This window comes from Streptomyces sp. NPDC087901 (genome assembly GCF_044742205.1).
Classification (GTDB): domain Bacteria; phylum Actinomycetota; class Actinomycetes; order Streptomycetales; family Streptomycetaceae; genus Streptomyces.
In genome coordinates, this window is sequence record NZ_JBIUUC010000002.1 from 1 (window position 1) to 56,278 (window position 56,278).

The 56,278-nt window shown below is 71.0% G+C and carries 50 protein-coding genes and 1 pseudogene (1 of these 51 cut by a window edge); 23 read left to right on the forward strand and 28 right to left on the reverse strand.

What is annotated here, in order from left to right; translation table 11 throughout:
• From ACIOEW_RS05585 to ACIOEW_RS05625, 9 genes and pseudogenes are all read right to left on the reverse strand, one after another.
• A pseudogene (locus ACIOEW_RS05585) lies at positions 1-149 on the reverse strand (sulfate adenylyltransferase small subunit); the annotation flags it as partial.
• A complete protein-coding gene (cysC, locus tag ACIOEW_RS05590) occupies positions 146-691 on the reverse strand; it encodes an adenylyl-sulfate kinase (protein ID WP_401961581.1) in 546 nt (181 codons plus the stop codon). The gene cysC and the pseudogene ACIOEW_RS05585, both read right to left, overlap by 4 nt.
• Before the next feature lie 23 nt (positions 692-714).
• Positions 715-1,431 carry a phosphoadenylyl-sulfate reductase gene (locus tag ACIOEW_RS05595; RefSeq protein ID WP_401961582.1) on the reverse strand — a complete coding sequence of 239 codons (717 nt, stop codon included), beginning with the start codon at positions 1,429-1,431 and terminating at the stop codon, positions 715-717.
• A complete protein-coding gene (locus ACIOEW_RS05600) occupies positions 1,428-1,607 on the reverse strand; it encodes an IS1 family transposase (protein WP_136324340.1) in 180 nt (59 codons plus the stop codon). Before ACIOEW_RS05600 ends, ACIOEW_RS05595 begins: the two co-directional genes overlap by 4 nt.
• Positions 1,604-3,301: a nitrite/sulfite reductase gene (locus tag ACIOEW_RS05605; RefSeq protein WP_401961584.1), complete on the reverse strand. Its 1,698-nt coding sequence runs from the start codon at positions 3,299-3,301 to the stop codon at positions 1,604-1,606. The genes ACIOEW_RS05600 and ACIOEW_RS05605 overlap by 4 nt, the downstream gene beginning before the upstream one ends.
• A 114-nt stretch (positions 3,302-3,415) precedes the next feature.
• Positions 3,416-3,499 (reverse strand): putative leader peptide, encoded by an 84-nt coding sequence (locus tag ACIOEW_RS05610; protein WP_310739661.1) that lies wholly within the window; start codon positions 3,497-3,499, stop codon positions 3,416-3,418.
• A gap of 170 nt (positions 3,500-3,669) precedes the next feature.
• Positions 3,670-4,278, reverse strand: a complete 609-nt coding sequence (locus ACIOEW_RS05615) for a GNAT family N-acetyltransferase (protein ID WP_401961587.1) — start codon at positions 4,276-4,278, stop codon at positions 3,670-3,672.
• An 81-nt stretch (positions 4,279-4,359) separates the two neighbouring features.
• Complete coding sequence (locus tag ACIOEW_RS05620) at positions 4,360-5,640, reverse strand: GAF domain-containing protein (protein WP_401961590.1); 1,281 nt, start codon at positions 5,638-5,640, stop codon at positions 4,360-4,362.
• A 260-nt stretch (positions 5,641-5,900) separates the two neighbouring features.
• On the reverse strand, positions 5,901-7,538 hold the full coding sequence (locus ACIOEW_RS05625; RefSeq protein WP_401961593.1) for an acyl-CoA dehydrogenase family protein: 1,638 nt from the start codon (positions 7,536-7,538) through the stop codon (positions 5,901-5,903).
• Between the two features lie 74 nt (positions 7,539-7,612).
• Here ACIOEW_RS05625 and ACIOEW_RS05630 point away from each other — a divergent pair, with 74 nt between their 5' ends.
• Complete coding sequence (locus ACIOEW_RS05630) at positions 7,613-8,716, forward strand: YihY/virulence factor BrkB family protein (protein ID WP_362554092.1); 1,104 nt, start codon at positions 7,613-7,615, stop codon at positions 8,714-8,716.
• A gap of 12 nt (positions 8,717-8,728) precedes the next feature.
• Here ACIOEW_RS05630 and ACIOEW_RS05635 read toward each other — a convergent pair whose 3' ends face one another.
• Entirely contained in the window at positions 8,729-9,103 is a 375-nt protein-coding gene (locus tag ACIOEW_RS05635) for a CU044_2847 family protein (protein WP_362554057.1), read from the reverse strand.
• Between the two features lie 59 nt (positions 9,104-9,162).
• Here ACIOEW_RS05635 and ACIOEW_RS05640 point away from each other — a divergent pair, with 59 nt between their 5' ends.
• Positions 9,163-9,858: a helix-turn-helix domain-containing protein gene (locus ACIOEW_RS05640; RefSeq protein WP_401961596.1), complete on the forward strand. Its 696-nt coding sequence runs from the start codon at positions 9,163-9,165 to the stop codon at positions 9,856-9,858.
• 32 nt (positions 9,859-9,890) lie between these two features.
• On the opposite strand, the gene ACIOEW_RS05645 is transcribed toward ACIOEW_RS05640, so the two are convergent.
• From ACIOEW_RS05645 to ACIOEW_RS05660, 4 genes are all read right to left on the reverse strand, one after another.
• A complete protein-coding gene (locus ACIOEW_RS05645; RefSeq protein WP_401961598.1) occupies positions 9,891-10,343 on the reverse strand; it encodes a VOC family protein in 453 nt (150 codons plus the stop codon).
• Between the two features lie 142 nt (positions 10,344-10,485).
• The gene (locus ACIOEW_RS05650) at positions 10,486-12,057 is read right to left on the reverse strand and encodes a 3-hydroxyacyl-CoA dehydrogenase (protein ID WP_401961600.1); all 1,572 of its coding nucleotides are present in this window, start codon (positions 12,055-12,057) and stop codon (positions 10,486-10,488) included.
• A gap of 52 nt (positions 12,058-12,109) precedes the next feature.
• Entirely contained in the window at positions 12,110-12,886 is a 777-nt protein-coding gene (locus ACIOEW_RS05655; RefSeq protein ID WP_362554089.1) for a CoA-transferase, read from the reverse strand.
• A gap of 107 nt (positions 12,887-12,993) precedes the next feature.
• Complete coding sequence (locus ACIOEW_RS05660; protein ID WP_362554086.1) at positions 12,994-13,911, reverse strand: CoA-transferase; 918 nt, start codon at positions 13,909-13,911, stop codon at positions 12,994-12,996.
• A 192-nt stretch (positions 13,912-14,103) separates the two neighbouring features.
• Between ACIOEW_RS05660 and ACIOEW_RS05665 the strand changes: the two genes are divergently transcribed.
• The 4 genes from ACIOEW_RS05665 to ACIOEW_RS05680 all read left to right on the forward strand — a co-directional run bounded on the left by ACIOEW_RS05665 (position 14,104) and on the right by ACIOEW_RS05680 (position 18,525).
• On the forward strand, positions 14,104-15,003 hold the full coding sequence (locus tag ACIOEW_RS05665; protein WP_362554045.1) for a LysR family transcriptional regulator: 900 nt from the start codon (positions 14,104-14,106) through the stop codon (positions 15,001-15,003).
• Between the two features lie 146 nt (positions 15,004-15,149).
• Positions 15,150-16,376 (forward strand): acetyl-CoA C-acetyltransferase, encoded by a 1,227-nt coding sequence (locus ACIOEW_RS05670; RefSeq protein ID WP_401961602.1) that lies wholly within the window; start codon positions 15,150-15,152, stop codon positions 16,374-16,376.
• A 271-nt stretch (positions 16,377-16,647) separates the two neighbouring features.
• Complete coding sequence (locus ACIOEW_RS05675; RefSeq protein WP_401961604.1) at positions 16,648-17,991, forward strand: MFS transporter; 1,344 nt, start codon at positions 16,648-16,650, stop codon at positions 17,989-17,991.
• A 75-nt stretch (positions 17,992-18,066) separates the two neighbouring features.
• The gene (locus ACIOEW_RS05680) at positions 18,067-18,525 is read left to right on the forward strand and encodes a MaoC family dehydratase (protein WP_362554037.1); all 459 of its coding nucleotides are present in this window, start codon (positions 18,067-18,069) and stop codon (positions 18,523-18,525) included.
• Between the two features lie 136 nt (positions 18,526-18,661).
• Here ACIOEW_RS05680 and ACIOEW_RS05685 read toward each other — a convergent pair whose 3' ends face one another.
• The 4 genes from ACIOEW_RS05685 to ACIOEW_RS05700 all read right to left on the reverse strand — a co-directional run bounded on the left by ACIOEW_RS05685 (position 18,662) and on the right by ACIOEW_RS05700 (position 22,782).
• A complete protein-coding gene (locus tag ACIOEW_RS05685; protein ID WP_401961606.1) occupies positions 18,662-20,119 on the reverse strand; it encodes a sialate:H+ symport family MFS transporter in 1,458 nt (485 codons plus the stop codon).
• Positions 20,120-20,183: 64 nt separating this feature from the next.
• Entirely contained in the window at positions 20,184-20,864 is a 681-nt protein-coding gene (locus tag ACIOEW_RS05690) for an N-acetylmannosamine-6-phosphate 2-epimerase (protein WP_401961608.1), read from the reverse strand.
• The gene (locus tag ACIOEW_RS05695; RefSeq protein ID WP_401961610.1) at positions 20,861-21,826 is read right to left on the reverse strand and encodes an ROK family protein; all 966 of its coding nucleotides are present in this window, start codon (positions 21,824-21,826) and stop codon (positions 20,861-20,863) included. The genes ACIOEW_RS05690 and ACIOEW_RS05695 overlap by 4 nt, the downstream gene beginning before the upstream one ends.
• Positions 21,823-22,782 carry a dihydrodipicolinate synthase family protein gene (locus ACIOEW_RS05700; RefSeq protein ID WP_362554025.1) on the reverse strand — a complete coding sequence of 320 codons (960 nt, stop codon included), beginning with the start codon at positions 22,780-22,782 and terminating at the stop codon, positions 21,823-21,825. The genes ACIOEW_RS05695 and ACIOEW_RS05700 overlap by 4 nt, the downstream gene beginning before the upstream one ends.
• A 150-nt stretch (positions 22,783-22,932) precedes the next feature.
• Between ACIOEW_RS05700 and ACIOEW_RS05705 the strand changes: the two genes are divergently transcribed.
• Positions 22,933-23,643: a FadR/GntR family transcriptional regulator gene (locus tag ACIOEW_RS05705; RefSeq protein ID WP_401961613.1), complete on the forward strand. Its 711-nt coding sequence runs from the start codon at positions 22,933-22,935 to the stop codon at positions 23,641-23,643.
• Between the two features lie 54 nt (positions 23,644-23,697).
• Here ACIOEW_RS05705 and ACIOEW_RS05710 read toward each other — a convergent pair whose 3' ends face one another.
• The 5 genes from ACIOEW_RS05710 to ACIOEW_RS05730 all read right to left on the reverse strand — a co-directional run bounded on the left by ACIOEW_RS05710 (position 23,698) and on the right by ACIOEW_RS05730 (position 29,710).
• A complete protein-coding gene (locus tag ACIOEW_RS05710) occupies positions 23,698-24,888 on the reverse strand; it encodes an FAD-dependent monooxygenase (RefSeq protein WP_401961614.1) in 1,191 nt (396 codons plus the stop codon).
• Between the two features lie 108 nt (positions 24,889-24,996).
• Positions 24,997-26,433, reverse strand: coding sequence for an exo-alpha-sialidase (locus tag ACIOEW_RS05715; protein WP_401961615.1), 1,437 nt, complete (start codon positions 26,431-26,433; stop codon positions 24,997-24,999).
• 67 nt (positions 26,434-26,500) lie between these two features.
• Positions 26,501-27,799 (reverse strand): GDSL-type esterase/lipase family protein, encoded by a 1,299-nt coding sequence (locus ACIOEW_RS05720; protein ID WP_401961617.1) that lies wholly within the window; start codon positions 27,797-27,799, stop codon positions 26,501-26,503.
• 15 nt (positions 27,800-27,814) lie between these two features.
• Positions 27,815-28,816 carry an acetylxylan esterase gene (locus ACIOEW_RS05725; protein ID WP_401961619.1) on the reverse strand — a complete coding sequence of 334 codons (1,002 nt, stop codon included), beginning with the start codon at positions 28,814-28,816 and terminating at the stop codon, positions 27,815-27,817.
• A gap of 174 nt (positions 28,817-28,990) precedes the next feature.
• Positions 28,991-29,710: a FadR/GntR family transcriptional regulator gene (locus ACIOEW_RS05730; protein WP_401961621.1), complete on the reverse strand. Its 720-nt coding sequence runs from the start codon at positions 29,708-29,710 to the stop codon at positions 28,991-28,993.
• A gap of 171 nt (positions 29,711-29,881) precedes the next feature.
• Here ACIOEW_RS05730 and ACIOEW_RS05735 point away from each other — a divergent pair, with 171 nt between their 5' ends.
• The 5 genes from ACIOEW_RS05735 to ACIOEW_RS05755 all read left to right on the forward strand — a co-directional run bounded on the left by ACIOEW_RS05735 (position 29,882) and on the right by ACIOEW_RS05755 (position 36,559).
• Positions 29,882-31,477 carry an ABC transporter substrate-binding protein gene (locus tag ACIOEW_RS05735; RefSeq protein WP_401961623.1) on the forward strand — a complete coding sequence of 532 codons (1,596 nt, stop codon included), beginning with the start codon at positions 29,882-29,884 and terminating at the stop codon, positions 31,475-31,477.
• Positions 31,478-31,697: 220 nt separating this feature from the next.
• Positions 31,698-32,648 carry an ABC transporter permease gene (locus ACIOEW_RS05740; protein ID WP_362554003.1) on the forward strand — a complete coding sequence of 317 codons (951 nt, stop codon included), beginning with the start codon at positions 31,698-31,700 and terminating at the stop codon, positions 32,646-32,648.
• Between the two features lies 1 nt (position 32,649).
• Positions 32,650-34,623 (forward strand): dipeptide/oligopeptide/nickel ABC transporter permease/ATP-binding protein, encoded by a 1,974-nt coding sequence (locus ACIOEW_RS05745; RefSeq protein WP_401961626.1) that lies wholly within the window; start codon positions 32,650-32,652, stop codon positions 34,621-34,623.
• Positions 34,620-35,627 (forward strand): oligopeptide/dipeptide ABC transporter ATP-binding protein, encoded by a 1,008-nt coding sequence (locus ACIOEW_RS05750; RefSeq protein ID WP_401961628.1) that lies wholly within the window; start codon positions 34,620-34,622, stop codon positions 35,625-35,627. Before ACIOEW_RS05745 ends, ACIOEW_RS05750 begins: the two co-directional genes overlap by 4 nt.
• On the forward strand, positions 35,624-36,559 hold the full coding sequence (locus ACIOEW_RS05755; RefSeq protein WP_362553994.1) for a dihydrodipicolinate synthase family protein: 936 nt from the start codon (positions 35,624-35,626) through the stop codon (positions 36,557-36,559). The genes ACIOEW_RS05750 and ACIOEW_RS05755 overlap by 4 nt, the downstream gene beginning before the upstream one ends.
• 89 nt (positions 36,560-36,648) lie before the next feature.
• Here the strand turns inward: ACIOEW_RS05755 and ACIOEW_RS05760 are convergent, their stop codons facing one another.
• Positions 36,649-37,509 carry a chaplin family protein gene (locus tag ACIOEW_RS05760; RefSeq protein ID WP_401961631.1) on the reverse strand — a complete coding sequence of 287 codons (861 nt, stop codon included), beginning with the start codon at positions 37,507-37,509 and terminating at the stop codon, positions 36,649-36,651.
• Between the two features lie 360 nt (positions 37,510-37,869).
• Between ACIOEW_RS05760 and ACIOEW_RS05765 the strand changes: the two genes are divergently transcribed.
• The 6 genes from ACIOEW_RS05765 to ACIOEW_RS05790 all read left to right on the forward strand — a co-directional run bounded on the left by ACIOEW_RS05765 (position 37,870) and on the right by ACIOEW_RS05790 (position 41,076).
• Entirely contained in the window at positions 37,870-38,271 is a 402-nt protein-coding gene (locus ACIOEW_RS05765) for a rodlin (RefSeq protein ID WP_362553991.1), read from the forward strand.
• A gap of 285 nt (positions 38,272-38,556) precedes the next feature.
• Positions 38,557-38,790 carry a chaplin gene (locus tag ACIOEW_RS05770; RefSeq protein WP_401961634.1) on the forward strand — a complete coding sequence of 78 codons (234 nt, stop codon included), beginning with the start codon at positions 38,557-38,559 and terminating at the stop codon, positions 38,788-38,790.
• 444 nt (positions 38,791-39,234) lie between these two features.
• Positions 39,235-39,525, forward strand: a complete 291-nt coding sequence (locus tag ACIOEW_RS05775) for a hypothetical protein (RefSeq protein WP_401961637.1) — start codon at positions 39,235-39,237, stop codon at positions 39,523-39,525.
• 187 nt (positions 39,526-39,712) lie between these two features.
• On the forward strand, positions 39,713-40,123 hold the full coding sequence (locus tag ACIOEW_RS05780) for a rodlin (protein WP_401961639.1): 411 nt from the start codon (positions 39,713-39,715) through the stop codon (positions 40,121-40,123).
• Between the two features lie 219 nt (positions 40,124-40,342).
• Complete coding sequence (locus ACIOEW_RS05785; RefSeq protein WP_401961641.1) at positions 40,343-40,546, forward strand: hypothetical protein; 204 nt, start codon at positions 40,343-40,345, stop codon at positions 40,544-40,546.
• Between the two features lie 119 nt (positions 40,547-40,665).
• Positions 40,666-41,076, forward strand: a complete 411-nt coding sequence (locus ACIOEW_RS05790) for a rodlin (RefSeq protein ID WP_401961643.1) — start codon at positions 40,666-40,668, stop codon at positions 41,074-41,076.
• A 128-nt stretch (positions 41,077-41,204) separates the two neighbouring features.
• Here the strand turns inward: ACIOEW_RS05790 and ACIOEW_RS05795 are convergent, their stop codons facing one another.
• Positions 41,205-41,705, reverse strand: coding sequence for a DUF5949 family protein (locus ACIOEW_RS05795; protein ID WP_401961646.1), 501 nt, complete (start codon positions 41,703-41,705; stop codon positions 41,205-41,207).
• 371 nt (positions 41,706-42,076) lie between these two features.
• Between ACIOEW_RS05795 and rsgA the strand changes: the two genes are divergently transcribed.
• Positions 42,077-43,261, forward strand: a complete 1,185-nt coding sequence (gene rsgA, locus ACIOEW_RS05800) for a ribosome small subunit-dependent GTPase A (RefSeq protein ID WP_401961648.1) — start codon at positions 42,077-42,079, stop codon at positions 43,259-43,261.
• Positions 43,262-43,332: 71 nt separating this feature from the next.
• Positions 43,333-44,700, forward strand: coding sequence for a DNA-3-methyladenine glycosylase 2 family protein (locus ACIOEW_RS05805; RefSeq protein ID WP_401962938.1), 1,368 nt, complete (start codon positions 43,333-43,335; stop codon positions 44,698-44,700).
• Between the two features lie 5 nt (positions 44,701-44,705).
• On the opposite strand, the gene ACIOEW_RS05810 is transcribed toward ACIOEW_RS05805, so the two are convergent.
• The 3 genes from ACIOEW_RS05810 to ACIOEW_RS05820 all read right to left on the reverse strand — a co-directional run bounded on the left by ACIOEW_RS05810 (position 44,706) and on the right by ACIOEW_RS05820 (position 48,840).
• Positions 44,706-47,099: a glycosyl hydrolase family 95 catalytic domain-containing protein gene (locus ACIOEW_RS05810; RefSeq protein ID WP_401961651.1), complete on the reverse strand. Its 2,394-nt coding sequence runs from the start codon at positions 47,097-47,099 to the stop codon at positions 44,706-44,708.
• Between the two features lie 164 nt (positions 47,100-47,263).
• Complete coding sequence (locus ACIOEW_RS05815) at positions 47,264-47,746, reverse strand: DUF456 domain-containing protein (protein WP_362553970.1); 483 nt, start codon at positions 47,744-47,746, stop codon at positions 47,264-47,266.
• Between the two features lie 104 nt (positions 47,747-47,850).
• Positions 47,851-48,840 (reverse strand): helix-turn-helix domain-containing protein, encoded by a 990-nt coding sequence (locus ACIOEW_RS05820; protein WP_362553967.1) that lies wholly within the window; start codon positions 48,838-48,840, stop codon positions 47,851-47,853.
• Between the two features lie 211 nt (positions 48,841-49,051).
• On the opposite strand from ACIOEW_RS05820, the gene ACIOEW_RS05825 reads away from it, so the two are divergent.
• From ACIOEW_RS05825 to ACIOEW_RS05835, 3 genes are all read left to right on the forward strand, one after another.
• Positions 49,052-52,822, forward strand: coding sequence for a S8 family serine peptidase (locus ACIOEW_RS05825; RefSeq protein WP_401961655.1), 3,771 nt, complete (start codon positions 49,052-49,054; stop codon positions 52,820-52,822).
• 142 nt (positions 52,823-52,964) lie between these two features.
• Complete coding sequence (locus tag ACIOEW_RS05830; RefSeq protein ID WP_401961658.1) at positions 52,965-54,653, forward strand: protein phosphatase 2C domain-containing protein; 1,689 nt, start codon at positions 52,965-52,967, stop codon at positions 54,651-54,653.
• Between the two features lie 113 nt (positions 54,654-54,766).
• On the forward strand, positions 54,767-56,278 hold the 5' portion of the coding sequence (locus ACIOEW_RS05835; RefSeq protein ID WP_362553959.1) for a pyruvate dehydrogenase. 231 nt of this gene lie beyond the right edge of the window; the window shows 1,512 of its 1,743 coding nt (coding positions 1-1,512); its start codon is at positions 54,767-54,769; its stop codon lies off the right edge, out of view.

Below are 56,278 nucleotides of genomic sequence, written 5' to 3' on the forward strand. Positions count from 1 at the left end.
TCCTTGCCGCCGGAGAACAGGATCACCGGCCGCTCGAACTCCCCCGCCACCTCACGGAAGATGTGCACCGCCTCGGACTCCAGCGAATCCAGGTGGCTGAGTGCGTACGGATTGTCGGTGCCTTCCGACACAGTCGCGACGGTCGTCACGCTGCACCCCTCTCGCTCAGCAGCGCGTACAGCTCCGCCGCGGACTCCTGCACGGTCTGCTGGTGCGACTCGATCCGCAGATCGGGCGACTCGGGCGCCTCGTAGGGGTCGTCCACCCCGGTCAGCCCGCTGATCTCGCCCGCCGCCTGCTTGGCGTAGAGCCCCTTCACATCGCGTACCGAGCACACCTCGACCGGAGTGGCGACATGCACCTCCAGATAGGCGGTGCCCTCGGCCTGGTGCCGCTTGCGGACCGCGTCACGGCTGTCCGCGTAGGGGGCGATGACGGGGACCAGCACCTTCACGCCGTTGGCCGCCAGCAGTTCGGCGACGAAGCCGATCCGCTGGACGTTGGTGTGACGGTCCTCGCGGGTGAAGCCGAGGCCCGCGGAGAGGAACTCGCGGATCTCGTCGCCGTCGAGCACCTCCACCCGGTGGCCCTCGCCGCGCAGCCGCCCGGCGAGTTCGTACGCGATGGTGGTCTTGCCCGCGCTCGGCAGACCGGTCAGCCAGACGGTGGCTCCCGTCTCCGTCACGCTCATCGAAGTCTCCTGATCAGTCGTCATCAGTCGTGCAGCCCGCATTCGGTCTTGCCGCGCCCGGCCCAGCGGCCGGCCCGTGCGTCCTCGCCCTCCAGCACCCGGCGGGTGCAGGGCGCGCAGCCCACGGATGCGTAACCGTCCATCAGCAGCGGGTTGGTGAGCACCCCGTGCTCGGCGACGTACGCGTCGACGTCGTCCTGGGTCCAGCGGGCGATCGGCGAGACCTTGACCTTCTGCCGCTTCGCGTCCCAGCCGACCACCGGCGTCCCCGCCCGGGTGGGGGACTCGTCGCGGCGCAGCCCGGTCGCCCAGGCCGTGTACGGGGTCAGGCCCTCCTGGAGGGGGGTGACCTTGCGCAACTTGCAGCAGAGGTCCGGGTCGCGGTCGTGCAGCTTCGCCCCGTACTCGGCGTCCTGCTCGGCCACGGTCTGCCGCGGCGTCAGCGTGATGACGTTGACGTCCATCACCGCCTCCACCGCGTCACGCGTGCCGACCGTCTCGGGGAAGTGGTAACCCGTGTCGAGGAACACCACGTCCACCCCGGGCAGGGCCCGGGAGGCGAGGTGAGCGACGACCGCGTCCTCCATCGACGACGTCACACAGAACTGCGGGCCGAAGGTCCGGGTGGCCCACTGGAGGATCTCCAGTGCGGAGGCGTCCTCCAACTCCCGGCCCGCGCGCTCGGCCAGGTCCCTGAGTTCAGTCGCGGAGAGCTTACCGGTCTGCAGAGTGCCCGTCATATCCCGTCCCCTTCACCGTCGTTGCGCTGCAGCCCCCGGGTCAGCAGACCCAGGAACTTCAGCTGGAACGCCCGGTTGCAGGAGGCGCATTCCCAGGCCCCGTGCCCTGCCTCGTGCGGGCGCAGGTCCTCGTCGCCGCAGTAGGGGCAGTGGAACGGCGCGGCGCGCTCGCTCATGACAGCGACTCCGCACTGGCCCTGGCGGCCCAGGTGGCGAAGCGTTCGTCGTCCTCGCGCTCTGCCTGGAAATTCTCCAGGACCCGCTCGACGTAGTCGGGCAGCTCGGCCGAAGTGACCTTCAGGCCGCGGACCTTGCGGCCGAATCCGGCCTCCAGGCCGAGTGCGCCGCCGAGGTGCACCTGGTAGCCCTCCACCTGGTTGCCCTCGGCGTCCAGCATGAGCTGGCCCTTGAGGCCGATGTCCGCGGTCTGGATGCGGGCGCAGGCGTTGGGGCAGCCGTTGATGTTGATGGTGAGCGGCTCGTCGAACTCCGGGAGGCGGCGCTCCAGTTCGTCGATGAGTGCGGCGCCACGCGCCTTGGTCTCGACGATCGCCAGCTTGCAGTACTCGATGCCGGTGCAGGCCATCGTGCCGCGGCGGAACGAGGACGGCCGCACCTGGAAGCCGAGCGCCTCCAAGCCGGCGGACAGGGACTCGACCCGGTCCTGCTCCACATCGAGAATGATCATCTTCTGCTCGACGGTGGTGCGCACCCGGCCGGAGCCGTGCGCCTCGGCGAGCTCGGCGATCTTGGCGAGGGTGGAGCCGTCGACCCGTCCGACGCGGGGCGCGAAGCCGACGTAGAAACGTCCGTCCTGCTGCGGGTGGACACCGATGTGGTCGCGCCAGCGGCTGCTGGGCTCCGCGGGCGCGGGCCCGTCCAGCATCGGGCGCTTGAGGTACTCGTCCTCGAGCACCTGGCGGAACTTCGCGACGCCCCAGTCGGCCACCAGGAACTTCAGGCGCGCGCGGTTGCGGAGCCGACGGTAACCGTAGTCGCGGAAGATCCCGACGACGCCGGCCCACACGTCGGCGACCTCGTCCAACGGGACCCAGGCGCCCAGCCGTTCGGCCAGTCGCGGGTTGGTGGAGAGACCGCCGCCGACCCAGAGGTCGAAGCCGGGGCCGTGCTCGGGGTGCTCGACGCCGACGAACGCGATGTCGTTGATCTCGTGCACCACGTCCTGCACCGGGGAGCCGGAGATCGCGGTCTTGAACTTGCGCGGCAGGTTGGAGAACTCCGGGCTGCCGATGTAGCGCTCGTGGATCTCGTCCAGCGCCGAGGTGCCGTCGATGATCTCGTCGGCGGCGATGCCCGCCACCGGGGAGCCGATCATCGTACGGGGGCAGTCGCCGCACGCCTCGGTGGTGGAGAGGCCGACGGCCTCCAGCTTCTCCCAGATCGCCGGGACGTCCTCGATGCGGATCCAGTGCATCTGGACGTTCTGACGGTCGGTGATGTCCGCGCTGCCGCGGGCGTACTCCTCGGAGATCTCGCCGATGACGCGCAGCTGCGTGGTGGTCAGCCTTCCGCCGTCGATGCGGACCCGCATCATGAAGTACTTGTCCTCGAGCTCCTCGGGCTCGAGGATCGCGGTCTTCCCGCCGTCGATACCGGCCCGCCGCTGGGTGTACAGGCCCCACCAACGCATGCGTCCACGAAGGTCGTTGGGGTCGATCGAGTCGAACCCGCGCTTGGAGTAGATCGTCTCGATGCGTGTCCGCACGTTGAGGCTGTCGTCGTCCTTCTTGAACTGCTCATTGCCGTTGAGCGGGGTGTAGTGCCCCAGGGCCCACTGGCCTTCGCCGCGGTGGCGTCCTGCCTTGCGGCGGGGCGTGGCGGGCGCGGGCTGTTCCGGGGTAGCGGCCATGACAGTACGTCCTTCGGGACTGCAGGAGGGCGGCTCTGAACTGCACACTCGCGTGGAGGCGCGGCGGTGCGCAGGATGTGCAGAGAAAGGTTGATCGCGGCGGTGCTGGGACTCTCAGCTCGCCGGACAGATGGCGCTGGACATGCGGCCGAGGTCGACGTGGCGTCGACTCACCAAGGCAATTCCAGTTCCAGGCATGACGGAAGCGTGTCACGCGGGTCTCGGAGCAGTCCACCACTATCCATGATGTGGACGAGACTGTCCCGACAGGTGAGACGATGTGGCGCCCGTCACCTGAGTGACGGGCGCCAGGTAGCCGGAAAACCGGACAACCGTGTGCATTTCTTACGGAGGATTCCCGCAGGGGTCTACGGAAGCGGCGCCCGGCCGGATTCCGGCCACGGACCGGGAGTGGCGACCTCGGGCTCCAGCTCCGTCCTGGTGTCGAAAAGCCGGAAGCCGCGGCGCTGATAGTTGCCCATGGCATGCGGCCCGTCCTTGGAGCAGGTGTGCACCCACACCCGCTTCGTCGCGGGCCGCTCCGGCCACCGCTCCGCCAGGTCCCAGGCGCGCGCGACCCCGTACGAGAGCAGATGCCCGCCGATCCGGCGTCCCCGGAAAGCCGGGAGGAGGCCGAAGTACATGATCTCGACCACGCCGTCGTCCTGCGGGTCCAGCTCCACGTACCCGGCCGGCGTCCCGTCCGCGTACGCCACCCAGGTTTCCGCGCCCGGCCGGTCCAGCACTTCCTGCCACTGCGCGTAGGTCATCGACAGCCGGTCCGTCCACTGGATGTCGCCGCCGACCGCCGTATAGAGGAAGCGGCTGAACTCGGGCAGCGGCACCTCGGAACGGACGATCCGTACGTCCGCCTCCGGCACGGCCGAAGGCCGCAGATCGTCGGGGGCGGTCTGCTCCAGGGACCAGACGGTCACCTCGGCGAGGGCGGGGTCGGATGGACGCTCGGGGTTGCTCATGACTGCCAGAAAACCATGCCCCGTCGCCCCGGCCCAAGCCGGTACCCGGGAGCAGGCGCTCCGGACCTGCGGGAACAGCGTTCAGGAGGCGCTGCGCGCCGCCACCACCACCGGCGCCTTCGACTGCGGCAGCAGATCGCCCGGGTGCTCCGGACGGACCACCTCCACCTCGACCCCTTCGCCGAAGCGGTACGGGCGGTGCGCCAGCACTTCCGCGAGATGGCGCCGCAGGCGCGAGATCTCGGCCCGGACCGTCACCGTCCTGGTCGGATCGCCGAAGAGGTCCTCCGCCAGCTCGGACGCCGTACGTCCCTCCGGGTGCAGGGCCAGCGCGTACAGCATCTCGGCGTGGCGCGGGGAGAGCCGCTGCGTCCACGTGCCCACCGGGCTCACCACATTCACCGCGAGGCTGCGCGGCAGGCTCAGATCCAGCACGACCCTGCGTGGTGGGCTGTCCATCGCGCCGTCCGCCACCTGCACCAGCCAGCCGCCCGGCAGCGGCTCCACCCGGCACATCCCGAGCGAGGGCAGCCACACCCGGCCCGGCTGCAGCGACTTCGGCAGCGGCAGCCGGTCCACCGGAGGCATCCCGGTGACCGCGGCCAGCCAGCCGTTGCCGTCCACCGCCAAGGCCCGGCCCCCCAGCCGGCAGAGCATCGGCGCCGCCACCGAGCGCAGCCGGTCGATCGACTGCAGGTGCTGGGTCCTGATCTCGCTCTCGGCCAGCCGGGCCACCGAACCGACCAGGGCGAGCGTCGTCGGATGGAAGGTGCTCGCCGGGCCGCTGATGTCGACGATCCCCATCAGCCGGCCGTCCCGCGGATCGCGCACCGGGGCCGCCGCGCACGTCCAGCCGTGCAGACTGCGGACGAAGTGCTCCGCGGAGTGGACCTGCACAGGGGCGCGCGAGGCGAGCGCGGTGCCGATGGCGTTGGTGCCCGTGATCGCCTCGGACCAGGCGGCGCCCTCGGCCAGGCAGATGGTGTCCGCCAGGCGCAGCACCCCCGTGTTGCCCTGGCGCCACAGCACCCGGCCCTCCACGTCGGTGACCACCATGATCTGCTGCGAGGCGTCCGCGATGCCCGCCAGGCCGTCGCTGAGCAGCGGCATCACCTCGCCCAGCGCGGAACTCCGGCGCCGGTGCTCGACCTCGTCCAGCTCCAGCAGGATGCTGTGGGTGGTCTGTTCCGGATCGATCCCGCTGCGCAGCACCCGGTCCCACGAGGCCCCGATCTCGGCCCGCGGCGCTGCGGGCATGCGGTCGCCCGCCATCCTCGCCTCGCGGGCCCGGTGGACCAGGCGGTTGGCCCGGCCGGACTCCTGGGCAGCGAGCCGCATCACGTCGACCGGACTCGTCTCCATGCCGGAATTCCCCTCATCGACTCTGCTGGACCTGGTCAAGGAGCCATGGGACCCATCCTGCCGCTGCGGGAGCTCCGGCACCGCAACTCCACACAATGGTTGCAACCCTCTGCAACTCTGGCGACGGCCGCGCGACCGTACAAGAGTGACGGGACACCGAACGGCAGGGTTTCGGCCCCGAAGTCCGGTGTGTACAGCATGGGGGGTGGTGCCGTGTCGGCGCAGCACCACCCCCTGTTGCTGCCCGGGCGCCGTCCCCGTCAACGCTCCACGGGCCGGGCCCGTTCCACGACCGACGCCAGATCCAGTGTGTGCGGCAGTGTTCCGAAGGCCGAACCCCAGTCCCGGCCCAGGCGTGACGCGCAGAACGCGTCGGCGACCTCCGGCGGAGCCCAGCGCACCAGCAGCGAACCCTGCAGCACCAGCGCCATCCGCTCCACGAGCCGGCGGGCCCGCGCCTCGATGCCCTCCAGATCGGCGAGTTCCGTCAGCAGGTCCTTGATCGCCCGGTCGAGGCGGTGGTCGGCCCCCCGCGCCCGTCCGACCTCCTGAAGGAACGCGTTCAGTGCCAGCGGTTCACGCTGCAGCGCCCGCAGTACATCCAGCGCCTGGACGTTCCCCGAACCCTCCCAGATCGAGTTGAGCGGCGCCTCGCGCAGCAGCCGCGGCATGCCCGACTCCTCCACATAGCCGTTGCCGCCCAGGCATTCGAGCGCCTCGGCCACCAGCGGGGTGCACCGCTTCGTCACCCAGTACTTCGCCGTGGGCACCGCGATCCGCAGGAACGCCGACTCGCCCTCGGTCCCGGCGTCGTACGCGGCCGCGAGCCGCATCGCCAGCACCGTCGCGGCCTCCGACTCCAGCGCCAGATCGGCCAGCACGTTGCGCATCAGCGGCTTGTCGACCAGCACCCCGCCGAACGCGCTGCGGTACGTGGCATGGTGGACCGCCTGCGCCACCGCCTGCCGCATAAGCGCCGCCGAGCCGGTCACACAGTCCAGCCGGGTCGCCGCCACCATGTCGATGATGGTGCGCACCCCGCGCCCCTCCTCACCGATCCTGCGCACCCACGTCCCGTCGAATTCGACCTCGGCCGAGGCGTTGGACCGGTTGCCCAGCTTGTCCTTGAGCCGCTGGATCGCGAACACGTTGCGCGTGCCGTCCGGCAGCACCCGGGGGAGCAGGAAACACGTCAGCCCGCCCGGGGCCTGCGCCAGCACCAGGAACCCGTCGGACATCGGCGCCGAGCAGAACCACTTGTGCCCGGTGAGCAGATACTCGCCCTCGGCCGCCAGCGGCTCCGCGCGCGTCGTGTTGGACCGCACGTCCGTGCCGCCCTGCTTCTCCGTCATGGCCATCCCGAGGAGCGCTCCGGCCTTCTGCCCGGCCGGCCGCAGCTCCTCCTCGTACACGTGCGAGGTCAGCAGCGGCTCCCACTCCGCCGCCACCGCCGGATCGGTCCGCAGCGCGGGTACCGCCGCGTGCGTCATCGAGAGCGGGCAGCCGTGGCCCGCCTCGGCCTGCGTCCACACCAGGAAGCCGGCGGCCCGGCGCACATGCCCGCCCGGCCGGTCCCAGGCATCGGTCAGGCCTGCGGTGACGGCGTGGCCGAGCAGCCGGTGCCAGGCCGGGTGGAACTCCACCTCGTCGACGCGGTGCCCGTAGCGGTCGTGGGTCCGCAGTCCCGGCGGATTGTCGTTGGCCTGCGCTCCCCACTCCGCGGCCTGGGCGGACCCGGCGGACCGGCCGAGCTCGGCGAGCCCGTCCCGCGCGTCGTCGAGCAGCTCGGCCGGGAGGTGGCGATCCACGGCTTCGGTGAGCACCCGGTCCGCGCCGAAGACGTCGTAGCCGAGGAGAGGAGGGGCCTGGTTGGACACTGTGTGGGTGGTGGCTGCCATGCCGCTACGGTATGGACGTGCAGGCAGCAAATGAAACACCCGAGCGGCCACCGGGCCGGCTCCACCGGGCCAGAGTGCTCTACCGCAACGTGTCCAAGCGGCAACTGGCCTGGCAGTTGCTGAAGGACACCGTCAATTCGTGCATGGAATACCGCATTCTGGGACTCGCCGCCGAGGCGGCGTTCTTCACCCTGCTGTCCCTGCCTCCGCTGCTCCTCGGACTGATCGGCCTGCTCGGCTACGTCGACGAGTGGACCAGCACCGCCACGGTCGCCTCCATCGAGCGCAACATCCTCAGCGCCGCGCACACGGTGCTCTCCGAGCGCGGCGTCAACGACTTCGCCAAACCGCTCCTGGCGGACGTCACCACCGGGGCCCGGCCCGACGTCATCTCGATCGGCTTCGCGATCGCGCTCTGGTCCGGTTCTCGCGCGGTCAACGTCTTCATCGACACCATCACCGTGATGTACGGGCTCGACGGCCAGCGCGGCATCGTCAAGACCAGGATGCTCGCCTTCCTGCTGTACGTGGTGGCGCTGCTGCTGGGCGCGGTCGTGCTGCCGCTCCTGGTGGTCGGCCCCGACCGGGTCGTGGAGTTCATCCCCTGGGGCACCGAGGTCATAAGCGTCCTGTACTGGCCGCTGGTGATACTGCTGTCCATCGCCTTCCTGACCACGCTCTACCACGTGTCCGTCCCCGTCCGGTCGCCGTGGATAGAGGACATGCCGGGCGCCCTGATGGCACTGGCGATGTGGGTGGTCGGCAGCTTCCTGCTGCGGATCTACCTCACCAGTACGGTCGAGGGGCCCACGATCTACGGCTCCCTGGCCGCCCCGATCGCGGTACTGCTGTGGATCGGCATCTCCGCGTTCGCGGTGCTGGTGGGCGCCGCCGTCAACGCGGCCATCGACCGGGTGTGGCCCTCGGTGGCGACGGCGGCGGCCCGTGCGGCCAACGACCGGGTGCGTGTGGTCCAGGCGGCCGAGTTCGTGGCCCGCACCCAGGCGGAGAGCTGGGACGGCGGCCCGGACGACGACGGGGACGACGGCGACAGCCCGTACATGCCGTCCGAGTTCCCGGAACGGTGGTCACGGTTCCTGCCGCCGGACGACGTGAAGTCCCGCCTGCAGCCGAGCCGTGAGAAGGAGCCGGACAAACCGCAGCCGCACGGCGAGTGAGCGGGCCGGCCGTCAGCCGGCGGCCGGGGCGGGCGACGCGGGCGGAGCCGCCGGCGGGGGCCCGGCGGACGAGCCCGGCGACCACGACAGCTTGACCGTCAGATGGCCCTCCAGCGCGCTCTTGGCGATCACCGCCCCGGCCTCGGCCGTGATCTTCACACCGAATTCCAGCTCCACCCCGTCCGGCTTCAGCGTGCCGTCCCGGAACACCGCGAGTGCCGACTCGGCCGCCGACCGGATGCCCTGGAGCGCCTCGTCGAAGGTGCGCTCTGCCCGGGCCAGCGCATGGCCGTCGCGCGCGACCAGTTGCGCACCCGGGGCGTGTCGGTCGACCTCGACCGTCACCGTCTCGCCGCTGTCGGTGGTGAACTCCATCAGTGCCGCCATGACCGCCCCCGGGGTGCCGCGGTTCCGCCCGTTCTCCGTCAGTCGACGAGACTAGTGCCATGGGCGACAGGTACGAAGAGCGCGCGTCGCGGATCGACGGTGCGAAGGTCTGGACCCTGACCGTGCCGCAGGGAACGGGTCATCCGGTGCTGCCCGACGGCTGCATGGACCTGATGTGGATCGACGGCCGGCTGCTCGTCGCAGGCCCGGACACCCGTGCGGAACCGCCGTCCGGCTCGGACGGCGGCAGCTACGCGGGCATCCGCTTCGCCCCCGGCACCGCGCCCGCCCTGCTGGGCGTACCGGCGTACGAACTGCGTGACCGCCGGGTCGCGCTGGCCGACCTGTGGCCGGCGGAGCCGGTCCGTGAGCTCACCGAGCGGGTCGCCGGGGCCGCCGACCAGGCTGCCGCGCTGGAGGACATCGCGGTGCGCCGGTCGGCGGACACCGCGCCGCCGGACCCGGCGATGCGGTTCGTCGCCGCGCAGCTGGACAGCGGCCGCACCGTCGCGCAGACGGCTCAGGCAGCCGGCCTCGGCGCCCGTCAGCTGCACCGCCGCTCACTGGCCGCCTTCGGATACGGCCCCAAGACGCTCGCCCGGGTGCTGCGGCTGCAACGGGCGCTGGCACTCGTACGGGCAGGGACGCCGTACGCCGAGGCGGCGCTGATGGCGGGCTGCGCCGACCAGGCCCACCTCGCGCGGGAGATGCGCGAGCTGGCCGGCACCACCCTGACCGAGTACTTCGCGGCCTGAGGGCTGTCCCGCCAGGAGTTGCGGGACAGCCCTCAAGAGGTCCCGTCGGCTGCGGCGAACAGCGACACCGCACAGCCGTCCGGGTCGAGGACCACCGCGTAGCGCTGCCCCCACACCGCGTCCCACGGCTTGAGATGGCTCCGGTATCCGGCGCCGGTCAGCTCGTCGTGGACGGCGTCGACCTCCGCCGGGCTGTCGCAGAGGAAGGCGAGCCCGAGCCGCTCCCCGTCGTTCGCCGCGGCCCACTCCGGGTCGAAGGAGCGGACGACGGCCTCGGTGTCCCACAGCAGGCGCTGCCCGCCCGGGAGCGTCACTTCGACATGGGGTGCGGATTCCGCGTCGGCCGGGATGTCGAGGCCGAGCCGGCGGTAGAAGGCGAGCGATGCGGCCAGATCCGCGGTGGTGAGGGAGATCGCGTCGAGTCGTGGAGTCATGATCCGACGGTAGGCCGGATACCGGCCCGCGGTCTTGAACGAATCGGTCATGTCCTCGCCCCCCACCGCCCGGCGCACGGCCGGCGCCGCCCCGCTCTGTGTGCCCTCGGGTCCCGCACGGTGACGGCGGCGGTCCTGCCGGCTCCGATCCAGCTCATGGGCTGAACCGGGGCCCGGCAGGGCCCCGCACCGCTCACACGGTGCCGTCGGCCTCCTCGCCGCCCAGGCAGTCCTCCGGAGAGGTGCCCGGGTCCGTCAGGGCCAGGCCCAGTGCCGCACGCTCGGTGACCCAGCGGGTCGGGCGGTGGCGCGGGTCACCGGTCGTGGCGTGCAGCGCCCGGTACAGCTCCAGCATCCGGGCCGCGCCGATCCGGTCACCCCAGGCCAGCGGGCCCACCGGGTAGCCGAGACCGGTCGTCACCGCCAGATCGATGTCGGCGGGGGTCGCCAGTGCGCGCTCCGCGATCGATGCCGAGACCGACACGATCGACGCGAGCAGCCGCTGTGCGACCGAGCCCGCCGTGTCCCGCACCACCGACACCGCGAACGGCTCGCCGCCGTCCGAGGCCCGCGCCAGTACCGCACGGGCGTCCCGCGCCGCCGCCGGCTCCGCGGCCGGGGTCACGGCCAGCACCCGGCGGCGGACGGCCGCCGGCAACGGGTCCACACCGAAGGTGCGCCCCGCGGGCAGCCCGTGCGCGGCCACAGCAGAAGCCACCGTGGTGCCCCAGACCGGGACCAGCACCAGCGCCCCGTCGGACGGTTCCGCACCGGTCTCCACCGTGGCCCCCGCCGCGGCCAGAGCCTCCCGCAGCGCGGTGGCGTCGCCCTCACCGGCCGGGGACGCGGCGACGACGTGCACCGGCCGGTCCGGGTCGCCGGTGACCGGCGCCTCCGGCGTGGGCGCGGCAGCCTCGGGACCGTACGGGAACCAGCCGCGTCCGGTCTTGCGCCCGTGCAGCCCGGCCGACACCCGGTTCGGGGTCAGATACGAGGGGCGGAGGCGGTCCTCGTAGCGGAAGCCCTCCCAGATCGAGTCGATGACCGCGGCGGTCACATCGAGTCCGGTGAGGTCCATCAGCTCGAACGGGCCCATCCGCAGGCCCAGTACGTCCCGCGCGATGCGGTCGATGCCCGCCGGGTCGGTGACCGTCTCCTCCAGCAGCGCGAGTGCTTCCGTCGCCAGTCCGCGCCCGGCGTGGTTGACGAGGAAGCCCGGGGTGTCGGCGACCGTCACCGCACGGTGTCCGCAGCTCTCCACGAGCGCGGTGAGCAGCGGCGGGATCTCCGGGCGCGTGGCGGCGCCGGGCACCACCTCGACGATCCGCATCAGCGGGACGGGGTTGAAGAAGTGCAGCCCGGCCAGGCGCGTCGGGTCCTTCAGCCCTGCGGCGATCCGGGTCACCGACAGCGAGGAGGTGTTGGTCGCGAGGACGGCCGAGGCGGGCAGCGCCTGCTCCAGCCTGCCGAAGACCTCCGTCTTGGTGGCCAGGTCCTCCCGCACGGCCTCGATGGCCAGCTCGACGTCCGGGCCCTCGGCCCACGGGTCGTCCAGCGGGATCACCCGGTCCACGGCGGCTGCCGCGTCCTCGGCGGACATCCGGCCCTTCTGCACGGCCCGTTCGAGCATGGACCGTACGAAGGCGGCCGCCTCCGTCACCGCCTCCGTCCGTACGTCGGACAGCTCGACGGTGTGTCCGCCGACGGCGGCCCACTGGGCGATGCCGCGGCCCATGGCTCCGGCGCCGACGATCCTGATACGCATGGTGGTCCTGGTCCTCTCGATGGGGCGGGTGGCGGGCAACGGGCGGTGCGGCTCAGCGGAGATACACACGGTCCGGGTCGACATCCTCGCGCAGCAGCCGCAGTTCGTCCTCGGTCGGGGGCGGCACCTCGTCGACCGTGTCGGCGACCCGCAGGTCCCAGCCGGTCGCGGCCCGCACCTGCGCCACGGTGACGCCGGGCTGGACGGCGACCAGCCGCAGCTCCTCGCCCACGCCCTCGCGGGCCATGATGCCCAGTTCCGTGATGACCCGGGTGACACCGGCGCCCAGCGGGCGGATGCCCTCGGCCAGCGCGCGGTCCGGGCCCGGGGTGGTGCAGAAGTCGAGCTCCGCCGTGAAGGAGCGCGGGTTGTGACGGCGCATCACCACGAAGACCTCGCGTGAGTTGGCCATCACCTCGACGCCGCCGCCCGAACCGGGCAGCCGTACCGTCGGGCTGTCCCAGTCGCCGATCACCGAGGTGTTGAGGTTGCCCCAGCGGTCGATCTGCGCGGCGCCCAGGAAGCCGACGTCGATATGGCCGCCCTGCAGCACACAGCCGAAGAGCATGGGCATCGGGATCACCGCCTCCGCCCCCGTGATCAGCACCGCGTCGGCGATGGTCTCCGGCAGCTGCGAGGGGTGGGCGCCGCACACTCCGGACTCGTACACCACCTCGATGTCCGGGGCGACCGTCAGATGGGCCAGCTCGGTGGCGAGCGTCGGCAGGCCGATGCCGGCGAACACGGTGCGGCGCGCGGCCAGTTCGCGGGAGGCGACGACGGAGAGCAGTTCGGACGAGGTGATGGTGTCCGGTGCGGTGACGGTCATGGCCCGTTCCTTCTCGTGTTCCGTGGCGGCGTGTCGGGCGGAGGCGTGCTGCGTGGCTTGGCGGCCGGTGGAGGCGTGCTGCGTGTCGGCGTGTCCGGTGGAGGTGGTCACAGCCGGCGCCCGTAGTTCACCGGCTCGCTGAGCGCCTCGCCGACCGCGAGCCCCGCCCAGAACTCCTCGCCCAGCCTGTCGACGTACTCCGCGTGGTCGGCCGTCCCGCGCACCCACTCGTCCAGCCAGTCCTGGAGGCGCTGCGGGTCCTTGCTGATGTGCGACCAGGCCCGGTAGAAGGCGTTGTCCCGGTCGTAGTACCCCTGAGCGAACGAGGGGTGCGCCCCGCGCGGGCAGCAGACGACCGCGTCGACCGCGTGCGCGGGGACGAGCGTGCGGTTGGGGTCGGAGCGGATCACCTCGTCGTCGACGATCTCCTCCACCACGACGACCGCCTTGTCCGCCGCGTAGACCGCCTCGGCCTGGATGCCGGTCAGCCCCCACATCTGGGTGTTGCCGCTGCGGTCGGCGCGCTGTGCGTGGATGATCGTCACGTCCGGGTTGACGGGCGGTACGACGTAGATCTGCTCGGGTTCGCCGTCCGGTCCGGGATACGGCGAAGTCACCTTGCGCAGATCGCTGTTGACGGACGGAAGATCGCTGCCGCCGTAGGAGCGCAGCGGATAGAACGGCAGCCGCTGCGAACCGGCGAGATAGCGGCAGATCATGCCGTAGTGGCTGTACTCCTCGAAGGCCAGGGGCGCCGGGTCCGCGCTCTCCACCCGGCGGCGGAGCTCACCGAGCGAGCCGGCCGAGGAGTTGCCGACGAAGGAGGAGACCAGCCGGGTCACACAGCCTGCGGCGATCATCTGGTCCACCACGATGTCCGCGGTCATCCGTACGACGGTGAGGTCGCGGCGGCCCTGGCGGATGATCTCGTGACCCGCGGCGGTCGGGATGAGGTGGGTGAAGCCCTCAAGGCAGACGGTGGCGCCGTCGTGAACGAAGGCGGCGATCGCCGCCTTCATCGACATCGTCTTGTCTTTCCGGTCCGTCGTGGCCACGGTGCTCCTCTGCGTGTGCGTGCGCGTCGCCCCACCGTGCCAGCGGCCATTGATTGCTGTCCAATACCAAATTAAGGTCAGATCGAGACGCCTGATTAATCAATGTGGCCGAGATCGTGACCGAGCTCGCCGCCGGGATCGCTACCGAGGAAAGGGACGGGCATGGAGCTGCGTCATCTGTCCGCATTCGTCGCCGTGGCCGAGGAGCTGCACTTCGGCCGGGCCGCCAAGCGGCTGCAGATGGCCCAGCCGCCGCTGAGCCAGCAGATCCGTCAGCTGGAGAAGGAGCTGGGGGTCCAGCTCTTCGAACGCAACACCCGCTCGGTGCGGCTCACCAGCGCGGGGGAGTCGTTCCTCCAGCCGGTGCGGACCGTTCTCGACGACCTGGACACGGCCGTACGGGCCGCGAAGGCGGCCGGCCGCGGGGAGTACGGGCGGGTCAGCATCGGATTCGCGGGTGCCTCCAGCCACGAGACGCTGCCCCAGCTGACCCGGGCGGTGCGCGCCGCCCACCCCGCGATCGAACTCGTCATGACGGGCCAGACCTATGCCAACGTCGCGCTCGCACGGGTCGCGGACGGGTCGCTCGACCTCGGGTTCGTCCGACTGCCCGTGACGCAGCCGGGTGTGACCTACCGGGTGATCGACGAGGAGGAGCTGGTGTGCGCGCTGCCCTCCGACCATCCGCTCGCCGCCCGTGAGAGCGTCCCCATCGAGGTGCTGGCCGGGGAGCCGTTCGTCTCGTTCCCTGCGAACACCGGCTCCACCGTGCGCGATGCGATGGTCGGGGCCTGCGAGGCTGCCGGGTTCAACCCGAGGGTGGTGCAGGAGGCGCCCGACTCGTACACGATCCTGGCCCTGGTCGCCGCCGGCGTCGGGGTGACCCTGACCGTCACCTCCGTCCAGCACATCCAGCAGAACGGCCTCGTCTACCGCCCCCTCGCCGGACCGCCCATCAGGCGCCAGGCGGCGCTGGCCTGGCGGGACGACAACCCGTCGGCGGCCCTGCGTGCGGTGCTTGCCGTCGCGGAGGATGCGCTGCCCACTCCCTTGCGCGACTGATTGAGACGCTCTGCGTCTTGAATCAGGGGGAACTGGATATTGGACCGACTCAGTCGTCGGGTGCGAGGGTCAGCTCGCACCCTTGTCGACTTCTGTCCCGTCCTCGCCCCGTCACTGCCCCGCCCCGCCCCCGGAAAGGTCCTGCCGTGCCCGACCAGAACGATGTCGTGATCTGCGAACCGCTGCGCACCCCCATCGGCCGCTTCGGCGGAGCGTTCGCCGGGCAGACGCCGGCCTCCCTCGCCGCGCGCGTCATCGCCGAGGTCGTCGCCCGCGCCGGCATCGACCCGGACCGGGTCGACGAGGTGATCCTCGGTCACGCCTATCCGTCCTCCGACGCCCCCGCCATCGGCCGGGTCGCCGCACTGGACGCCGGGCTCCCCGTCTCTGTCACCGGCGCCCAGATCGACCGGCGCTGCGGATCCGGGCTGCAGGCCGTCCTCGACGCCGCGATGCAGATCAGGGCCGGTTTCAGCGACGTGGTGATCGCCGGCGGCGTCGACGTGATGAGCGCCGCCCCTTACTACACGCACGACGGACGCTGGGGCATCAAGGGGCCGGGCCTCCAGCTCCACGACTCGCTCGCCCGGGGCCGGGTCACCGCCGGGGGTGTCAACCACCCGGTCCCCGGCGGCATGATCGAGACCGCAGAGAACCTGCGACGCGCGTACGGCATCAGCCGCACCGACCAGGACGCCCTGGCCCTGCGCTCGCAGCAGCGTGCGGCCCGCGCCGCGGCCGAGGGCCGGTACGCGGCGGAGACCGTCCCCGTCACCGTGAAGACCCGCAAGGGCGAGACGGTGGTCACCGCCGATGAGCACCCGCGCCCCGACACCACCGCCGAACAGCTCGCCGCGCTCCGCCCGATCATGGGCAAGTCCGACCCGGAGGCCACCGTCACCGCGGGCAACGCCAGCGGCCAGAACGACGCGGCCGCCGCCTGCCTGGTGACCAGCGCCGCCACCGCGGAACGCCTCGGCCTCACCCCGCTGGTCCGGCTGGTCTCCTTCGCCCGCGCCGGTGTGCCCGCCGCCACCATGGGCATCGGCCCCGTCCCCGCCACCCGCACCGCGCTCGCCCGCGCCGGGCTCACCCTCGCCGACCTCGACCTGATCGAGCTCAACGAGGCCTTCGCCGCCCAGGTCCTTGCCTGCACCCACGAACTGGGCCTCGGCGAGAAGGACCACGAGGAGCGGATCAACGTCAACGGATCGGGCGTCTCGCTCGGTCACCCCGTCGGCGCCACCGGCGCCCGCATCCTCGCCACCCTCACCAGGGAACTGCATCGCCGCGAGGCCCGCTACGGCCTGGAGACCATGTGCATCGGCGGCGGTCAGGGCCTCGCCGCGGTCTTCGAGCGCGTCGCGGTCTGAGACCTGCCCGCACCCCCGCCGCACACCCCGCGGCGCAGCTCACCCAGCTGCGCCGCCACGGGTTCTTCCCGGCTGCGCGCCCCTCATTAAGACGCATCACGTCTTGCTGCGCCATTAATTCGGTATTGGACCGTTCAAGGTCTTGGCTGGCACCGTAACGCCAGCACCCCCGCCGCCGTCCCCCATCGCCGCGCGGCACCGGGTGTCACGGGCGACGCCCCTTTCGCAGTCCCTGCCATCCGCTTGATCAACGACGTTCACGGGAGCCACCATGAGTGCGTCCACCGCCACCGCACGAGAGCGCACCAAAGCCGCCAACCGCGCCGGGTTCGGAGCCTTCATCGGCTCGACCATCGAGTGGTTCGACTTCTACATCTACGGCACCGCGGCCGCGCTCGTCTTCGACAAGGTGTTCTTCCCGGAACTCGAAGGACCTGTGGGCACTCTGGTCGCTTTCGCGACGTTCTGGGTCGGCTTCCTCGCCCGCCCCATCGGCGGCATCATCTTCGGCCACTACGGCGACCGCCTCGGCCGCAAGAAGACCCTGGTCATCACCCTGCTGATGATGGGCATCTCCACCACGGCCATCGGCCTGCTGCCGAGCTACGCCTCCATCGGGATCGCCGCCCCGATCCTGCTGGTCGCCATCCGCATGGTGCAGGGCATCGGCCTCGGCGGCGAGTGGGGCGGATCGGTCCTGATCGCCTCCGAGCACGCCCCCAAGGGCAAGTCGGTGCTGTACGGGGCGTTCGCCCAGCAGGGCTCGCCCGTCGGCAACACCCTGTCCACGCTGAGCTTCCTCGCCATCAGCCAGCTGCCCGACGCCGCGTTCGTCTCCTGGGGCTGGCGGCTGCCGTTCCTCTTCTCGGCCGCCCTGGTCATCGTCGGCCTCTTCGTCCGGCTGAAGGTCGCCGAGTCCCCGGCCATGGCCGCCCTGATCAGCAAGAAGAAGGTCGTCAAGCTTCCGCTCACCGAGGTCCTGCGCACCCAGCCGATGCTCATCGTCCTCGGCATCGGCGCCTGCACCATCGGTCTCTCGGCCACGTACTTCAAGTCGACGTTCGCGCTCTCCTGGGCCACGTCCGCCCTCGACTTCGACCGCAGCTCGTTCCTGACGATCATCCTCGTCGCCAACATCACCCAGATCGTCGTGCAGCCCTTCGGCGCGCTCATCGCCACGAGGATGAAGAGCTGGTCCCGTGCGGTGACCGTGATGCTGCTGCCGGAACTGATCCTGATGCCGGCGATGTTCCTGCTGATCCGTACCGAGAACTACGGCCTCGCGATGGTCGGCGTCGCCGTCGCCACCATTCCGCACTGCCTCTACTACGCGGCCCTCGCCGGCATGCTGGCCAGCCGCTTCCCGGCCCATCTGCGCTACACCGGCATCTCGCTCTGCTACCAGCTGTGCGGCACGCTCCTGGGCGGAACGACCCCGATCATCGGCCAGTTCCTGCTGAACCGGACCGGCTCGATCACCGCCGTCATCGCCTACGCGATCTTCCAGGTGGTCCTGACCCTCGGATGCATGCTGCTCCTGCTCAGGCGCCCCAACCACGACGAGCAGGCGGCCGAGCCGGCCGCCGCCCCGCGGACCGTGCCCGTCACCGCCTGACGCCTGCCCCCGCCCCGCAGAGACAGAAGACGCACGAGTCACTGGACCCGAGACACAAGAGAAAGGCCGGTCCTCATGGCGCTGACCGTGAACGGCATCCCGGAGATCCTCGCCCTGAGCGGGCGCGATCTGGGGCACTCCGACTGGAAGGAGATCACCCAGGAGCTCATCGACGCGTACGCCGCCGTCTCCGGGGACCACCAGTGGATCCACACCGACACCGAGCGCGCCGCGTCCGGCCCGTACGGACGCACCATCGCGCACGGCTACATGGTCCTGAGCTGGGGCATCCCGATGTTCGGGGAACTGCTCCGGGTACGGGGCGTGGGCCGCGCACTCAACTACGGCGTCAACCGCGTCCGCTACCCGGCGCCCGTCCCCGTCGGCAGCAGGGTTCGGCTGCACGCCTCGGTCACCGGGGTCACCGAGGTGGCCCGTGGCGGGGTGCAGATGGCCCGCGCCTTCACCTTCGAGCTGGAGGGGTCCGAGAAGCCCGCCTGCGTGGCCGAGTCGCTGACCCACTTCTACCCGTGACCCGCGCATGAGGGCGCCCCCGCCGGCAGATCCGGCGGGGGCGCCTTCGTACGCACCTTTCGCCTCAGCGCTTCAGCAGGGCGAAGTCCTCGGTCCGGGCGACCGGTCCACGGGGACGGGCCGGTCGATCACCGGTCTACGGGCTCACGGGGACGGGATCGTCGGCCACCGGCGCCACCGCCAGGTGGTCCCGCTCGGCGTCCGGGTCCGTCAGCCGGTTCAGCCGCGCCGGTACGTCGAAGCCGACCAGCAGCACCACGATCACCGTGCCCGCGAACGTCAGTACCGCCAGTGCCTGGCCCAGGTCCATCCCGGAGGCGAGATGGGCCCCGAGCACCGGGGCGACCGCCCCGCCGAGGGCGCCCACGTTGTACGTGAAGCCGAGCGCCGCACCCCGGGTCGCGGTCGGGAAGTGTCCGCCGATGTAGCGGGGGAGCAGCCCGGAGATGCCGAAGCTCGTCGCCTGGAGCAGAAAGAGCAGGATGCCGAGCAGCATCAGGTTGTTCTGCACCGCGAAGACCGGGTAGACGAAGGCGAGCGAGGCCAGCAGCGTCAGCGCGTACGCCTTCTTCGTGCCGATCCAGTCGCCCAGGAAGCCCGCGACCCAGCAGCCCACCATGGTGCCGAAGCCCGCGAAGTACAGCACGTCGGTGACCTGGTCCGTGGTGTAGCCCAGCTCCGTCTTCAGATACGTGGGCAGCAGGGCCTGGATGGGCCACGAGTACAGGAACGCGAAGAACAGCGTCACGATCATCGACAGGTACAGCACCCAGCTGCGCTTCCCGCCCAGCTGGACGGCGAACGCGGCGAGCGAGAGCCCGGCGATCACCGCGAGCACCGGCACCAGGCCGGCCCCGCCCGGGGTGAAGACGAGGAACAGGGACACCGTGGCGACGACGACGAGGACCGTGTTGACGGTGGCCCGCGTGCGGGTCAGGAACAGCGGCCGGAACGGGTTCGGCTTGGCGCCCTTGTCCGCAACGGACTCCGTCCACTCCTCGGCCTCGGGCAGCGCGCGCCGCATCCACAGCGCGATGGCGATCGGGACGAGGCCCAGGTAGAACATCCAGCGCCAGCCGAGCGAGGGCACCACCCAGTTGTAGACCTGGGCGGCGAGCACCGAGCCGACCGAGAAGCCGGAGATCAGGAAGCCGCTGGCCCGGTTGCGCAGGGCGGCGGGCCAGCTCTCCATCACGTACGTGGAGCTGGCGCTGTACTCACCGGCCATGCCCATGCCGATGGCCAGCCGGGCGGCGAACAGACTGGTGTAGTTCCACGCGAACCCGCACGCGAAGGTGCCCACCGAGTACAGCAGGATGCTGAGCACCATGGAGAGCTTGCGGCCGTAGCGGTCGCCGATGGCGCCGAGTACGGCCCCGCCCAGCCAGCGGGTGATGAACGCACCGGAGATCAGGCTGGCCGCCTGCACCGTGCTCAGGCCGAACTCGTCACTGATCTCGGTCAGTACGAGGGTGATCAGCACGAAGTCGAAGCCGTCGAGTACGTAGCCGATCCAGGCGGCGAAGAACGACTTCCACTGGGTGCGGCTCAGCTGGCGGTACCAGGGGAGCGTGGGGGGTGTGGTGGTCTGCACGGTGACTCCAGAGTGCGGGACGGTGCCCGGTCATTTGAACAGCCGTCCCGCGTGTGGGGACAGGTCAGGGCCGGGTGATGCCTGCCACGAAGCGGGCGGTCAGAGCCGTGGGAGCGGTGATGGCGGTGCCGACGACGACGCTGTGGGCGCCGCGTGCCAAGGCCTCGGCCGCTTCCTCGGGGGTGTTGATACGGCCTTCGGCGACCACCGGGACGTCGATCGCGGCGGAGAGCGCCGAGACGAGATCGAGATCGGGACCGGTCTGCTTCGGCGTCCCGGGCACATAGCCGGACAGGGTCGTGGAGACGAAGTCCGCCCCCAGGGCAGCCGCCGTGACGCCCTCGGCGAGGGTGGAGACATCGGCCATGACGAGGGCGCCGGCCCCGTGTACGGCCTCGACGAGCTCGGCGAACGTGGAGCCGTCGGGGCGCGGCCGGTCGGTGGCGTCCGCGGCGACGACGGCCGCGCCCGCCTCGGCCACCGCCAGGGCGTGCCGGACGGTCGGGGTGATGAACACCCCGGTGTCGCCGTCCTTCCACAGACCGATGACCGGCAGGTCGACGACGGCGGTGATCGCGGCGACGACCTCCGGACCGTTGGCCCGGATCGCGGCGCCGCCACCGGCGACCGCCGACAGCGCGAGCCGCACCAGGGTGGACGTCTCCCGCATCGGATCGCCGGGGGGCGCCTGACAGGACACGATCAGCTTGCCCTGGAGGGAGGTGGCCAGTTCCTGTGCGGTCATCGGAGAGCTCCCGGGTGGTGGAGGGGAAGGGTGGTGGTGAGAGCGGCCGCGCCGAGCACGGCCGCGTCGTGGCCGAACAGCGGAGCCTGCGGGACGAGCCCCCGCAGGGGCTTCATCAGCTCCCCGGCGAAGGCGGACCGCAGGGCGTCCTCGTACAGCGCGCCGATCCGCGGGACCCCGCCGCCGACGACGACCCGGTCGGGGCCGAACGCGTTGGCGAGCCCGCCGAGGACGTGACCGGCGGCGGCCGCGCCGGTGGTGATGGCGGTGACGGCATGGGCGTCGCCCTGTGCGGCGCGCGCGGCGACGGTCTCCAGCCGGTCCACGGGGGCGCCGGTCAGCCGCTCGTAGTGGGCGGCGATCGCGGGTCCGGAGGCGATGACCTCCAGGTGGCCGGTGGCGCCGCAGGTGCAGAGCAGGCCTGCCGCTTCGGGGCTGGGCAGGTGGCCGATGTGTCCGGCGATTCCGGATGCGCCGTGCAGCATCCGCCCGTCGACGGCGATGGCGCCGCCGACACCGGTGCCGATGGCGGCGAAGAGCAGCGATCCGTGGCCCTCGGTCTCCGCGTTCAAAGCGGCAAGCTCCGGTCCGGCCGTGGCGCGCACGTCGTTGTCGCACGCCACCGCGTAACCGGTGCGGTTGGCCAGCCCGACGCCCAGCGGGGTGCCGGCCCAGCCGCGGATGGAGTCGGTGGCGCTGGTGACCATGCCGGTACGGGGGTCGATCACCCCGGCCGCCGCGATGCCGAGCACCGCGGCGCTGCGGCCGGGGTCGACCTCGGCGGCGGCCGCGGCGAGTGCGTCGAGCACCGCCGCAGCGCCCTCCTGGGCCGGGGTGGGCCTGCTGTGCCGGGCCAGGATCGTGCCGTCCGCCGCGAGGAGTGCGGCGGCTGTCTTCGTACCGCCGAGGTCGAGACCGACGACACGCGGCCCGCCCGGTGCCGGCTGTGCCGAGGTGGTCATCGGACCGGCGGCAGACCGGCGTCGCGCAGCCGTCCGGAGACGAGCGCGACGGATTCGGCGGACAGCTGGATCTGCGGGAACGCGGTGTCGCCGCAGTCGATGACGCCGAGCAGGCGGAGCGCCGACTTGAACGAGCCGAGCGCCGAGGAACTGCGGCCCATGTCCGCCTCGGGACCGACGTCGACCATGGCGAACAGCTCGATCAGCCGCTCCTGCTCCCTCGCGGCCAGCGTCCAGTCACCGGCCCGCGCGGCCTCGTAGAGCCGTACGTAGGCCGCCGGGTCCACATTGCCGATGCCGGGGACGACGCCGTCGGCGCCGGCGAGCAGGGCCGCGTCGACGGTCAGCTCGGAGCCGGTGAGGATGCTGAAGTCCGGCACCGGGCCGTTGGCGCGGCCCTCGCGGCCGCCGAGCTCGACGATGAGCCGGCGCAGCCCGCCCTCGTCGCCGCTGCTGTCCTTGAGGCCGGCCAGGGTGCCGTCCTCGGCGAGCTCGCGGACCAGCGCGGAGGACAGCTTGCTGTGCACGGCGACCGGGATGTCGTATGCGAACAGCGGCAGGTCCACCTCGGCGCGCAGCCGGCGGAAGTGCCCGGCGATCTCCTTGGCGTGGGTGCGGGTGTAGAACGGCGCGGTCGCGACCAGGGCGTCGGCGCCCAGGGCAGCGGCGGACCTGGCGTGCTCGATGACCCGGGCCGTGGTGGTGTCGATGACTCCGGCGAGGACCGGGACGCGGCCGTCGGTGGCGTTGACGACGGTCTCCAGGACCGTGGCGCGCTGTTCGTCGGTGAGGTAGGCGACCTCGCTGGTGGAGCCGAGCGCGAAGAGTCCGTGCACGCCCCCGCCGATGAGGTGCTCGACGAGGCGGACGAGCGACGCGGTGTCGACCTCCCCGCGTGAGTCGAGCGGGGTGCAGACCGGCGGGACGACGCCGTGCAGCGGTGCGGTCAGAGACATGGTGAAGACTCCAGCTGATCGGGACACCGATCCGCGGCCTGAGTGGCTACCCGGATCGAGACGTGAGACGTAAGATGTCCTATGTCTGGCCTACCTTAAACAGATGCTCCTGGGAACGGTCAAGGGGCAACGGCACCTCAGGAGGATGTTGTGGCGCGGCCCACCATGGCTCAGGACATCGAGCGCTGGATCAAGGAACTGATTCTGGAGCGACGGCTCGCACCGGGTGACGCGCTGCCCACGGAGACCGAGTTGATGGAGCTCTTCGGAGCCGGCCGGGTGTCGGTGCGCGAGGCACTGAAATCGCTCCAGGCGGTCAATGTCGTGGAGATCCGCCGGGGTTACGGCACCTTCGTGGGCTCGCTATCCCTGTCACCGTTCGCCGAGGGACTGGCCTTTCGGGCAGCCGTCCGCCACCGTCAGGGCGAGCCCGGACTGGCCGAGCTGATGAAGGTGCGGGAGGCGCTGGAGGCGGGTCTCGTCGGGGCCGTCGCGGCCGGCGTCCCGGACGAGGACATCGAAGTGCTGCGGGCCCTGGTCGCGAAGATGGAGGAGGAGGCCGGCACGGGCCGGGTGGCACGCTCCACCGACCGGGCGTTCCACCTCGCGCTCTATGCCTCGCTGGACAACCACCTGCTCAGCGAGGTGCTCGACGCGTTCTGGGCGGCAATGGACCGGGTGCGCGAGGACCTCGACGACGGCCACCAGGACCCGTCGGTCACCTGCTCCCAGCACCGCGAGATCGTCGACGCGGTCGCGGCGGCCGACGGGCTGCGCGCGGTACGGGCGATGCGCACCCACTTCGACGGCATCCGTACGCGACTCGCCCCGCCGGAGCCGGCCCGGTCCGCACGTCTCTGACGGGCAGGCGCCCCGGCCGACGCCCGGCCGGGGCGCCGGCACCGCTCCCGGGCGTCACTCCCGCTGGACGCTGCTGTACAGATAGCTGTCGGCGCCGTTCAGCGTGGCGCGGCTCCATGCCGCCACCTCCGCAGCGCCCATCGCCGCCCAGTCCGGGGTCCGTTCGACCATGGCGTGTCCCAGCCTGCGGCCCAGGGCGACCAGGCGGGCCCCCTCGCCCGACCGCTCGTCCGCGTACCGGCTCAGTGCCTCGGCCGCGGACGACGACGCGCGCAGGACCCGCTCCAGGCAGAGCGCGTCCTGCAGCGCCTTGGTCGCGCCGCTCGCGGTGTGCGGCCGGGTGATGCTCGCCGCGTCGCCCGCCAGCAGGAACGGCGGCTCCGCGACCCGGGGCACATGGAAGTCGGCGACGTCGTGGCACGCCAGGGAGGTGTGCGCACCCCGGCCGACGATCTCGGCCCAGTCCGCCGGGAAGTGTTCCTCGGCGACGCGCCGCACGTACTCCTCGCGCCCGGCGCTCCACGACGGCGGGGGAGGCGGACCGTAGATGGCGTAGGCCAGCAGCCGGGACCCCTCGACAGGGCCCGGGATCAGGTAGAACACGCCGTGTCCGCCGCGGAATCCCAGCATGAGCCAGGCGGTACGCACCAGTTCCAGCTGGTGCGGGTGCCCGGCGAGCGCGTCGAGCGGGAGCGTGCCGCGCCACACCACGTATCCCGCGGGAACCGGCTGCACCTCCGGGGCGACGGCCGCCCGGGTCACGGACCGCGGGCCGTCCGCGCCGACGACGATGTCGTACCGCTCCTCCGAGTCCGCCGTACGGATCACGGCGCCGCCCGACGGATGACGCAGCACCTCGGTGACGGGCCGGCCCCGGTGATACGTCACGCCGTCGGCGTTCGCACGCAGCGCGCGCCAGAGCAGTCCCCAGTGACAGGGCGTCACCGCACCTTCCTGTCTGGCCAGTTCACGTGCGGTCCGCCGCCCCCGTTCCCGGGTGAGCCAGACCCGCGAGCGCACCGGGGCCGTCGGCATGCCGGCGTCCAGGTAGCCGGCCGCGACCAGCTCCGCGTGGAGCGGCGGCGGGACGACGATGCCGAACCCCCGGTCCTCCAGCGCCCCGTCGCTGCGCTCGTACACCGTGACCTCGGCCCCTGCCCTGGCCCCCGCGATCGCCGCCGCACAGCCGGCGACGCTCCCGCCGACCACCCCGATGCGTAATCCGGCTCCTGCCACTTCCGCCACCGCCTTCTCCGGTTGCTCCGAGACCTGCGCGTGGCGCCCATTGAACGGGGTGGCGGCAACCTGCGTCCAACCACCCCGCGGCGGCTGGACGCAGGGCCTTCGTCCGGGCTACGGCGTGACGGTCACCGTCGTGCTGCCCGAGGCCTGCTTGCCGTCCGACCGGTAGGTGACGGTGAGTGCGGCGTTCCCCGACGCGCCCGCGGGCACGGTGACCGGGACCTTGATGTTGGCGCCCTCTCCCGGACGTGTCGCCGGGAACGCCACCTGCTTGGTCGTCCAGCCGCTCGGCACGGTCAGGTCGAGCGTTCCCGCGCTGCGGGTGACGTCCATCCGGTTGACGACCCGGACGGTGACGTCCGCGGTCGTGCCGGCTTTCAGCGTGGCCGGTGGGGTGATCGTGATGTCGGCGCAGGTGCCGCCGAGCCACTTCAGGTCGAAGGAGGAGTACGTGATGTGCTCGTAGTTGCCCCGCTCGTACAGCAGCCCGAGCCTTCCTCCCGGCAGCCGGGTCAGTGTCGAGTAGGCCGCGGCACCCGCGTCGACGACCTTCTTGATCGGCCAGGTCTTCCCGTTGTCACAGGACATCTTGACCGTGAGGTTCTTCCGTGACGTGGCCTCGGTGTTGCTGAACAGCAGCCACGACGACTGCGGGTCCGAGGCCGGGGCGTCGGGGGCGTACCGCATGACCGAGGCGTTGTTCGCCGGGTCCGGGAGCTCGGTGTCCTGGACGAACGGGGTGTAGGTGACCCCGCCGTCGGTGGAGTACGCGATCGTCCGGTACGGCGCCGAGCGGTTGTTGAGCATGACCGTGCCGTCGTTCAGCTCCACGGTCTTGTTCTCGTCGCCGCCGGGGCCGACCGGGGTGCCCATCTTCCAGGTCGCGCCGTGGTCGTCGCTGTAGGCGCTGACCGCGTAGTTGGCCCCGTTGTTGCGGATGGCGTACTGCTGGATCAGCCGGCCCTTGTGCGCCCCGTTGCGCAGCTGGATGCCCTCGCCGGACGCCGCGAACATGCCGCCCCACGCCGGGTTCTTGATCTGCTTGGTGATCCGGCGGTGGGTCCAGGTCAGACCGTCGTCGTCCGAGTAGCTGTAGTCGGCCTGCAGCACGTTCGGGTCGGTCTCGTCGTTGCCGGTGGCCGAGCCGAAGAAGCCCTGGTTCACCCCGGCCGCGTAGAACACGAAGATCCGGCCGGTGGTCCGGTCGACGAGCAGGCTCGGGTCCCCGTAGCCGGCGGGGGCGGCGTCCTTGCGGACCACCTGCTGCGCCTGCCACGTCGTGCCGCCGTCGGTGCTGCGGCGCAGCACGATGCCGATGTTGGACGGCAGGTCACCGAGGGTGGGCCGGGCGTCGTACGCGGCCAGCACCGTGCCCTTGACCGAGGTGGTCAGGGCCGGGATGCGGTAGTGGGGGGAGCCGACCCCGTCGACGGTCAGGTCCTGGGAGGTGAGCGTGCCGGGTGCGGGAGCCGCGGCCTGAGCGGTGCCGGTGGTGGTGACCACCAGCAGGGCGGCACCGAGCAGGGCGAACGGGACTGTTCTCTGCATGGACGATCTCTCTTCTCGGAAGGGGTGGTGCTTCTCGAAGGGTGGGAGATTGGGGGGAGTGCCGGGGCTACGGGACGTGCAGGGAGCAGACCCGGCTGCTCGCGTCGAAGATCCGCAGATCCTTGATCATCTTCAGGGCGATGCGGTGATGTCCCCGCTCGTTGGGGTGGAGCCCGTCGTTCAGCAGGGTCAGGGGGACCTGGCCGCCGTTGCCGTCCAGCCAGTCGTTGTAGTGGTCGACGAAGACCGCGCTCTCCTGCGCCGCGACCTCGCCCATGACCCGCGCGTACTGCGAGAGGTTCACCCGGCCCGGCCACTTCGCCGGATCGACCGGGTTGGGCGACTGGAGCACCGGTACGGGGGAGCCGGGCAGGGCCCGCACCGAGCGGACGAGCGAGACGAGGTTGGCCCGGTAGGTGTCGAGGCCGAGCCCGGACGTCGCGATGTCGTTCGTACCGATCATGACCGAGACGACCTTGGGCGCGAAGGAGGTGACCCGCTCGCCGAACTGCGCGACGAGTTCGGCGCTGGTCGCGCCGCTCACCCCGGAATCGATCACGAAGTCGCGGTTCTTCGGCTTGCCCAGCTCCCAGCGGACCCGTTCCGTCCAGTGCTCCGGGTAGCTGCGCCAGCCGTTGGTGTGCAGTGCGCCGTGCGTGATGCTGTCACCCGTGATGACCCAGGTGGCCGGGGTGTTGCTGTTGAGGATCGTGGAGATCCGGCCCAGGTCGGCGAGATCGGGGCGGGGGCTCTGCGCGACCAGTTCGGTCTCGCTCAGCACCCGGTCCCAGACGGCGGCGCGCTCGATGGTGCCGGTGCAGAACCACTCGCCCCCGGGGTGGTCGCTGTCGGCGTTGCGCCCCAGCGCGAGGGCGGTCGGCTTGGAGACGTTCCCGAAGAACGCGTGCTGGGACGTCTCGAACACCGTGCGCCCGCCGGCGTGCAGCTTGGTGCCCGAGGCGTCGATGGTGACGGCGACGGTATGGCGCAGCCCGTCGTCGTAACGTGTCCGGGTCATGACATTGATGAGTACTGCGCCCTTCTCGCGTACGGAGAACTGAAGGGCGCCGCCGCTCAGGTCGAGCGTGATGTTGGAGGAGGGGGCGGTCGGGTCCGAGGCGCTGATCAGCGTCATCGCCTCGTTGTGGCTGGTAGTGCGGAAGGTGACGACGATGGTTCCCGCGGTGAGCGGCGCGAGTACGCCGGCCCGGTTCGACAGGTCGACGTACTCGCTGCCGTCCAGGTCCACGGGGGTGTCGTGGTCCAGGATCGGGCCGCTGCCCGAAGCGGCGGCGAAGGCGCGGCCGCCGAGCTGGGTGCTCAGGGCTGCCGCGCCTGCGGCGAAAAGCATGGATCGTCTGCGCACGGAAGGTGCCTCCGGTCAGGAGCGGCCGGCCTGCCCCGACGGCAGGCCTGCGAACAGGGAGTGCACCCAGGCGAGTTGTTCCCGCTGCTGGTACTCCGTGCCGCCCTCGTGCCCGTTGAACGCGTAGACCCGTACGTCCTTGGGTCCGGCGTAGCCGTTGTAGGCGGTGAAGCAGGTGGAGGGTGGGCAGATGTCGTCCATCATCGCGATGGAGAACAGCGCGGGGGCGGTGGCCCGGGTGGCGAGCAGTGCGGCATCGAAGTACGACAGCGTGGCGAAGACGGACTCCGTGCGGTCGCGGTGGAGCTTGAGGTATTCGGCGATCTCGGTGAACGGCGGGCGGCCCGAAATCTCGGCCCCACGGCGGAAGTTGCAGAGGAACGGCACATCCGGCATCACCCCGGCCAGCCCCGGGACCAGCCCCGAGACGGCCAGTGCGATTCCGCCGCCCTGGCTGACCCCGGTCACCACGATCCGGTCCGGATCGATCTCGGGCCGGCTGCGCACCGCGTCGACGCAGCGCACCGCGTCGGTGAACAGCCGCCGGTAGTAGTACGTCTCGGGGCTCTCGATGCCCCGGGTGAGGAAGCCGGGTACGACTCCGGCCGCACCGCCGTCCGGATCGGCGGTGTCGCCGCCCGCGGCCGACCATCCCTGGCCGCGTGTGTCCATCAACAGGTGCGCGTAACCGGCCGACGCCCACAGCAGGTTCTCGTGCGCCAGTCCCCGCCCGCGGCCGTACCCCAGGAACTCCACGACGCAGCCGAGCGGTTCGGCCGCCCCGGCCGGCATGCGCAGCCAGCCGCGCACCGGCTGTCCGGCGAAGCCGGGAACCGTCACGTCGTACGTGCGGACCTGGGTGAGCCCAGTCTCCACCGCGGTGAACACCGGCTTGTCCGTCGCGCAGGACCTGGCCTCGTCCAGGGTCCGCGACCAGAAGGCGTCGAAGCCCGCCGGAACGGGAAGCGTCGGCCGGTAGTCGCGGCAGTCCGCGAGGGAGAGGTCCGTGAACGGCATGGGGGTGCCCTCCTGGGGGCGCGGCGGGAAATGCCATGTGCGAGGTGTTGCACCGGTCATCAGACGGATGACGTCAGATGTCCTGTCGGCACACGGACCCTAGGCACCCGCCGCGGGGGCCGTCAAGGGTCCCCCGGGCCGGTTCCGCCGGCCCGGGGGGTCCGGGTGGGCCGCTCAGCGCCGGGCGCGGGCCTCGGAGATCCGGCGCCGGACAGGGGCGTAGTGCTCGCCGAGCGCCTTGATGAACCCGGTGATGTCGCCGGCCCGGGCGGCGTTCACGATGTTCTGGTGGGCGGCGATCGTCTCCGTCTCGTCGGTGTGCGTGAAGCCGTCCAGGTGCGGCGCGACGATCGCGTACACATCCCAGAACGCCATCGAGAGCTGCCCGATCAGGTCGTTGCCGAGCGGGGCGACGAGCAGCGCGTGGAAGGCGCGGTCGGCGGCGACGAAGCCGTTCCCGTCCTGGGCTCCGGTCGCGCGCATGGTGGCCACCAGGCCGTCCAGGGTGTCCAGCTGCTCCGGGGTGAGCAGCGAGACGATCCGGTCGGCCCGCCCGCGCTCGAAGAGCTCGCGCACGTCGACCAGGTCGGACATCACCTGGAAGTCGTCGTCGGGTGAGAGCAGTCCGCGGAAGGTGAGGCTCTCCACCAGGGCGGACAGGCTCAGCCGGCCGACGTAGGTGCCGTGCCCGTGACGCACCTCGACGATGTCCAGCGCGTTGAGAATTTTGACGGCTTCGCGAACGCTGGAGCGGCTGGCGCCGAGGGCCTCGCACAGGGCGGGCTCGGTGGGCAGCGGGTCCCCGGGGCGAAGCCGTTCTTCGAGGATGTACCGCTTGATGCCGTCGACGACTTCCTGCCGGAGCAGCTGCCGGCCGGGCCTCGTTCCGGACATATGTGAACTCCCCACCTCTTGACCCCTCTCGATTGTCAAGCTACGTTCCCACGCTATCAAGGCATCAGACATCTGACGTCTGATGCTTCAGGTTCCGCGGTCCCCCCGTGAGCCTGCGCCAGACCCCTGCTTTCTGCCCCTGACGCCCTACCTCAAGTCCCTGGAGGACCCGTGCCCGAGCTGAGATCAGCCGGTGTCGAGCGCCGCACCTTCCTGCGTTACACCAGTGCCGTTGGTGCCGCGGCCGCCATCACGGCGGGCCTTTCCGCCTGCGGTGGTCCGTCCTCGACCGCCAACGGCTCGACGGGCAAGGGCAGCGGCAGCGACCTCATCGAGGCCGGTCTGTCCTACCCGCTGTCGACCGGCTTCGACCCGATGATCACCTCGGGTGCGACCCCGTACGCCGCCAATATGCATATCTTCGAGGGATTGGTGGATCTCGATCCGGCAACACTCGTGGCACGGCCCGCACTCGCCACCGAGATGCCGAAGAAGATCAACGCCACCACCTACCGCGCCACGCTCCGCAAGGGCGCGACCTTCCACGACGGATCGGCGGTCACCGCCGACGACGTCGTGTTCAGCTTCGAGCGCATCCTGGACCCGAAGAACGCCTCGCTGATGGCGCAGTTCGTGCCCTTCATCGACACCGTCAAGGCCGTCGACGCCGGCACGGTCGAGTTCAAGCTCAAGTACCCCTTCGCGCTCTTCCAGTCCCGCATCGCCGTGGCACGGATCGTGCCGAAGAAGATCGTCGAGGCGGACGTCAAGGGATTCGACGCCAAGCCCGTCGGCTCCGGGCCGTACAAGTTCGTCTCGGCGACCCGCGAAGACAAGATCGTCTTCGAGAAGTACGAGAAGTACAACGGCGCTCACCCCGCCAAGGCCAAGAAGATGGTCTGGCGCCTGATATCCGACCAGTCGGCCCGGGTCAGCGCCATGCAGTCCGGCCGGGTCCAGGCCATCGAGGACGTCCCCTACATCGACGTGAAGGGGCTCTCCGCCACGGCGAAGACCGAGTCCGTGCAGTCCTTCGGCCTGCTCTTCCTGATGTTCAACACCGCCGACAAGCGGTTCGCCGACAAGCGGGTCCGACAGGCCCTGCACTACGCGCTGGACACCGAGAAGATCATCAAGACGGCCATGGTCGGCAACGCGACGGCCGCCACGGGCTACGTCCCCGCCACGCACCCCGACTACCACAAGGCCTCCACCGTCTACACGCACGACGTGGCCAAGGCGAAGAAGCTGCTCGCCGAAGCCGGCGTGAAGGACCTCAAGTTCACCGTCCTGACCACCGACACCGGCTGGGTCAAGGACATCGCCCCGCTGATCAAGGAGAGCTGGGCCGCGGCCGGTATCGAGGCCACCCTCGGCATCGCCCAGTCCGCCGCCCAGTACGCCAAGGTCGACAGCGGTGACTTCGAGGTCCTCGTCGCACCCGGCGACCCCTCGGTCTTCGGCAACGACGCGGACCTGCTGCTGCGCTGGTTCTACTACGGCTTCTGGCCGGAGAACCGCTACGGCTGGTCCAAGACCGCCGAGTACAAGAAGGTCAAGCAGCTCCTCGACAAGGCCGCCCAGGCCGGCGACGAGGCGACCCGCACGCAGCTGTGGGGCCAGATCACCGACGTCGTCGCCGACGAGGTGCCGCTCTACCCGATCCTCCACCGCAAGCTGCCCACCGCCTGGAACGAGAAGGGCCTGTCCGGCTTCAAGCCGCTGCCGACCACCGGCCTGTCCTTCCTGGACGTCAGCCCCGCCTGACCGGCGATCCCCGTCGGCCGTACGGCAGACCCCGCACAGGCCGCCGTACGGCCCGGTGCCCAGTCCTCCCGTCCGGTCCGGGCCGGGCCGACCCGGTCCGGACCGGACGGGAGACCACAGACCGGCGCCGCCCGCCGCGCGCCGGATAACCCGGTCCGGGACACCGGCCCCCCCCCGTTGTCCTGGACCGGATGACCGCCCAATCGCAAGGAACCCGACGATGGTTGCTTTTCTCCGGCTCGCGCTGCGCCGCGTCGCGATGATGCCGGTGATGATCCTCGGTATCGCGTTGCTCGTTTTCGTGGTGCTGCAGTTCTCGCCGGTCGACCCGGCCTACAACGCGCTCGGGGAGAGCGCCGGCCCCGAGGCCCGGGAGGCCTTCGCCGAGGCCAACGGGCTCAACGACCCGCTGCCCGTGCGCTACTTCCACTTCCTCGGCCAACTGATCCACTTCGATCTCGGGTCGACCGTCCCGCCGAGCCAGCCCGTGGTCGACCGGATCACCGCCGCCTTCCCGCTCACCCTCCAGCTCACCGTTCTCGGGCTCATCATCGCCATCGTCCTCGCCGTCGCGGGCGGCGTCCTGGGCGCGATGTACCGCGACCGCTGGCCCGACCAGCTCTTCCGGGTCCTGTCCATGGCCGGGGTCGCCGTTCCGTCCTTCTGGCTCGGTGTCCTGCTCATCCAGCAGTTCGCCCTGAACACCCAGCTCTTCCCGACCGGCGGATACACCAACATCGCCGACTCGTTCGGCGGGTGGCTCCGGACGATGATCCTGCCCGCCGTCTCGCTCGCCGTGCCCGTCGCCGCGTCGCTCGCCCGCCTCATCCGCACCGCGATGGTCACCGAACTCGACCGGGACTACGTGCGTACCGCCCAGGGCAACGGCCTGCCGGTCTTCCTGGTCATCCGCTCGGTGCTGCGCAACGCCCTCGTCACTCCGCTGACCGTGCTCGGCGTCAAGGTCGGCTACCTGCTCAGCGGCGCCGTCGTCATCGAAGCGATCTTCGACCTGCCCGGCATGGGCAAACTCATCCTCGAAGGTGTCACCGGAGGCGACATTGCCCTGGTCCAGGGCACCGTACTGACCATCGCCATCGCGTTCCTGGTGGTCAACGTCATCGTCGACCTGCTCTACCTGCTGGTCAATCCGCGCATCAGGACGGTGTGACATGTTCGCCACGGGCCGTCTGGCCAAGAAGCTCTCCCGACCGGGCGTCGCCTTCCGCGCCCTCCCGGTAACCTCCCGCGTCGCCCTCGGCGTCCTGATCGTCGTCATCCTCGGTGCCGTACTCGCCCCCCTGCTCACCCAGGACCCCCTGACCACGGGCACCCCCGTCCAGGCCCCGAGCGGGGACCACTGGTTCGGGACCGACCGGGCGGGACGCGACGTGTTCGCCCGCGTCGTGCACGGCTCGCGCTACTCGCTGATCATCGGCCTCGGCTCGACCGCCTGCGCCCTGGTCGCAGGCGCCCTGCTCGGCTCGCTCGCCGCCACCTCGCGCAAGCTCGGCGACGAGTCCGTCATGCGCACCCTCGACGTCATCATGTCGTTCCCGCCGATCGCGCTCGCGGCCGTCCTCGTCGCCGTGTTCGGCACCAGCATCCCGGTGATCATCTTCACGATCGCCTTCGTGTACACCCCGTCGCTGGCCCGGGTGGTCCGCGCCAACGTCCTCTCCCAGTACGGCGAGGACTACGTCGCCGCCGAGAAGGTCATCGGTGCCCGGCGCGCGTACATCGTGCTCCGCCACGTCGCCGTCAACTGCATGGCCCCGGTCATGGTCTTCGCGACCGTCATGGTCGCCGAGGCCATCATCTTCGAGGCCAGCCTCTCCTTCATCGGCGCCGGTGTGCAGGATCCCGACCCCAGCTGGGGCAGCGTGCTCGCCTACGGCCGGCAGATCCTCCTGGCGGGCGGCTGGTGGGCCACCTTCTTCCCCGGCCTCGCCCTCCTGATCACGGTCCTCGCGCTCAACATCCTCTCCGAAGGCCTCACCGACGCCTCCGCCGCGCCCAAGAGCGCCCGCGCGGCCGCCGACCCCACGGCGACCACCGCGCCGGACCCGGTCGAGGCCGCCGCCACCGTCGACATCGACGCGGCCCTCACCAAGCTCGCCCGGCACATCAATGCCACCGAGCCCACCATCACCCCGGTCCGCGCGGACGCCGACGAGCTCCTCGTCGTCCGCGACCTGGCGATCCGCTTCCCGGACCGCTACGGCGAGATCCCCGTCGTCGACAAGCTGAACTTCACCGTCCACGAGGGCGAGACCCTCGGCCTGGTCGGCGAGTCCGGCTGCGGCAAGTCCATCACCAGCCTCGCCGTCATGGGTCTCCTCGCCCGCAACGCCGAAGTCAGCGGCGAGATCCTCTACCGCGGCCGGGACCTGCTGAAGCTCCCGCACAAGGAACGCCGTGCCCTGATGGGCCCCGAGATCGCGATGGTCTACCAGGACGCGCTCTCCTCCCTCAACCCCTCCGTGCTCGTCGGCACCCAGCTCAAGCAGCTGACTTCGCGAGGCGCCACGAAGACCCCCGACGAGCTCCTGGAGCTCGTCGGCCTCTCGCCCGAGCGCACCCTGCGCAGCTACCCGCACGAGCTCTCCGGCGGCCAGCGCCAGCGCGTACTCATCGCCATGGCCCTGTCCCGGAGCCCACGCCTCCTGATCGCGGACGAGCCGACCACCGCCCTCGACGTCACCGTCCAGGCCCAGGTCGTCGAACTCCTCATCCGGCTCCGCGACGAGCTCGGCTTCGCCATGGTGCTGGTCTCGCACGACCTCGCCCTGGTCGGCGACCTCTCCCACCGGGTCGCCGTGATGTACGCGGGACGGCTCGCCGAGGTCGGCGACACCCGGTCGGTCCTCACCGACCCCGCCCACCACTACAGCCGCGGTCTCCTCGGCTCCGTCGTCTCCCTGGAGGCCGGCGCCGAGCGGCTCCACCAGATCCGCGGCGTCGTCCCCGCACCCCAGGGCTTCGGAGCGGGATGCCGCTTCGCCGGCCGCTGCGGCGCGGCGACCGACCTCTGCCGCACCACCACCCCCGCACTCACCGGGCGCGGCGCCACGAAGGACCACGGCTTCGCCTGCCACCACCCGGCCGAGGCCGCCGCGAAGAAGCTGGAAGGGAGCGCCCTGTGATCAGGCTCAACGGCGTTCACGTACGCCACAAGGCACGCAGCGGAGGCCTCTTCAGCCGCGACGCCGTCCACGCGCTGACCGACGCCACGCTGGAGGTCGAGCGCGGCGAGATCGTCGGCCTGGTCGGCGAGTCCGGCTGCGGCAAGTCGACGCTCGCCCGGGTGCTGACCGGGCTGCAGAAGCCCACCGAGGGCGAGGTCCTCTTCCACGGGCGCGACCTGTGGGAGATGACGGGCGCCGAGCGGCGCAAGGACTTCGGCTCAGCCGTCGGCGTCGTCTTCCAGGACCCGTCCACCGCGCTCAACCCCCGGCTCACGGTCCGCCAGATCCTTCGCGACCCGCTCGACGTGCACCGCCGCGGCACCCGCGAGGAGCGCGAGGCCCGCGTCGAGGAACTCCTCGACCTGGTCGGCCTCCCCGGACACACCCTGGCGGCACTGCCCGGGCAGCTCTCCGGCGGCCAGCGCCAGCGCGTCGCCATCGCGCGGGCCCTGGCCCTCGAACCGGAGCTGATCGTCGCCGACGAACCGACCTCCGCACTCGACGTCTCCGTCCGCGCCCAGGTCCTCAACCTCCTCGTCGACCTGCGTGAACGCCTCGGCCTCGGCATGGTGTTCATCTCGCACGACATCCAGACCGTGCGCTACCTCGCCGACCGCATCGCCGTCCTCTACCTCGGCCGCATCGTGGAGGAGGGGCGTGCGGCGGACGTCGCGGGCGCCCCCTCGCACCCGTACACCGAGGCACTGCTCTCCGCGACCCCCAGCCTGCTGGAGACCACCGAGCGCATCGTGCTCACCGGTCCGGTGCCCTCGGCCACCAACCCACCTCCCGGCTGTCCGTTCAGCACCCGCTGCTGGAAGGCCGACGACGAGTGCTCCTCGGTCTTCCCGGCGGAGACCTTCGGGTCCGGCGAACACCGCTGGCACTGCGTCCATCCCCAGACCCCCGCGTCCCCCTCCGGGGACCCGACCCCCGTACCGTCCGCAAGGAGCACCGCATGACCGCCCGAACCCCCCGCTATTCGGGAGTGATCCCGCCCGTCGTCACCCCGCTCACCGCGGACGGCGAGCTCGACCGCCCCTCCTTGGAGCGGGTCGTGGGGCATCTCCTCGACGGCGGTGTCAGCGGGCTCTTCGCCCTCGGCAGCTCCGGCGAGACCGCCTATCTGACGCCCGGACAGCAGGACGAGGTCATCGAGGTCATCACGTCGGCGGCCGCAGGCCAGGTGCCGGTCCTCGTCGGCGCGATCGAGACCACCACCAACCGGGCGATCGAGCGCGGCCGCCGCGCCGCCGAACTCGGTGCGGACGCGGTCGTCGTCACCGCGCCGTTCTACACCCGCACCCACGACCTGGAGATCGACCGGCACTTCAGGGACGTGGCCGCTGCCGTCGACCTGCCGCTCCTGGCGTACGACGTGCCGGTCTGCGTGCACAGCAAGCTGGACCCGGAACTGCTGCTGCCGCTGGCGGCCGACGGGGTGCTGGCCGGGGTGAAGGACTCCAGCGGCGACGACGGATCGTTCCGCCGGCTCGTCATCGGCGCCCGCGAGCTGCCGGACTTCTCCGTCCTCACCGGTCATGAGCTGGTCGTCGACGCGATGATGCTCGGCGGCGCCGACGGCTCGGTCCCTGGGCTCGGCAACGTCGACCCCCACGGGTACGTACGCCTTCACCACGCGGCGGTCCGCGGCGACTGGGCGGCGGCGAAGGACGAACAGGACCGTCTCGTCGCGCTCTTCGACATCATCCGCGCCGCCCGTCCCGGCACCGCGTCCGCCACGGCGGCCGGACTCGGCGCCTTCAAGACCGCGCTGATGCTGCGCGGGATCATCGCCACCAACGTGATGAGCCCGCCGATGCGCCGGCTGGACGCCGCGGAGACGGCGACGATCGCCGAATGCCTCGAGCGCGCGGGACTCTCCCTGGCCTGACGGCCGCGGGAGCGGACACCCGGACGTGAAAAGGTCCGGCCGGACAGCTTCGTGCTGTCCGGCCGGACCTTTTCGTGTGCGGGGCTACATCACTTCTGCGAGGCGCGGCTGCGACGCATCAGCAGGCCGCCACCGAGCACGAGGGCGGCGCTGGCGCCACCCGCGATGCCCAGGTTGTCATTGGCACCGGTGTGCGCCATCTGCGGCGGCTTGTGGTGCTTGGGCGGCGTGTGGTGCCAGGTGTGGGTCGGCGGGTTGTGCGGGTGCCAGGTGTGGGTCGGCGGGTTGTGCGTGGGCGGGTTGTGCGTCGGCGGGTTGTGGGTGGGCGGGTTGTGGTGGTGGCTGGGAGGGCAGTTGTGGTCGTGGTGGTGCGTCGGGGGCTTGTGCGGCTTCGGGGGCTTCGGCGGGTTGTGGTGGTGGCCCGGCTGGCAGGCGCAGTCGTGGTCGTGGTGGTGCGTCGGCGGCTTGTGCGGCTTCGGGGGCTTGGGGTGTGCCGGATGCGTCGGGGTGTCGCCACGACCCGACTCGTTCTCGCACTCGTTGCCGAAGGCGGGGTTGAGTGCACCCACCACGTCGACCGTGTTTCCGCAGACATTGACCGGGATGTCGACCGGAGCCTGGATCAGGTTGCCCGACAATACGCCGGGGGAGTTGGCGGCGACACCGTGGGCGTCGGCGCCCTGGGCGTCGCCGGCTTCGGAGCCGCCGCCCTCGTTCTCGCACTCGTTGCCGAAGGCGGGGTTCAGTGCACCGATCACGTTGACCGTGTTCCCGCACAGGTTGACCGGGATGTGCACCGGAACCTGCACGGCGTTGCCCGAACCCACACCGGGCGAACCGATGGCGGCGCCGTCGGCCGAGGCGTCGGCGAATGCGTAGCCGCCGGAGGCGGTCAGAATGCCTGACGCCGCCGCCATGACGAGCACACTTTTACTCAAGGCTTTTCGCATGGGTGCCCTTTCCTGGGACATTTCGCGCGGGCGGTATTGACCCGCAATTCATTCATCAGGCGGTGCAGCAACCGTCGGGCCTGCCAGTTCTGCTGGGTGGGCGTCCCGGCGGGCGCGCTTGACGACACCCATAACGATGGCGAAGTGACGGGGAAACGTGAATCCAGTGAGAATCCTGTGATCACCCGGACGGGTTACGGATGTGCGTTCGCCCGATGTCTCCGTTCCGAGCCGTTCAGCCTCTTTCGTACGGATGTCCGTGCGGTCCCGGCATTCGGGTGAATGGCGATAACCAAACGCCCGGAGGTCAGTTGGTCAGTGCGCTCCGGTACGGGGCATCCAGTACGAGAAGGGTTCATCGTGATCAAGAAGGTCCTGGCTACGGGTGCTGTCGCCGCCTCCATCCTCGGTCTCGGAGCGACGCAGGCGATGGCCATCGGCGACGCCGGCGGCACGACCTCCGTCAACGGCAACGGTGCCTCGCAGTCGTTCGGCAACGCCGAGACGCGCGGCGACGGCAGCCCGCAGTTCGGCCTGGTCCAGGGCTCGCTGAACAAGCCCTGCATCGGCCTGCCGGCCAAGGCCAACGTCGGTTCGCTGATCGGGTTCATCCCGATCGCGGTCCAGGACGTCAACGTCCTGTCCTCCCCGCAGAACCAGCAGTGCACCGAGAACTCCACCCAGGCCAAGGGTGACGAGCCGCTGTCGCACATCCTGTCCGGCATCCCGGTCCTCTCCGGCAACGGTGCCGGCAACAGCTGATCCAGCTGTCAACAGGCCCGGGCCGTCGACGTTTCCCGTCCGGCGGCCCGGGCCTGCTGCTGCCCTCCTCGGGGCGCTCCGAGAAGGCCGGACGACCGTGTGACAGCGAGTGTCCGGAAAGCTGCGTCATTCGGGCGGATTTCGAAGAATCTCCACGACGGAGAGTTTCGCTTGCCGCCCTGCATCGTTACGAATTACAGCGGCGGAGTTACGAGTGATCAGGACCGCGCTCGTGCGGCACGAGAGTCGTGGCCGCTCCGGACTCCGTCGAAGAAAGGATCGAAAGTGAAGTACAACAAGATTGCCGCCGTCGCCGCCGGAACCCTCATGGCAATGGGTGCCGCTGCCCCGGCCTTCGCCGACTCCGGCGCCGAGGGTGCGGCCGTGCACTCCCCGGGCGTGCTGTCCGGCAACGTCATCCAGGCTCCGATCAACATTCCGGTCAACGTCTGCGGCAACACCGTGAACGTCATCGGTCTGCTGAACCCGGCCTTCGGCAACTTCTGCGCCAACCGCTGATTTACGCTTGCCGAGTCTGTTCGGCACCGGTCTGCCCCGGATCGCATTCCATGCGATCCGGGGCTTTCCTCTTTTCTGCGTTCCGTCCCGGGAGTTCGCAGCCCTCCTCGATGCGGCGGAACGGCCGAAGACATTCCACCGGCCCGGGGCGCGGTGCGCCGGCGGCTGGGGGCAGACATCCGGGGCGGGCGCGCGGGACGGAGTACCGACAGTGGACCACCGAATCATGTCCGGTGTCCCGCGCCGTACTCGAATCAGTGATTAGTCATGCAATCTTCCGAAGTCATGGGAAACCGGTTTCGAGAAAAGGTGAGGGGTACAGTTGCCCCGCCGCAATCGGATCGTTATGCAGGGAGAGAAAGCGGCAGAAGTCACAGCTAAAGAAGGCTGGTGCGGCGCGGGAACGCGACCGAAACGGATGCCGCTGCAGAAGGGAACCCGAAAGTGAAGTACGCGAAGACAGCTGCGTTCGTTGCAGGTTCCGTGGTTGCTCTCGGAACGGCTGCTCCCGCCTTCGCCGTTACCAATGCCACGGCCCCCAGCTTCAGCCTCGACGGCGGTGTCAACCAGGTGGTGGCCGCGGCCCCACAGGCCGTCGACCCGGTCGTCGACACCGTCGGCGGTGCCGCCGACGCGCTGCAGAAGGACGGCACCGTCACCAAGGTCGCCGGCCAGGCCACCGGTGCGGCAAAGGGTGCCGCCCCGCTCATGGGCGGCCTTCCGATCGGCAGCTGACCCGCTCCCCGTCAGCGGTTCCCGCCTCTCTCCGAGGTACGCGCATTTCTCCGGTGCCACGCAATTCGTAACCGTACGGATGGCGGAAATACCGTTCGAGTGAAGCGCCGCAACCATTCCCGCCACCACGAGTTGATCAGGTAGCTCCGGACAGGCGGGCAACAGAAAACCCCAGAAGGGCTATTTCATGATCAAGAAGATTATGGCCTCGGCGGCCGTCGCTGCTTCCATCGTCGGCGTCTCCGCCGCGATCGCGCCGCAGGCCATGGCGATCGGTAACGAAGGAGGCACCACGTCGGTCAACGGCAACGGTGCCGCGCAGTCGTACGGCAACTCCGCCACCCATGGTGACTGGAGCCCGCAGTTCGCGCTCATCCAGGGCTCGCTCAACAAGCCCTGCATCGCCCTGCCGGCCAAGGCCAACGTCGGTTCGCTCCTCGGTGCCATCCCGGTCTCGGTCCAGGACATCAACGTCCTGTCCTCCCCGCAGAACCAGCAGTGCACCGAGAACTCCACCCAGGCCAAGGGTGACGAGGCTCTGTCGCACATCCTGTCCGGCATCCCGATCCTGTCCGGCAACGGCGTCGCCAACGACTAGGCGTTCCCGAAGCGCCCGCAGCTTCTGAGGCGCCCGCAGTTCCTGGATCACGCGTGGGGCCGACCCGTCCTCGTGGCAGCCGGATTTCCGGCCGCCCGGACGTGTCGGCCCCACGTCGTTTGCCGTGGCGGCCGGACGCTTCCCCGAAAGGACGGGTCCGCTGGGCCGGTTGCCGTAGTGGCGGCGAAGGCTTCCCGCCGTACCGGGTAAGGGCCATGCATGGACCAGCGCGACAGTCAACGACGGCGGGACCCGCACCGGCACCCGCAGGACAGCACACCGATCTACGACCGTCTCCTCGCCGAGTGGCAGGCGGCGGCCCGCGGTGACGGGGCTCCGCCGGGTGGTGCCGAGACCGGACCGCCCGACGCGGCCGGCCTCGTTCCCGGGGCGCGCGTCTCCGGCGAGGGATCACGCGGCTGACGTCGAGGCGTCAAATTTGTGGCGGATCGAACCCATTTGAGTGGAACCGCGGAACCGAAGCCTCCGTAAGAGGTTGAGCAGTACGTTCCAGAACGGAACGCTCCGAAAGGTGAAGCGTGATGAAGAAGATGATGGCCGGCGCGGCAGTGGCCGTTTCTCTGGTCGGCCTCTCGGCCGCTGTGGCCCCCTCGGCCATGGCGATCGGTAACGAAGAGGGCACCACGTCGGTCAACGGCAACGGTGCCAAGGGCTCGTTCGGCAACAGTGTGACCCGGGGCGACGGCAGCCCGCAGGTCCAGCTCGTCCAGGGCTCGCTGAACAAGCTCTGCGTCGGAGCGCCGGTCAAGGCCAACGTGGGTGCGCTCGTGGGATTCTTCGTGCCTGTGGCGGTCCAGGACATCAACGTCCTGCACTCGCCCCAGAACCAGCAGTGCGCCGACAACTCCACCCAGGCCAAGGGCGACGAGGCCCTCTCGCACCTGGTGAACGGCATCCCGGTCCTCTCCGGGAACGGCATCGCCAACAACTGAGTCCGGGCACACATCGCGGGCGGCCCGGAACGTATCGGGCCGCCCGCGGTGCGTGGCCGAGGCGCCTGAGCGCAGAGATGCCCACCGCTCCCCGTGGAGCGGTGGGCATCGTGCGTGCCGGGGGACGGTCAGCCCAGGCTGCGTACCGGAAGGACACAGTGGGCGGAGCTCGCGATGACCTCCGGGTCGCCCGCGAAGAGGCGCAGCTCCTCCTCGCCCACCGGAAGCCCCGGGGCGCCCTGCGGCCAGGGGCGGGTGGCGAACATCGCGTGCACCTCGCCCTGTTTGTCGGCGGCCGCCAGCCACTGGGGCGGTACGGGGTACTGGGCGGTGAAGTGAGGCAGCGTCAGTACGGCCTGGCCCGCCTGGACGAGGAGCTTGACCGGGAGGCCCGGCGTCTCGACGGCGCGCACCGGGGCGCCGCCGGCCGGGAGTCCGCAGCGACCCAGGGCGATGCGCATGGCAGCTTCGCCGACGGCTGGCCCTTCCGAGCCGTCGCCCAGCGAATAGGCGAGCAGGAAAGCGACGTCGTGGCCGCCGTGGGGGTGCTCGCCGCTCCAGCCGATCAGGGTGAGCGTGCCCAACTGGGCCTGGGTGAACGTGCCGGTGGCTGTCTGGGGGGAGGTCATGTCCGGCACCCTAACCGTCAGCGACCGGTCGATCTCCATGCGTATCACCCGATCGAGGGAGAGTAGGTGATATTCCGGCCACGGCACCGGAACCGCCTCCGTTCCGGCCGGAACGGAGGCCCGTGATTAATCTGTTGACGCCGCCGGGCCGCCGCGGGCTATCGTGTGCAGCGTTACGGACGGCGGAGAAGACCGTTGGTGCCGGACCGTGCGTGAACCCGGAGGTGAGGACATTGATGACTGTCGTTGCGGTGGGCGCTGCCCACAAGCCGAAGTGCATCGTTCCCACCCCCGTGGCCGCCGGCTGACCGACCTCAATCACCTCCGCGCCTCAGTGCGCACTGCCGGGGCCACCCTGTGAAGGGTTTCCCTTGTCTTTCCCGTCCTCCTCTTCTCCTTCTTCCCTTTCCTTCACTCTTCAGGGCTCCTCGTCGTCGCACCCCCTGGCCGCCTACGGCTGGGACGACGGCTGGGCCGCCGAGTTCGCGCCGTACGCCGAACAGGGGCTGCTGCCGGGACGCGTGGTGCGGGTCGACCGCGGGCAGTGCGACGTCGTCACCCCGCACGGCACGGTCCGTGTGGACACCGCGTTCGTCGTACCCCGTGACCCGATGCGGATCGTCTGCACGGGCGACTGGGCCGCCGTCGACCCCGACGGTGACCCGCAGTTCGTCCGTACGCTGCTGCCGCGCCGCACGGCCTTCGTCCGCTCCACCTCGTCCAAGCGCTCCGAGGGTCAGGTGCTCGCCACCAACGTCGACCACATCGCCATCTGTGTCTCCCTGGCGGTCGAACTCGACCTGGGGCGGGTGGAGCGCTTCCTCGCCCTGGCCATGTCCAGCACCGGCGGTGACGCGCTGCTCCGCGACGGGGCGGCGGACGGCGACGGGTCCGCCGAGACCCTCGTCGTCCTGACCAAGGCCGACCTGGTGCCGGAGCCCGCCACCCTCGCCCACCTCGTCGAGGACGTCGAACGGCTCGCGCCCGGGGTGCAGGTGCTGCCGGTCAGCTCCGCCAGCGGCGAGGGCGTCGACGTGTTCGCCGCCATCGTCTCCGGCGGAACGAGCGTGCTCCTCGGGGCCTCGGGCGCGGGCAAGTCCACCCTCGCCAACACCCTCCTCGGGCACGACGAAATGGAGGTGCAGGCCACCCGCGACATGGACGGCAAGGGCCGGCACACCACCACGACCCGCAATCTCCTCGTGCTGCCCTCCGGCGGGGTCCTCATCGACACTCCGGGGCTGCGCGGGGTCGGTCTGTGGGACGCGGAGACCGGGGTGGGCCAGGTCTTCTCCGAGATCGAGGAGCTGGCCGGGCAGTGCCGGTTCCACGACTGCGCGCACGAGGCCGAACCGGGCTGCGCGGTACTCGCGGCGATCGAGGACGGATCGCTGCCCGAGCGACGCTTCGACAGCTACCGCAAGCTGCTGCGCGAGAACCAGCGCATCGTCGCCAAGACCGACGCCCGGGTCCGCTCGGAGATCCGGCGCGACTGGAAGCGCAAGGGGGCCGAGGGCCGGGCCGCCATGGAGGCGAAGCGCGGCCGGGTGCGGTAGCCGGAGCCTCTGGGTCGACGTCCGAAAACCGCGAGTCCGGCGGTGCGTGAAGGCGCACACTGGACGGTGTGATGGACGAAGAGACCAGGTACGAGGCGGTGAGCAGCCGCGACGCGCGTTTCGACGGGGAGTTCTTCTTCGCCGTCGAGACGACCGGCATCTACTGCCGGCCGAGCTGCCCCGCCGTCACCCCGAAGCGGAAGAACGTCCGCTTCTACCCGACCGCGGCCGCTGCCCAGGGCAACGGCTTCCGGGCGTGCAGACGCTGCCGCCCGGACGCCGTCCCCGGCTCCGCGGACTGGAACGTCCGGGCCGATGTGGTCGGGCGCGCCATGCGGATGATCGGCGACGGTGTGGTGGACCGGGAGGGCGTCCCCGGTCTCGCCCACCGGCTCGGCTACAGCTCGCGGCAGGTCCAGCGGCAGCTCAACGCCGAGCTGGGCGCCGGGCCCGTCGCGCTGGCCCGCGCCCAGCGCGCGCACACCGCACGGCTCCTGCTCCAGACCACCGCGCTGCCTGTCACCGAGATCGCCTTCGCGGCCGGGTTCGCCAGCGTGCGCCAGTTCAACGACACCGTCCGGCAGATCTACGCCCGTACCCCGAGCGCGCTGCGGACCGAGGCCGGCACCGGGCTCGGTGCCGCGGTCCGGGAGGCGCGCACCACCGGCGTTCCCCTCCGGCTCGCGCACCGGGGGCCGTACGCGGCCCGTGAGGTCTTCGACCTGCTCGCCGCCGAGACGATCGCCCGGATCGAGGAGGTCAGCGGGGAGACCGGGGCCCGGACCTACCGCCGCACCCTGCGTCTGCCGCACGGTACGGGCATCGCCGCCGTGGACGAGCGGTCGGCCGGCAACTGGCTGGAGGCCCGCATCCACCTCTCGGACCTGCGCGATCTGACGACCGCGGTGCAGCGGCTGCGCCGCCTCTTCGACCTGGACGCCGATCCGTACGCCGTGGACGACCTGCTCGGCGCCGATCCGCTGCTCGCGGCGCAGGTCGCCGCACGCCCGGGGGTGCGCTCGCCCGGTACGTCGGACCCCGAGGAGTTCGCCGTACGGGCGCTGCTGGGACCGGCGGCCGCCGGGGAGCTGGTCGAGACGTACGGGAAGGTCCTGGACGTGCCCTGCAGCGGGCTCACCCATGTGTTTCCCGAACCGGGTGTCCTGGCCGGCGCGGTGTCCGACCCCGCTCTGCGGGCGCTCACCGCGGCTCTCGCCGACGGTGAGGTGCGGCTCGACGCGGGCGCCGACCGGGACGAGGCCGAGCAGGCGCTGCTGCGGCTGCCGGGCATCGGTCCGGCCACCGCGGCGCTGATCCGGATGCGCGGCCTGGGCGACCCCGATGTGGACCCGTACGGGACACCCGGCGCGGAGCGGTGGCGGCCATGGCGCTCCTACGGCGTACGCCGTGCGGAGGCCATGGACCGGGTGCCCGCGTAACGGGGTCAGGCCGGCAGGCCCCAGCTCGGTGCGGGTCCGTTCGCCGCGACCGGGCGGACGGTCAGATCCGGGCGGTCGCCGGCTGCGGTGATCAGCGCCGATTCGCCCTTGCGGAGCCGGATGCGTACCGCACCGCCGTCCTGCTCCTCGTGGGCCAGGGGGCGTCCGTGCCGGTCCCGGACCTCGATGGCGCCCTCGATGCCGTGCCGTACGACGCAGGGCGCGCCCGCCTCGCTCGTCAGCCGCACCCAGCGCGTCCGGCCGCCCTCCCGCACGGCGCTGAGCAGGAAGGCGCCCTGGGTGCGGAAGTCGTGGACGGTCAGGTCCTGCCAGGCGGCGGGCAGGGCGGGGAAGACCCTGATGGTGTCGCCCCAGGACTGGCAGACCATGTCGTGGAGCGACTGGGCGGCCGACAGCGGGGTCTCGATGACGGGGCCGGACTCCTTGTACATGGTGTTGGCCTGGATGAACCGGCTCATCAGCTGGCCCAGGTAAGCGAGCGCGTCCTCGCCCTTGCCGAGCAGTGCAGACATGGAGGCGGCACCGGTGAAGGTGTAGCCCTGCAGCGCGCCCTCGAAGCCGACCCAGTGGGCGAGGGACTTCTCGATCAGGGCGCGTTCGGCGTCGGTCGCGCCGGTGACCTCGTACAGCGGGTAGACGGCGAGCATGTGCGAGTAGTGGCGGTGGGACTTCGCGAACGGCACCCCGGCGCCGATCATGTAGCCGTTCTCGTCGGCCGGGTACGGGGCGAGCCTGGCCAGCACCTCCTGCCAGCGGGCGGTCAGCGGGTCGTCGACGTCCAGTTCGCGGGCCGATTCGAGCAGGGTGCGGCAGCCCCAGCGCAGCAGCATCAGGTCGTAGTTGCAGTCGGGGGCGTTGACGCCGTACTCGGGGGAGAAGGTCGCCGGGAGGTGCAGCTTGCCGTCGGCGCCCGGGGTGAGGAAGTGCAGGTAGTAGTTGACGGCCTTGCGCAGCAGCGGGAAGAGGGTGTCGCGCAGGACGGACCGGTCCATCGTGTGGCGGTAGGAGAGCCAGACGTTGTGCAGGGCCCAGGTCAGGTTGCCGACCTCGGGGGTGGGCGGGTCCTGGCCGGGAATGCCGACGCCGTAGCCGCCGTCGGCGACCGCGGCACCGTTGACCAGCTGCGGGTCGGTGGTGCGGGGGATGCCGGCGGAGTCGGCCCGGTAGGGGGCGGCGACCTCGCGGGAGAGCTGCTCGCGGAATTCGCTCAGGGCCCGGGTGACGGCGTCGAGCTCCAGGTGGTTGGAGCCGTGGATCAGCCAGTACTCCAGCTGGACGTTGAGGTTCCACCAGGTGTTGGGCCACGGTGTGGGCTCCAGCCAGGGGCCCGAGGTGGCCATCACGGGGGCGTCCTTGCGCGCGGCCGACGCCGTTTTGTAGAGCTGGATCCAGTAGAAGCGCTGCAGCCGGGCATCGGGCAGCGACAGGAAGCTCCTGCGGTAGAAGCGGTCCCACCAGGCGCGGTGCGGGGCGGCAAGCAGGGGGTACGGAAGGGCGGAGGCGGCCGTGACCGTACGCAGCGCGCGTGCGCGGGCGGTGTTCCCGGGGTGGGAGTGCGTGACGGTCACGTACAGGGTGCGGGCGGCGCCGCGTGTCCGCTCGCGCCAGGCGGTGACGTGCGCTCCGCCCGCGAGCAGTGACTGCACGGCCGCGGTCGTCCCGCCGTGCTCCTCGACGACGGCCGGGGGGTTGCCCGTGTAGCCCTCCGGCAGCGGCTTGAAGGCGGCCCGGGGACTGATCGCCTCGGCCGGGTGGAAGACCCAGCGGAAGTCCTTCTCGCCGGCGCTCGGGGTCACCTCGACGGCCAGCACGTCACCGGTTGACTGCACGAGGGCGCGGAGCGTGAGGGTGCCGGCCGAGGTGGTGACGGTGCCCTGCAACTCGGCGGTGTGCAGCCGCATCCGCCAGTCGACGCCCGTGATGGTGCCGGCCGGCTCCAGGGTGAAGTGGCCGATCGGGAGCCGCGCCAGGCCGAAGAGCGAACCGAACTCGGGCCGGTGGTCCTGGACCTCGGAGTGCTGGACGTTGAAGCGGATCGCCGTGGTCTCGGCGCCGGGCTCCGCGTAGATACCGGAGCCGAGACGGCCGTTGCCCAGGTACGGGCCCTCGTACCAGGTCTTCGGCATCCTCTGCCAGCGCAGGTCGGCGTCGTCGAGGACGGTGTTCCAGCTGTCCGCGGGGGAGTGCACCACGACGGGGGCGGCTGCGGCGGCCGACGGGGCTGCGGCCTGGGCGGGGACGGCGGCGCCGCCCACCACGAGGGCTCCGCCGAGCGCTGTGCCGGTGGCGAGAACGCTTCTGCGGGAGGGGGTGGACCGGGAGGGGGCGGGCGAGGAATCGGTGTGGGGGGAGGAGGCGTGGTCCGGTGCTGTGGGCAAGGAATCTCCTGGCGATTCGTACGCAGGCAGGCGTGTCAATTCATCCGAGCTATGTCCTCACGGAACGTAGACTTGAGCTTTCTGTCCGTCAATAGGGCGCGAGAGATCCGATGTGTTTCTCTCCATGTGATCAGCCTTCGCCTACGTGACGGCCGTGGAGGGCGTCAGCCCCAGATCACCGCGCCCAGCCACGCTCCCACCACCAGCAGGCACGCGAACAGCTCGACGAGTACGGAGTAGCCGGTCGCCCGCATCACCGAGCGGACCGACGCCCAGCCCGCCGCGCGGCTGCCCAGCCGCAGCCGCTCCGCCCCGTAGATCACGCCCACGTACCCGGCGATCGCGCCGACCACGGGGATCACGAAGAATCCGGTGATCGCGCCGATCCCGCCGAGCATCAGCGTCCGCCGCGGCGCCCCGGACTCGCGGGGGCGGCGCGGCGGCAGGAGCGGTTTCAGTGCCTGGTTCAGCAGCAGCAGCGCCGTGGCCCCGATGAGGACGCCCCAGGCGGCCGGCGTCATGTCCGTCAGCGCCCACCACAGCACGGCCGCCCAGACGATCGCCTGTCCCGGTACGCCGGGCACCAGCACGCCGATCAGGCCGAGCAGCATGACCAGGCCGACGGCGACGAGCTGCCACACACTCATCTGACCAGCCTGCCGGAATCCGGCCGGTCCCGCCCGTCGTCGGTCTCCGTCCCCCGGGCCCGTCGGTGCAGCTCAGAGGCGCAACGGCGGGGACAGCGGCCCGCTCAGGGGCGCGGTCCGCGGGCGACCCAGCCCCGCTCGTACGCATGCCAGCCCAGCTGGAGCCGGGTCGACACCCCGGTGAGTTCCATCAGGCCCTTGACCCGGCGCTGCACCGTCCGCAGCCCCAGGTCCAGCTGTTTCGCCACACTGGCATCGGTCAGCCCTGCCAGCAGCAGCGACAGGATCTCCAGATCCGTCGGATCGGGGCCCGTGGTGTCCTCGTCGACCCGGCCGCTCTCGGCGAGCCGCAGTGGCATCGCTTCGCGCCACACCGCCTCGAAGAGCCCCGTCAGCGACTCCAGCAGCCCCGATCCGTGCACCACCAGCGCCGCGGGCTCCGCGCCGCGACCGGTGAGCGGCACCATCGCCATCGCCCCGTCCGCGACGACCAGCTTCGTCGGAACCCGGTCCACGACGCGGCACTGCTCGTTGCGGCTCAGCGCCGCCGACAGCTCCAGGATTCCCGACGGCAGGCTCAGCACCTCGCGCTCGACCACCACCCGGAACGACACCCCGCGGGTGGCTGCCTGCTCCTCCGACTCGTTGTCGAGCCCGCTGACCGCGATCGGGTTCCCGGTGACCAGGGCGCACACCTCACTCGTGGCCCCCAGCTGCAGCTGATGGAAACGGTGGGCCACGGCGCTCGCCCCGGTGACCACCTCGACCAGATCGTGCACGGCGGGCTCGGCGGCGTCCACCCGGTACTCCTCGGCCAGCAGTACCGCCGCCAGCTCCGCCTGCTCCAGCTCGTGGCGCTGCTGGGTCAGCAGCGCCCCCAGCGCGACCCCGGGCGGCGCCGCCACCCAGCGCCCCGTACGGGCCGACGACTGGGCGGCCAGCCCGTGCTGCTCCAGCCGCCGCAGCGCCCGCTCGGTGTCCCGTTCGGGCAGTGCGAGCCGGTGCGCGAGATCGGACACCTCCGCAGCTCCGACCGCCACGAGCGCGCGATAGGCCGACTCCTGAGTCTCGTCGAGACCTATGGCTCCCAGCATTCCCGGACCCCTCCCGACCGCATTGCTTCCCTGTCGATGCCTACTGCTCGGCCGACCAGCCGTGGCGGAAAGCGGCCACGGCGTAAACCCGCCGTGGCACATCATCGCTGTACCGCCCGCCACTCTGCCAATGTGGCGCCACCGCAGCACCAACAACCTCCGGAACACGGGCCTTTGCGCCTTTTCGTTCCGGTTTCACTTGGGGAGAGCGATGCGTCCGATATCGCGTACGGCACTGGGGGCGGCCACCGCCGCCGTCCTCGCCGTCACGGTGATCGCACCGTCCGTGGCAGCGCCACAGGGCGACGCGGCCACGAAGAGACCACTGACCGGCAGCGCGGCTGCCACCGCCAAAGCAAACAAACCGGTCACTGTCACCCTGGTCACCGGCGACAAGGTGCTGGTGAGCACCGACGGTTCGGGCAACGCCTCGGCCACCGCGCTGCCCCGCGAGGACGGCACGGTGCCCCTCGTACAGACCCGCCGCTCGGGCGACGACCTGTACGTCTACCCGGACACCGCGGTGAAGGCGCTCGCCGACGGCGCCGTCGACGAGGAGCTCTTCAACGTCACCGGACTGATACGCCAGGGGTACGACGACGCGCACGCGGACTCCGTACCGCTGATCGCGACCTACTCCAAGGACACCGCACGCAGCGCGCCCGCCACCCCGCGCGGCGCCGAGCGCGGTCTCGCTCTTCCGTCCATCGACGGTGTGGCGCTCAAGGCCGACAAGGAGCAGACCGCCGCATTCTGGTCGGACGTCACCGGCACCGGCCGGGCCCGCTCCGCCACCGGGCTGAAGAAGCTCTGGCTGGACCGCAAGGTCGAGGCCAGCCTCGACCGCTCCACCAAGCAGATCGGCGCCGACCTCGCCTGGGCCGCCGGCTACGACGGCAAGGGCACCAAGGTCGCCGTCCTGGACACCGGCGCCGACGCCGAACACCCGGACCTCAAGGGCCGGATCACCGAGTCGAAGAACTTCACCGACTCCGACACCACCGACGACCGCCAGGGCCACGGCACCCACACCCTCTCCACCGTGGGCGGCAGCGGCGCGGCCAGCGACGGGAAGAAGAAGGGCGTCGCCCCCGGCGCCGATCTGCTCGTCGGCAAGGTGCTCAACGACAGCGGCTCCGGCGACTCCTCCTGGATCATCGCGGGCATGCAGTGGGCCGTCGACCAGAAGGCCGACGTCGTCTCCATGAGCCTGGGCAGCCAGACCCCCACCGACTGCACCGACCCGATGAGCCTGGCCGCCGAGGAACTCGGCAAGAGCAAGGACACTCTGTTCGTCATCGCGGCCGGCAACTCGGGGCCGACGCTCAACACGGTCTCCTCGCCCGGATGCGCGCCCAGCGTGCTGACGGTCGGCGCGGTCGACCGCGACGACTCCACCGCGCAGTTCTCCAGCCGTGGGCCCGCGATCGTCTCGCACACCCTCAAGCCCGAGATCGCCGCCCCTGGCGTCAACATCTCCGCCGCCGCCGCAGGTGGCCGCGGCGTCTACGCCTACCAGTCGATGTCCGGTACGTCGATGGCCACCCCGCACGTCGCGGGCGCCGCCGCCATCGTCAAGGAACGCCACCCCGACTGGACGGCCCAGCAGGTCAAGGCGGCCCTCGTGTCGTCCGCGAAGAGCGACATCCCCGGTGACGTACGCGAGACCGGCGGCGGCCGGCTCGACGTCAAGGCCGCCATCGACACCACGCTCACCGGCGCACCCGCCGTGCAGGGCGGCACCTTCAACTGGCCGCAGGACAAGACCGACCGCACCACCGTGCAGATCCCGTACACGAACACGGGTGACAAGCCGGTGAAGCTCTCGCTCACCCTCCAGGGCGTCACGGGCAACGACGGTTCGGCCGTCCGCTCCTCCGTAGCCGCACTCGGTGCGAAGAGCGTCACCGTGCCCGCCGGAGCGACGGTCGAGGTCCCGCTGAAGCTCGACCCGACCGCGAAGCTCCAGGACAGCCAGTACGGCGACGTCACCGGCCGGGTGCTGGCCACCGCCACCGGCGGCGTCAAGGTCTCCACCCCGTTCTCGCTGTACGTCGGGGCCGAGACCGTCACCCTGCGCGTCAAGCTGATCGACCGCAACGGCAAGGCCGCCGCAGGCTCGTCCTCGCTCGATGTCATCGGCACCGACACCGCCACCGGCGAGCGCCGCTTCAACTACGGCTCGACCGACCAGGTGTACGAGGTGCGCCCCGGCGCCTACTTCGTCTCCAGCTTCATCGTCTCGGCTGACCCCGAGGACACCACCGGAACCCTCGCCAAGTCGGTCGGCTATCTCGCCCGGCCCCAGCTGAACGTCACCAAGGACACCGTCCTGGTGCTGGACGCCCGCAAGGCGCACCGGATCAAGGTGAAGACCGAGGACCGGACCACCGAGACCCGCAGCGCCACGCTCGCCTTCGGCCGCAAGTGGGACGACGTCTGGCTGCACTCCGGCTCCATCGCCGGCGGCGCCGTCATCAAGGACTACCTGGTCGACATCCAGGGCAAGGCCCGTGACGGCGACTTCGAGTTCGACAGCTTCTGGCGTGCCTACGCCCCGCAGGTCGAGAAGCTCGCGGTCGTCGGAGGCGCCACCCTGCACCCCACGCCCGCGTCCACCGGTTCGGTCAACCTCGACGGAACCGGCCAGGCCGCACTCGTCGACGCCGGCACCGGTACCCCCGACGAGCTGAAGGCCGCTGACGTCTCGGGCAAGATCGCACTCGTCGCTGTCACGGACGACGGTCTCGTAGCCACCCAGGCGCGCAACGCCAAGGCCGCCGGCGCCGTGGCGATCCTCGTGCACCGCCCGTCCGCGGGTCCGTGGAAGCCGTCCGTCGGATACGGTGCGGCGCCGCTGCCCGCGCTCGGGATCCAGGCGGACGAGGCGGCCGACCTTTCCGCCGCGCTGGCCGCCGGACCGGTGAAGCTGAGCTGGAAGGCCACCGCGGCCAGCCCGTTCGTCTACAACCTGGCCTTCCCCGAGACGGGCACCGTCACCTCGGACCGCACGTACAAGGTCAAGGACAGGACGCTCGGCACGGTCGAGACCGCGTACGAGTCCATGGGCGTCAAGGCCGACTACGTCGACTCGCAGCTCGTCGCCCGCCCCTACGGTGCCACGTTCGGCGTCGGCGCATTCGACAGCGTCGCCGCACCCGGGAAGCGCACCGAGTACTACTCGGCGGGCGACAACTCCTGGCAGCGCTACCTCTCCTCCAGCTTCCCCTGGGGTGAGTCCATGTTCGACCAGGTGCGCACCTACCAGGCCGGTTCGCACCGCACCGAGCACTGGTACGGGGGCATCCTCGTCCCATCCGCGCCCCGCGACAGCCAGGGCAGGGAACAGCTCGCCGCCGAACGCCAGGACAATCTGATCGGCGTCGCCCCGGGGTTCTGGAGCGACAGCGAACACAGCGGCCTCCAGGGCTCCTTCGGAGACATGGGCAACATGCGGCTCAGCAGTGGCGGCACGGTGCTCGGTGAATCCGGGTGGCCGTCCGGGGTGTTCACCGTCCCGGCCGAGGACGCCGCGTACGAGCTCAGCATGATGACCATGAAGTCGGGCCAGCCCGCGGCGGTGTGGAAGCGGTCCACCATGACCCAGACCACCTGGAAGTTCCGTTCGCACCGGGACGAGAACGCCTACTCGCAGGGCATCCCGCTGCTCTTCCCGGGCTACGACCTGCCCTCGGACGGCATGAAGACCCTGGCGGCGAAGGACGGTCAGCGGATCGGCCTGAGCGTCTCGGGCCACGCCGGCTACACGCCCGGCAAGCTCACGGCGGCCAAGGTCTCGTACTCGTACGACGGCGGCGAGACCTGGACCGAGGCCACCACCGCACTGCAGGGCGGCCGTTGGACCGCGACCGTGAACCACGCGGACGCGGCCGGCAAGCCGGTCACGCTGCGCACCGAACTGACGGACGCCAACAACAACTCCGTCGTCCAGACCGTGACCGACGCCTACGCCGTGCGCTGACGTCGCGTCACCCCGACCGGTCCGCCGGGCGTCCTTCCCGTGGGGGGTGGGGCCGCCCGGCGGACCTTTTTCATGGGGGTCCTTCGGCCACATTTTCCGGATGTCCCGTTTTCGCACGGCCCCCGCGGTGGACAATAAGGGCATGAGTCAGCAGGGGGAGAGGCCCGCCGCCCACGAGGACGACTGGTGGCGCAGGCTGTACGACGAATCCGCCCCGGACACCGGGGCGAGCCACGCGGCCGACAGTCTCGACGACCGCTTCGACTCGGCCTCGGGTGCCGTGGGGCCGGACGGCGGTGGGGTGTACGAGACCGCCGCCCCGGTGCCCGAACCGAGGATGGCGCCATCCGCCATCACCCGGATGGCGGACACCTCGCAGGTCCCGCCGCCCGAGGTGACCATCCGCGCGCCGTGGGAGCCACCGGCCGGCCCACCACGGCCCCGCACCTTCGCGGCACCGCCACCTCCTCCGCCCTCGCCGCCTCCGCCTCCTCCGCCCTCGCCCCCGCCGCCCCCGCCCCTGCGGGAGGTATCCGAACCGGTTCAGGCACCCGAACCGCCGCCGCAGGCCGTGACACCGGAATCCCCGCCGATCCCGCCGCCCCTCGCAGATCCCCGCACCGCGCAGAGCCTCCCGGCCGGGCAGGAGGGCGCGGCATCAACGCCCGCCGCCGGGCCGCCGACGCCCGCCGGGCCGCCGACCGTCGTGATCCGCCCGCCCCTCGTGCCGGACGGGGCGGCGCCGCCGCTGCCCAGGCGCCCTGTCGCCGAGCGGCCCGAGGGTGCCCGTCCGGCCGAGCCCGCCCCCGTCACGGAACCGGCCCACGCCCCGGAGACGCCGGCGCTTCATCCTCCGGTCGCCCACGTGGGTGCGAGGCCGCCCACGTACGACGCCGAGCCCTCCGCGTTGCCCGCAAGCGACCCGCGCGGGCTGGACGGCCTCGTCGCCGACACCGTGCTCGACGGTGCCCGGTACGGCACGTACACCCTGCGGGCCGCTTCCGTACGGGGTGACTCCGCCCGCTTCCGCGGGGAACTCCGGCGCGACGCGCTGCTCACCGCGCGGTTCGGCACAGCGGAGCGCGCGCTCGTCCTCGTCGCCGTCGCGGGTGGCGACCGGTCGTGCGAGAGCGCGCATCTGGCCGCGGCCGACGCCTGTCGCTGGATCGGCGAAGCCGTCGGACGCAGTCATGCCCGCCTCTCCGACGACATAAGAGCGGGCCGCCGCGGCGACCTCAGATCCGGACTGCACCGGCTCACCGACCGCAGCTACGGCAAGCTGCGCGCCCGCGCCGCCGAACTCGGCCGCGAACCGCACGAGTACACGGCGGGTCTGCGCTGTCTCCTGCTGTCCGCCGACCCCGAATGCCGCACCAGGGTCTTCTTCGGCGTGGGTGGCGGTGGGCTCTTCCGGCTGAGGGACGGCAGCTGGCAGGACCTCGAACCGATGGTGCCGCAGACCGGTGCGCTCACCGGGGAGGCCGTGCTCGGCCACGGTTCGGCTGCGCCCGAGAGCGGGCCCGAAGGGGACCGGCTGACCATGGACCTGGGAGTCACCGCCGCCCCGCCCCCGTACACCGAGGACCCGGCCCCGCCGCCCGCCGAGCCGTTCCGCTTCCGCGCGTCGGTCGCCCGGCCGGGCGACACCCTGCTGCTCTGCAGCCCTGGTCTCGCCGAGCCGTTGCGCGGTGAGCCGGCGCTGGCCGAGGAGCTCGCCGAGCGCTGGACACCGGCCCGGGCGCCCGGCCTCGGAGCGTTCCTGGCCGACACCCAGCTCAGGGTGAAGGGGTACGCCGACGACCGGACGGCGGTCGGCGTCTGGGAGGCGTAACCGCCCCGGCCATGGGTTGATGGACTCCGGAGAATCCGTCCGGCCGGGGCTTCGCGCTCCGAACCGCCGTCCGCCGGACGTGCACGGAGCACAGGCAGAGGGAGTGCGCACCCATGGCCAAGCAGAACGTGTCGGAGCAGTTCGTCGACATCCTCGCCCGGGCGGGCGTCAAACGCCTGTACGGGGTGGTAGGCGACAGCCTCAACCCGGTCGTCGACGCGATCCGCCGTAACCCGGACATCGACTGGATCCAGGTCAGGCACGAGGAGACGGCCGCGTTCGCTGCCGGCGCCGAGGCGCAGGTCACCGGCGAGCTGGCGGCCTGCGCCGGGTCGTGCGGCCCCGGTAACCTGCACCTCATCAACGGCCTCTACGACGCCCATCGGTCCATGGCGCCCGTCCTCGCGCTCGCCTCGCACATCCCATCGAGCGAGATCGGACTCGGCTACTTCCAGGAGACCCATCCGGAGCTGCTCTTCCAGGAGTGCAGCCACTACAACGAGATGATCTCCAACCCCCAGCAGATGCCACGGCTGCTCCAGACGGCCATCCAGCACGCGGTCGGCAGGGGCGGCGTCGCCGTCGTCTCCATGCCCGGCGACGTGGCCTCGCAGCCCGCGCCGGAGAAGTCCGTCGAACATGCCCTGGTCACTTCGCGGCCCACCGTGCGGCCGGGTGACGCGGAGATCGAGAAGCTCTGCCGGATGGTCGACGAGGCCAAACGGGTGACGCTGTTCTGCGGCAGCGGCACGGCGGGTGCGCACGCCGAGGTGATGGAGTTCGCGGAACGGGTGAAGGCCCCCGTGGGCCACGCCCTGCGCGGCAAGGAGTGGATCCAGTACGACAACCCGTACGACGTCGGCATGAGCGGGCTGCTCGGCTACGGCGCCGCGTACGAGGCCACGAACGAGTGCGACCTGCTGATCCTGCTCGGCACGGACTTCCCGTACAACGCCTTCCTCCCCACCGACGTGAAGATCGTCCAGGTCGATGTGCGTCCCGAACACCTGGGCCGCCGCTCCAAGCTCGACCTGGCGGTCTGGGGCGATGTGCGTGAGACGCTGCGCTGTCTCACCCCGCGGGTGAAGGCCAAGAGCGACCGCAAGTTCCTCGACCGGATGCTCAAGAAGCACGCGGACGCGCTGGAGGGCGTGATCAGTGCGTACACCCGCAAGGTCGACAAGCACGTCCCGATCCACCCGGAGTACGTGGCCTCCGTGCTGGACGAACTCGCGGACGAGGACGCGGTCTTCACCGTCGACACCGGCATGTGCAACGTCTGGGCCGCCCGCTATCTGACGCCCAACGGCAAGCGCCGGGTGATCGGTTCGTTCAGTCACGGCTCCATGGCCAACGCACTGCCGCAGGCCATCGGCGCGCAGTTCACCGACCGGAACCGGCAGGTCGTCTCGATGTCCGGGGACGGTGGATTCACCATGCTGATGGGGGACTTCCTGACCCTGGTCCAGTACGACCTGCCGGTGAAGGTCGTACTGTTCAACAACTCCTCGCTGGGCATGGTCGAGCTGGAGATGCTGGTCGCGGGACTGCCGTCGTTCGGCACGACCAACAAGAACCCCGACTTCGCGGCCGTGGCACGGGCCTCGGGGGCGTACGGCGTCCGC

Excerpts from the sequence above, each read along its gene's own strand:
- cysC (WP_401961581.1), bottom strand. The coding sequence starts at position 691 with ATGAGCGTGACGGAGACGGGAGCCACCGTCTGGCTGACCGGTCTGCCG.
- ACIOEW_RS05595 (WP_401961582.1), bottom strand. The coding sequence starts at position 1,431 with ATGACGGGCACTCTGCAGACCGGTAAGCTCTCCGCGACTGAACTCAGG.
- ACIOEW_RS05600 (WP_136324340.1), bottom strand. The coding sequence starts at position 1,607 with ATGAGCGAGCGCGCCGCGCCGTTCCACTGCCCCTACTGCGGCGACGAG.
- ACIOEW_RS05605 (WP_401961584.1), bottom strand. The coding sequence starts at position 3,301 with ATGGCCGCTACCCCGGAACAGCCCGCGCCCGCCACGCCCCGCCGCAAG.
- ACIOEW_RS05610 (WP_310739661.1), bottom strand. The coding sequence starts at position 3,499 with ATGCCTGGAACTGGAATTGCCTTGGTGAGTCGACGCCACGTCGACCTC.
- ACIOEW_RS05615 (WP_401961587.1), bottom strand. The coding sequence starts at position 4,278 with ATGAGCAACCCCGAGCGTCCATCCGACCCCGCCCTCGCCGAGGTGACC.
- ACIOEW_RS05620 (WP_401961590.1), bottom strand. The coding sequence starts at position 5,640 with ATGGAGACGAGTCCGGTCGACGTGATGCGGCTCGCTGCCCAGGAGTCC.
- ACIOEW_RS05625 (WP_401961593.1), bottom strand. The coding sequence starts at position 7,538 with ATGGCAGCCACCACCCACACAGTGTCCAACCAGGCCCCTCCTCTCCTC.
- ACIOEW_RS05635 (WP_362554057.1), bottom strand. The coding sequence starts at position 9,103 with ATGGCGGCACTGATGGAGTTCACCACCGACAGCGGCGAGACGGTGACG.
- ACIOEW_RS05640 (WP_401961596.1), top strand. The coding sequence starts at position 9,163 with ATGGGCGACAGGTACGAAGAGCGCGCGTCGCGGATCGACGGTGCGAAG.
- ACIOEW_RS05645 (WP_401961598.1), bottom strand. The coding sequence starts at position 10,343 with ATGACCGATTCGTTCAAGACCGCGGGCCGGTATCCGGCCTACCGTCGG.
- ACIOEW_RS05650 (WP_401961600.1), bottom strand. The coding sequence starts at position 12,057 with ATGCGTATCAGGATCGTCGGCGCCGGAGCCATGGGCCGCGGCATCGCC.
- ACIOEW_RS05655 (WP_362554089.1), bottom strand. The coding sequence starts at position 12,886 with ATGACCGTCACCGCACCGGACACCATCACCTCGTCCGAACTGCTCTCC.
- ACIOEW_RS05660 (WP_362554086.1), bottom strand. The coding sequence starts at position 13,911 with ATGTCGATGAAGGCGGCGATCGCCGCCTTCGTTCACGACGGCGCCACC.
- ACIOEW_RS05665 (WP_362554045.1), top strand. The coding sequence starts at position 14,104 with ATGGAGCTGCGTCATCTGTCCGCATTCGTCGCCGTGGCCGAGGAGCTG.
- ACIOEW_RS05675 (WP_401961604.1), top strand. The coding sequence starts at position 16,648 with ATGAGTGCGTCCACCGCCACCGCACGAGAGCGCACCAAAGCCGCCAAC.
- ACIOEW_RS05680 (WP_362554037.1), top strand. The coding sequence starts at position 18,067 with ATGGCGCTGACCGTGAACGGCATCCCGGAGATCCTCGCCCTGAGCGGG.
- ACIOEW_RS05690 (WP_401961608.1), bottom strand. The coding sequence starts at position 20,864 with ATGACCGCACAGGAACTGGCCACCTCCCTCCAGGGCAAGCTGATCGTG.
- ACIOEW_RS05695 (WP_401961610.1), bottom strand. The coding sequence starts at position 21,826 with ATGACCACCTCGGCACAGCCGGCACCGGGCGGGCCGCGTGTCGTCGGT.
- ACIOEW_RS05700 (WP_362554025.1), bottom strand. The coding sequence starts at position 22,782 with ATGTCTCTGACCGCACCGCTGCACGGCGTCGTCCCGCCGGTCTGCACC.
- ACIOEW_RS05715 (WP_401961615.1), bottom strand. The coding sequence starts at position 26,433 with ATGCAGAGAACAGTCCCGTTCGCCCTGCTCGGTGCCGCCCTGCTGGTG.
- ACIOEW_RS05725 (WP_401961619.1), bottom strand. The coding sequence starts at position 28,816 with ATGCCGTTCACGGACCTCTCCCTCGCGGACTGCCGCGACTACCGGCCG.
- ACIOEW_RS05730 (WP_401961621.1), bottom strand. The coding sequence starts at position 29,710 with ATGTCCGGAACGAGGCCCGGCCGGCAGCTGCTCCGGCAGGAAGTCGTC.
- ACIOEW_RS05740 (WP_362554003.1), top strand. The coding sequence starts at position 31,698 with ATGGTTGCTTTTCTCCGGCTCGCGCTGCGCCGCGTCGCGATGATGCCG.
- ACIOEW_RS05745 (WP_401961626.1), top strand. The coding sequence starts at position 32,650 with ATGTTCGCCACGGGCCGTCTGGCCAAGAAGCTCTCCCGACCGGGCGTC.
- ACIOEW_RS05755 (WP_362553994.1), top strand. The coding sequence starts at position 35,624 with ATGACCGCCCGAACCCCCCGCTATTCGGGAGTGATCCCGCCCGTCGTC.
- ACIOEW_RS05760 (WP_401961631.1), bottom strand. The coding sequence starts at position 37,509 with ATGCGAAAAGCCTTGAGTAAAAGTGTGCTCGTCATGGCGGCGGCGTCA.
- ACIOEW_RS05780 (WP_401961639.1), top strand. The coding sequence starts at position 39,713 with ATGATCAAGAAGATTATGGCCTCGGCGGCCGTCGCTGCTTCCATCGTC.
- ACIOEW_RS05785 (WP_401961641.1), top strand. The coding sequence starts at position 40,343 with ATGGACCAGCGCGACAGTCAACGACGGCGGGACCCGCACCGGCACCCG.
- ACIOEW_RS05790 (WP_401961643.1), top strand. The coding sequence starts at position 40,666 with ATGAAGAAGATGATGGCCGGCGCGGCAGTGGCCGTTTCTCTGGTCGGC.
- ACIOEW_RS05795 (WP_401961646.1), bottom strand. The coding sequence starts at position 41,705 with ATGACCTCCCCCCAGACAGCCACCGGCACGTTCACCCAGGCCCAGTTG.
- ACIOEW_RS05805 (WP_401962938.1), top strand. The coding sequence starts at position 43,333 with ATGGACGAAGAGACCAGGTACGAGGCGGTGAGCAGCCGCGACGCGCGT.
- ACIOEW_RS05815 (WP_362553970.1), bottom strand. The coding sequence starts at position 47,746 with ATGAGTGTGTGGCAGCTCGTCGCCGTCGGCCTGGTCATGCTGCTCGGC.
- ACIOEW_RS05820 (WP_362553967.1), bottom strand. The coding sequence starts at position 48,840 with ATGCTGGGAGCCATAGGTCTCGACGAGACTCAGGAGTCGGCCTATCGC.
- ACIOEW_RS05825 (WP_401961655.1), top strand. The coding sequence starts at position 49,052 with ATGCGTCCGATATCGCGTACGGCACTGGGGGCGGCCACCGCCGCCGTC.
- ACIOEW_RS05830 (WP_401961658.1), top strand. The coding sequence starts at position 52,965 with ATGAGTCAGCAGGGGGAGAGGCCCGCCGCCCACGAGGACGACTGGTGG.